At 72.2% G+C, this 56,805-nt stretch carries 49 protein-coding genes and 3 pseudogenes (1 of these 52 only partly in view); 16 read left to right on the forward strand and 36 right to left on the reverse strand.

Going from position 1 to position 56,805, the window contains the following annotated elements; translation table 11 throughout:
* Together JHN45_RS11535 and JHN45_RS52890 are read right to left on the reverse strand one after the other, a co-directional pair.
* Nucleotides 1-336, reverse strand: a pseudogene (locus tag JHN45_RS11535) (deoxycytidine triphosphate deaminase); the annotation flags it as partial.
* A pseudogene (locus JHN45_RS52890) lies at nt 333-692 on the reverse strand (dCTP deaminase); the annotation flags it as partial. The pseudogenes JHN45_RS11535 and JHN45_RS52890, both read right to left, overlap by 4 nt.
* Nucleotides 693-698: 6 nt before the next feature.
* Here JHN45_RS52890 and JHN45_RS52895 point away from each other — a divergent pair.
* A complete protein-coding gene (locus JHN45_RS52895) occupies nt 699-875 on the forward strand; it encodes an RICIN domain-containing protein (protein ID WP_307783084.1) in 177 nt (58 codons plus the stop codon).
* A 103-nt stretch (nt 876-978) separates the two neighbouring features.
* Here the strand turns inward: JHN45_RS52895 and JHN45_RS11545 are convergent, their stop codons facing one another.
* On the reverse strand, nt 979-1,770 hold the full coding sequence (locus JHN45_RS11545) for an AraC family transcriptional regulator (RefSeq protein ID WP_201048952.1): 792 nt from the start codon (nt 1,768-1,770) through the stop codon (nt 979-981).
* Between the two features lie 70 nt (nt 1,771-1,840).
* Between JHN45_RS11545 and JHN45_RS11550 the strand changes: the two genes are divergently transcribed.
* Both JHN45_RS11550 and JHN45_RS11555 read left to right on the forward strand, forming a co-directional pair.
* Nucleotides 1,841-2,659, forward strand: a complete 819-nt coding sequence (locus tag JHN45_RS11550) for a phytanoyl-CoA dioxygenase family protein (RefSeq protein ID WP_201048953.1) — start codon at nt 1,841-1,843, stop codon at nt 2,657-2,659.
* Entirely contained in the window at nt 2,656-2,940 is a 285-nt protein-coding gene (locus tag JHN45_RS11555) for a hypothetical protein (protein WP_201048954.1), read from the forward strand. The genes JHN45_RS11550 and JHN45_RS11555 overlap by 4 nt, the downstream gene beginning before the upstream one ends.
* Nucleotides 2,941-3,210: 270 nt before the next feature.
* Here the strand turns inward: JHN45_RS11555 and JHN45_RS11560 are convergent, their stop codons facing one another.
* Nucleotides 3,211-3,462, reverse strand: coding sequence for a hypothetical protein (locus JHN45_RS11560; RefSeq protein WP_201048955.1), 252 nt, complete (start codon nt 3,460-3,462; stop codon nt 3,211-3,213).
* A gap of 569 nt (nt 3,463-4,031) precedes the next feature.
* On the opposite strand from JHN45_RS11560, the gene JHN45_RS11565 reads away from it, so the two are divergent.
* Nucleotides 4,032-6,755, forward strand: coding sequence for a LuxR family transcriptional regulator (locus JHN45_RS11565; protein ID WP_201048956.1), 2,724 nt, complete (start codon nt 4,032-4,034; stop codon nt 6,753-6,755).
* Between the two features lie 12 nt (nt 6,756-6,767).
* Here the strand turns inward: JHN45_RS11565 and lanKC (JHN45_RS11570) are convergent, their stop codons facing one another.
* From lanKC (JHN45_RS11570) to JHN45_RS11610, 9 genes are all read right to left on the reverse strand, one after another.
* Nucleotides 6,768-9,335, reverse strand: coding sequence for a class III lanthionine synthetase LanKC (gene lanKC, locus JHN45_RS11570; RefSeq protein ID WP_307783081.1), 2,568 nt, complete (start codon nt 9,333-9,335; stop codon nt 6,768-6,770).
* A gap of 64 nt (nt 9,336-9,399) precedes the next feature.
* Nucleotides 9,400-9,555 carry a hypothetical protein gene (locus JHN45_RS11575; RefSeq protein WP_201048957.1) on the reverse strand — a complete coding sequence of 52 codons (156 nt, stop codon included), beginning with the start codon at nt 9,553-9,555 and terminating at the stop codon, nt 9,400-9,402.
* A 114-nt stretch (nt 9,556-9,669) separates the two neighbouring features.
* On the reverse strand, nt 9,670-12,603 hold the full coding sequence (locus tag JHN45_RS11580) for an AAA family ATPase (RefSeq protein WP_201048958.1): 2,934 nt from the start codon (nt 12,601-12,603) through the stop codon (nt 9,670-9,672).
* A 166-nt stretch (nt 12,604-12,769) separates the two neighbouring features.
* Entirely contained in the window at nt 12,770-13,345 is a 576-nt protein-coding gene (locus tag JHN45_RS11585) for a GAF domain-containing protein (RefSeq protein WP_307783082.1), read from the reverse strand.
* A 65-nt stretch (nt 13,346-13,410) separates the two neighbouring features.
* A complete protein-coding gene (locus JHN45_RS11590; RefSeq protein WP_201048959.1) occupies nt 13,411-14,253 on the reverse strand; it encodes a S8 family serine peptidase in 843 nt (280 codons plus the stop codon).
* Entirely contained in the window at nt 14,250-17,288 is a 3,039-nt protein-coding gene (locus tag JHN45_RS11595; RefSeq protein ID WP_201048960.1) for an adenylate/guanylate cyclase domain-containing protein, read from the reverse strand. Before JHN45_RS11595 ends, JHN45_RS11590 begins: the two co-directional genes overlap by 4 nt.
* 28 nt (nt 17,289-17,316) lie before the next feature.
* Nucleotides 17,317-17,514 (reverse strand): aroma-sacti cluster domain-containing protein, encoded by a 198-nt coding sequence (locus tag JHN45_RS11600; RefSeq protein WP_201048961.1) that lies wholly within the window; start codon nt 17,512-17,514, stop codon nt 17,317-17,319.
* On the reverse strand, nt 17,511-18,209 hold the full coding sequence (locus JHN45_RS11605; RefSeq protein WP_236583592.1) for an iron-containing redox enzyme family protein: 699 nt from the start codon (nt 18,207-18,209) through the stop codon (nt 17,511-17,513). The genes JHN45_RS11600 and JHN45_RS11605 overlap by 4 nt, the downstream gene beginning before the upstream one ends.
* Nucleotides 18,206-19,285, reverse strand: a complete 1,080-nt coding sequence (locus tag JHN45_RS11610) for a radical SAM protein (protein WP_201048962.1) — start codon at nt 19,283-19,285, stop codon at nt 18,206-18,208. Before JHN45_RS11610 ends, JHN45_RS11605 begins: the two co-directional genes overlap by 4 nt.
* Nucleotides 19,286-19,579: 294 nt before the next feature.
* Between JHN45_RS11610 and JHN45_RS11615 the strand changes: the two genes are divergently transcribed.
* The 4 genes from JHN45_RS11615 (at nt 19,580) to lanKC (JHN45_RS11625) (ending at nt 24,133) form a co-directional block, all read left to right on the forward strand.
* The gene (locus JHN45_RS11615) at nt 19,580-19,744 is read left to right on the forward strand and encodes a hypothetical protein (RefSeq protein ID WP_201048963.1); all 165 of its coding nucleotides are present in this window, start codon (nt 19,580-19,582) and stop codon (nt 19,742-19,744) included.
* Between the two features lie 35 nt (nt 19,745-19,779).
* Complete coding sequence (locus tag JHN45_RS53980; protein WP_268982241.1) at nt 19,780-19,911, forward strand: hypothetical protein; 132 nt, start codon at nt 19,780-19,782, stop codon at nt 19,909-19,911.
* A 261-nt stretch (nt 19,912-20,172) separates the two neighbouring features.
* Complete coding sequence (locus tag JHN45_RS11620; protein ID WP_236583593.1) at nt 20,173-21,453, forward strand: MFS transporter; 1,281 nt, start codon at nt 20,173-20,175, stop codon at nt 21,451-21,453.
* Between the two features lie 136 nt (nt 21,454-21,589).
* On the forward strand, nt 21,590-24,133 hold the full coding sequence (gene lanKC / locus JHN45_RS11625; protein ID WP_201048964.1) for a class III lanthionine synthetase LanKC: 2,544 nt from the start codon (nt 21,590-21,592) through the stop codon (nt 24,131-24,133).
* A 28-nt stretch (nt 24,134-24,161) separates the two neighbouring features.
* On the opposite strand, the gene JHN45_RS11630 is transcribed toward lanKC (JHN45_RS11625), so the two are convergent.
* From JHN45_RS11630 to JHN45_RS53985, 4 genes are all read right to left on the reverse strand, one after another.
* Nucleotides 24,162-25,970, reverse strand: coding sequence for an AfsR/SARP family transcriptional regulator (locus JHN45_RS11630; RefSeq protein ID WP_201048965.1), 1,809 nt, complete (start codon nt 25,968-25,970; stop codon nt 24,162-24,164).
* Nucleotides 25,971-26,148: 178 nt separating this feature from the next.
* Nucleotides 26,149-26,256 carry a class III lanthipeptide gene (locus JHN45_RS11635; RefSeq protein ID WP_201048966.1) on the reverse strand — a complete coding sequence of 36 codons (108 nt, stop codon included), beginning with the start codon at nt 26,254-26,256 and terminating at the stop codon, nt 26,149-26,151.
* 59 nt (nt 26,257-26,315) lie between these two features.
* Nucleotides 26,316-28,931: a class III lanthionine synthetase LanKC gene (gene lanKC, locus JHN45_RS11640; RefSeq protein WP_201048967.1), complete on the reverse strand. Its 2,616-nt coding sequence runs from the start codon at nt 28,929-28,931 to the stop codon at nt 26,316-26,318.
* Between the two features lie 37 nt (nt 28,932-28,968).
* Nucleotides 28,969-29,100, reverse strand: coding sequence for a hypothetical protein (locus JHN45_RS53985; RefSeq protein ID WP_268982242.1), 132 nt, complete (start codon nt 29,098-29,100; stop codon nt 28,969-28,971).
* A gap of 327 nt (nt 29,101-29,427) precedes the next feature.
* Between JHN45_RS53985 and JHN45_RS11645 the strand changes: the two are divergent.
* A pseudogene (locus tag JHN45_RS11645) lies at nt 29,428-29,910 on the forward strand (transposase).
* A gap of 284 nt (nt 29,911-30,194) precedes the next feature.
* Here JHN45_RS11645 and JHN45_RS11650 read toward each other — a convergent pair.
* The 6 genes from JHN45_RS11650 to JHN45_RS11675 all read right to left on the reverse strand — a co-directional run bounded on the left by JHN45_RS11650 (nt 30,195) and on the right by JHN45_RS11675 (nt 37,714).
* Nucleotides 30,195-30,911 (reverse strand): alpha/beta fold hydrolase, encoded by a 717-nt coding sequence (locus JHN45_RS11650; RefSeq protein WP_201048968.1) that lies wholly within the window; start codon nt 30,909-30,911, stop codon nt 30,195-30,197.
* 22 nt (nt 30,912-30,933) lie between these two features.
* Nucleotides 30,934-31,905 (reverse strand): alpha/beta hydrolase, encoded by a 972-nt coding sequence (locus JHN45_RS11655; protein ID WP_201048969.1) that lies wholly within the window; start codon nt 31,903-31,905, stop codon nt 30,934-30,936.
* Between the two features lie 219 nt (nt 31,906-32,124).
* Nucleotides 32,125-33,069 (reverse strand): helix-turn-helix domain-containing protein, encoded by a 945-nt coding sequence (locus JHN45_RS11660; protein ID WP_201048970.1) that lies wholly within the window; start codon nt 33,067-33,069, stop codon nt 32,125-32,127.
* The gene (locus tag JHN45_RS11665; RefSeq protein WP_201048971.1) at nt 33,054-34,079 is read right to left on the reverse strand and encodes a helix-turn-helix domain-containing protein; all 1,026 of its coding nucleotides are present in this window, start codon (nt 34,077-34,079) and stop codon (nt 33,054-33,056) included. The genes JHN45_RS11660 and JHN45_RS11665 overlap by 16 nt, the downstream gene beginning before the upstream one ends.
* Nucleotides 34,080-34,114: 35 nt before the next feature.
* On the reverse strand, nt 34,115-35,104 hold the full coding sequence (locus JHN45_RS11670) for an alpha/beta hydrolase (RefSeq protein WP_201048972.1): 990 nt from the start codon (nt 35,102-35,104) through the stop codon (nt 34,115-34,117).
* A 21-nt stretch (nt 35,105-35,125) separates the two neighbouring features.
* Nucleotides 35,126-37,714 (reverse strand): LuxR family transcriptional regulator, encoded by a 2,589-nt coding sequence (locus JHN45_RS11675; protein WP_201048973.1) that lies wholly within the window; start codon nt 37,712-37,714, stop codon nt 35,126-35,128.
* Between the two features lie 141 nt (nt 37,715-37,855).
* Here JHN45_RS11675 and JHN45_RS11680 point away from each other — a divergent pair, with 141 nt between their 5' ends.
* Nucleotides 37,856-40,630 (forward strand): LuxR family transcriptional regulator, encoded by a 2,775-nt coding sequence (locus JHN45_RS11680; RefSeq protein ID WP_268982243.1) that lies wholly within the window; start codon nt 37,856-37,858, stop codon nt 40,628-40,630.
* Between the two features lie 262 nt (nt 40,631-40,892).
* Here JHN45_RS11680 and JHN45_RS54680 read toward each other — a convergent pair whose 3' ends face one another.
* The 3 genes from JHN45_RS54680 to JHN45_RS11695 form a co-directional block, all read right to left on the reverse strand.
* The gene (locus tag JHN45_RS54680; RefSeq protein ID WP_201048974.1) at nt 40,893-41,030 is read right to left on the reverse strand and encodes a hypothetical protein; all 138 of its coding nucleotides are present in this window, start codon (nt 41,028-41,030) and stop codon (nt 40,893-40,895) included.
* A gap of 291 nt (nt 41,031-41,321) precedes the next feature.
* Nucleotides 41,322-42,929, reverse strand: a complete 1,608-nt coding sequence (locus JHN45_RS11690) for an SDR family oxidoreductase (protein ID WP_201048975.1) — start codon at nt 42,927-42,929, stop codon at nt 41,322-41,324.
* Between the two features lie 262 nt (nt 42,930-43,191).
* Nucleotides 43,192-43,833 (reverse strand): hypothetical protein, encoded by a 642-nt coding sequence (locus JHN45_RS11695; protein WP_201048976.1) that lies wholly within the window; start codon nt 43,831-43,833, stop codon nt 43,192-43,194.
* Between the two features lie 148 nt (nt 43,834-43,981).
* On the opposite strand from JHN45_RS11695, the gene JHN45_RS54685 reads away from it, so the two are divergent.
* Nucleotides 43,982-44,635: a homocysteine S-methyltransferase family protein gene (locus JHN45_RS54685; RefSeq protein ID WP_374195607.1), complete on the forward strand. Its 654-nt coding sequence runs from the start codon at nt 43,982-43,984 to the stop codon at nt 44,633-44,635.
* Nucleotides 44,636-44,904: 269 nt separating this feature from the next.
* Here JHN45_RS54685 and JHN45_RS11705 read toward each other — a convergent pair whose 3' ends face one another.
* The 5 genes from JHN45_RS11705 to JHN45_RS11725 form a co-directional block, all read right to left on the reverse strand.
* Nucleotides 44,905-45,918: an isopenicillin N synthase family oxygenase gene (locus tag JHN45_RS11705; protein WP_201048977.1), complete on the reverse strand. Its 1,014-nt coding sequence runs from the start codon at nt 45,916-45,918 to the stop codon at nt 44,905-44,907.
* Nucleotides 45,919-46,011: 93 nt separating this feature from the next.
* Nucleotides 46,012-46,902 carry a homocysteine S-methyltransferase gene (gene mmuM / locus JHN45_RS11710; protein WP_201048978.1) on the reverse strand — a complete coding sequence of 297 codons (891 nt, stop codon included), beginning with the start codon at nt 46,900-46,902 and terminating at the stop codon, nt 46,012-46,014.
* Entirely contained in the window at nt 46,899-47,648 is a 750-nt protein-coding gene (locus tag JHN45_RS11715) for an amino acid ABC transporter ATP-binding protein (RefSeq protein ID WP_201049005.1), read from the reverse strand. Before JHN45_RS11715 ends, mmuM begins: the two co-directional genes overlap by 4 nt.
* Complete coding sequence (locus JHN45_RS11720) at nt 47,648-48,475, reverse strand: amino acid ABC transporter permease (RefSeq protein WP_201049006.1); 828 nt, start codon at nt 48,473-48,475, stop codon at nt 47,648-47,650. The genes JHN45_RS11715 and JHN45_RS11720 overlap by 1 nt, the downstream gene beginning before the upstream one ends.
* A complete protein-coding gene (locus JHN45_RS11725; RefSeq protein ID WP_201048979.1) occupies nt 48,475-49,383 on the reverse strand; it encodes an ABC transporter substrate-binding protein in 909 nt (302 codons plus the stop codon). The genes JHN45_RS11720 and JHN45_RS11725 overlap by 1 nt, the downstream gene beginning before the upstream one ends.
* 172 nt (nt 49,384-49,555) lie before the next feature.
* On the opposite strand from JHN45_RS11725, the gene JHN45_RS11730 reads away from it, so the two are divergent.
* A complete protein-coding gene (locus JHN45_RS11730; RefSeq protein WP_236583595.1) occupies nt 49,556-50,326 on the forward strand; it encodes an IclR family transcriptional regulator in 771 nt (256 codons plus the stop codon).
* Between the two features lie 4 nt (nt 50,327-50,330).
* On the opposite strand, the gene JHN45_RS11735 is transcribed toward JHN45_RS11730, so the two are convergent.
* Nucleotides 50,331-51,080 (reverse strand): IclR family transcriptional regulator, encoded by a 750-nt coding sequence (locus JHN45_RS11735; RefSeq protein WP_201048980.1) that lies wholly within the window; start codon nt 51,078-51,080, stop codon nt 50,331-50,333.
* A 237-nt stretch (nt 51,081-51,317) separates the two neighbouring features.
* Entirely contained in the window at nt 51,318-52,106 is a 789-nt protein-coding gene (locus JHN45_RS11740; RefSeq protein WP_201048981.1) for an SDR family NAD(P)-dependent oxidoreductase, read from the reverse strand.
* Nucleotides 52,107-52,462: 356 nt separating this feature from the next.
* On the opposite strand from JHN45_RS11740, the gene JHN45_RS11745 reads away from it, so the two are divergent.
* Both JHN45_RS11745 and JHN45_RS11750 read left to right on the forward strand, forming a co-directional pair.
* Nucleotides 52,463-53,395 (forward strand): aminoglycoside phosphotransferase family protein, encoded by a 933-nt coding sequence (locus JHN45_RS11745; protein ID WP_201048982.1) that lies wholly within the window; start codon nt 52,463-52,465, stop codon nt 53,393-53,395.
* A gap of 47 nt (nt 53,396-53,442) precedes the next feature.
* Nucleotides 53,443-53,928, forward strand: a complete 486-nt coding sequence (locus JHN45_RS11750; protein ID WP_374195608.1) for a transposase — start codon at nt 53,443-53,445, stop codon at nt 53,926-53,928.
* On the opposite strand, the gene JHN45_RS11755 is transcribed toward JHN45_RS11750, so the two are convergent.
* The 3 genes from JHN45_RS11755 to JHN45_RS52910 are packed head-to-tail and all read right to left on the reverse strand — an operon-like array spanning nt 53,850 to nt 55,852.
* Nucleotides 53,850-54,158: an immunity 53 family protein gene (locus JHN45_RS11755; protein ID WP_201048983.1), complete on the reverse strand. Its 309-nt coding sequence runs from the start codon at nt 54,156-54,158 to the stop codon at nt 53,850-53,852. The genes JHN45_RS11750 and JHN45_RS11755 overlap by 79 nt on opposite strands.
* Before the next feature lie 15 nt (nt 54,159-54,173).
* Nucleotides 54,174-54,830: a response regulator transcription factor gene (locus JHN45_RS11760; protein ID WP_201048984.1), complete on the reverse strand. Its 657-nt coding sequence runs from the start codon at nt 54,828-54,830 to the stop codon at nt 54,174-54,176.
* Entirely contained in the window at nt 54,827-55,852 is a 1,026-nt protein-coding gene (locus JHN45_RS52910) for a sensor histidine kinase (protein ID WP_201048985.1), read from the reverse strand. Before JHN45_RS52910 ends, JHN45_RS11760 begins: the two co-directional genes overlap by 4 nt.
* 132 nt (nt 55,853-55,984) lie before the next feature.
* On the opposite strand from JHN45_RS52910, the gene JHN45_RS11770 reads away from it, so the two are divergent.
* Together JHN45_RS11770 and JHN45_RS11775 are read left to right on the forward strand one after the other, a co-directional pair.
* Complete coding sequence (locus tag JHN45_RS11770; RefSeq protein WP_307783083.1) at nt 55,985-56,713, forward strand: ATP-binding cassette domain-containing protein; 729 nt, start codon at nt 55,985-55,987, stop codon at nt 56,711-56,713.
* Nucleotides 56,713-56,805: the start of a hypothetical protein gene (locus tag JHN45_RS11775; RefSeq protein WP_201048987.1), read on the forward strand. It continues 696 nt past the right edge of the window; 93 of the gene's 789 nt are visible here — the first part of the coding sequence; it begins with the start codon at nt 56,713-56,715; its stop codon lies beyond the right edge, outside the window. Before JHN45_RS11770 ends, JHN45_RS11775 begins: the two co-directional genes overlap by 1 nt.

Consider the following 56,805-nt stretch of genomic DNA (forward strand, 5'->3'; position numbering starts at 1 on the left):
CGCGGAAAACATAACGGGGGAGACATGGACCCAGATGCCGAGCGCGCCGACGGTGCGGTCGCCGTTGAGGAATTGGGCGTACGTCTCTGATCCGGTTCGTTCGTGGGTGACGCCGAGGTAGAGCACCCCGGGGTGAAGGACCAGCCCGGACGCGGGGATGGTGGTCTCGGAGTACGGGGTGGGGGTCGAAGCGCCCAGGTCGGTGTCGCCGATGCGCAGGGTGTCGCCGAGTCGCCAGTCGTAGGCGTTGGGGGAGAGGCGGGCCGGTTCGTACGGCTCGATGGTGATCTCACCTGCGGCTCGGGCGGCGGCGATGCCGGGTCCGGTGAGGATCACGAGGCCACCGCCCGAAGTTTTGTCACGTCCCGCCGGTAGCCGGAGGGCTGCGGACCGCCTGCCGCCCGGTACTTGCCGCGGTACAGGGCGATCGGTCCGACGGAGGCGAAGAACATGATCTGTCCGATCCTCATGCCCGCGTGGACGCGCAGGGGGCGGATCGGTGTGAGCATCAGGGCCCACTGGCCGTGGAAGCCGATGTCTCCGATGGGGGCGGTGATCTCGACGAACAGGCCGAGTCGTCCGACCGAGGAACGGCCGAACAGCAGCGGGACGAGAGTGTCGGAGCCGACCTCTTCGAGGGTGTGACCCAGGTACAACTCGCCGGGCTGGAGGACGTATCCGTCCGGGCCGACGACAGCGTGCCCCAGCAGAACTGGGCCGTCACCCCCACCGGCGACGGCTACTACTACCTCACCAACCGCCTCAGCGGCCTGGTCCTCAACGTCGACGGCGGTTCCACCGCCGACGGCGCCAACATCAGCCAGTGGACGAACAACCGTGCCACGCAGGAGCAGTGGCAGATCATCCCCGTCTGAGACGACGGGGCGAACCGGCCCGGACGATCTCGTTCCCGCGTGGAATCACCCCTGGCGCTCGGCATGAGGGACTGTGTGTCCACCGAGGAGCCCGTCGTGGCTCTCATCGGTTCCCTGCCCCTGAGTGCCTGACGGCTCGTGGTGAGGCGCCCAGTTCCCGGCGGCAGGTCTTGTTGAACGCCTGGAGGTCGGGGATGCCGACGGTCGCTGCGATCGCCGGGATGGCGAGGGTCGAGGCGAGCAGCAAGTGCCGGGCGCGTTCTATACGGCGGCGCCGGATGTAGGCGATGACCGTGAGACCGGTGTCCTCGCGGAACAGCCGGGTCAGGTGGGTGTGCGAGACGCCGGCGACGCGGGCGATCTCGGGGACGCCGAGCGGGCCGGCGAGGTGTTCCTCGACGTGGGCCATGGCCGTCCGCAGGGCAGGGTGCCGGACTCCCGCGAAGTGCTCGGCGGTCTCGGCGAGGCCGACCGTGCGCCACAGCGCGGTCCACAGTTCCGAGGCGGCCCGAGCCGGGGACTGGGCGCCCGAGGCGACCGTCTGGCGCAGCAGTTCGCCGAGTCCGGCTGCCCGCGCCCCGGCGTCCTGCATCACCGGCACGGAGCGCTGTTCGCCCTGGCCGGGCAGCCGGAAGTGGGCGTACAGGTGCTCGCAGCGCGGCGCGTCGTAGTGGAAGTGTGCTTCTGTGCCGGGCGGCACGAGGCTCACGTGGCCGGGGCGGATCGGATGCCGGAAACCGTCGAACGCGAGGGTGCCGGAATAGCTGTAAAGATGAAGCTGCCACAACTGCGGAAGCCGGAACACGTCGTGAGGGCCGGCGTATCCGTGGACGCCCACGCCCGCGCTCGCCACCTGCGGGGGCAGGTCGAGGGCAAGTTGCACCGAGTGGGCCATGATGGAAATTTACCAGCACCTGCTGATTGCATCCCACGACTTCACGGTCACGAGTATCTACGGTTGACGTATGTCAACCACACCGCAACTGCTGAACTCCGCCCAGGTGGCGCGGTTCGTGGCCCACGGTTTCCTGCGCCTGGACGGCGTAGTGCCCGCAGCGATGAACGAGGAGGCACTCGGTGTCTTCGCCGCCGGATTGCCGTCGGTGCCGTACGGCACGGCCGTCCCGGAGGCATTCCCCGAAGGATCCTTCGCGCGGCGGCTCGTGGAACACCCCACCGTCGCCGGCGCGTTGCAGAGCCTGGTGGGCCCGGATCCGACGGTCGACCACCACTACGTCCACACCCGCGAACCCCACGAGGGCAGCGCGCAGCCACTGCACGCCGATGCTCTCATCGACCTGCGGTCCGACGCCTTCGACGTGCAGCTCATGTACTACCCGCGAGAGGTCGGCGCGGACATGGGCGGCACCCTCGTCGTTCCGGGCAGCCACCTGCGCCGCACCAACGAGTCCGACACCGGCCGCTACCAGAATCTGCGCGGCCAGATCCGGCTGACCTGCCCGGCCGGCACGGTCATCCTGCTCCATCACGGCATCTGGCACGGCGGGCGGCGCAACGACAGCGACACCGTCCGCCACATGTACAAGATCCGTTTCAACCCGACCGTGCCGCAGGTGCGGCTGTGGGACACGACGGACCTGCACGAACCGGTGGTACGGGAGGAGTTGGGGCGCACGTTTCCCTGGTACGAACCGGCCACCGGCCGTCTGGAGACCCACAACCGGATCAGGCTCTGGCGCCTCCTGACCGCCGACCCCGACTTCGACATCGATTACTGGGCCACCCGAATCTCCAACCGACCGGCACTGAGGAGCATCGCATGATCACCTCGAACACCGCGCGGCAGCAGGTCCTCGTCCTGTACCTGAGCACATCGGCCCTCGACTCCCCGGTCGTCGGATGGGCCCGCTACGACGGCACCGGCGCGACCAGCCCCACCACCGGGGACAGCGACGAGCCGCCGTACGAGACAGGCGTCGCCGCGCTTCGGGACGGCTGGCGACTCATCCAGGCCGCTCAGCTCATCCCGCCGTACCCGGGCGCGGAACACGAGACGTCGTTCCTCAAGCACGAGTTCTTCTACGAGCGGATCGTCACCGTGTGAATCGTGCGCAGGTGCCCCAGGGCATCGAACTGCGGACGGGCCACGAGTCGGTCCCGACGGCATGAGACCGTCTTCGCTCTCGATGCCCCCTCCGAGGTTTCGGTGCCGACGAAGCGGTGGCCTGTTCGGCACATCACAGGCCGAGGCACGGATGGGGTCCTCTCCTCCGCGACCACGCCGTCAGCGTGCGCTGCGTGGAGGGGACACAGAGCCGCGCGCCGCCCTGGGTGAAGGTCGCGAAGCGCATGGTGGCCTTCCGGAACGGCTGGATCAGTGACCGGCGAGGGCTTCGGCGGGTCTGTGCGCCGGGCGGCGGAAGCCGATGAACACGGCGCAGACGGCGGCGGCTGCCAGGCAGGCGATCGCGGTGCTTTGCTCGGCCGGGCTGAATCCGGCCCCGGCGAGCTGTGAGGCGATCCGATCCGCGGCCAGGCTCAGGGTGGCGGCTCCCACGACCAGGCCGAAGCCGAGACCGTTGAGGACGAGCGGGCTGAGCGGCGGCACCGGGCCGTGCTCGTCCACCGGTTGGGCCCGCAGTCACAGCTGGGCCGCCGCGAGTGCCGCGAAGCCTGTGACCAGCATCAGGCCGGGGCCGGTCCGATGCAGCAGCCGCGACTGGTGCTGGATGACGTCGAGCCGGATGCTCAGGTCGTAGGCGCCGACGAGGAATCCGAACAGGTCGGCGACAGACCTCTCCGCGCTCCGCCCATGAGAGAGGGCACCGTTCTCGCGTCCCGGACCCCAATGAGCAAGCGCGCGGTCATCCTCCCCAGAGAAGAACCTGCACCTGCCGTGACCGCGGTCAGGTGTGCCTGTCTGCCTCAACTCGCGCCGCGTGCGGGCGAGTTGTTCAAGTCCGGCGGGGAAAAGCTAAAAACTTGCTAATGAGCTACTGGTGGGACACGGTTCCCGATCGGTCGTCGTCGCGCGTGATTCTGGTGTGAACCGGGGCAAACCGGCCGTGTTGTTGGTCCAATTGTGTGGGTTCGTCATCGGTGCGGGACGGGATCGGCCTCATCGATTTGATGGGTATTGGTCACGTAGAGTCCTTCGTGAAGAGCGTGTCAGTCATGGTGGGAGCCGGGGGGCGGATGACGGTTCTGCCGGGCGAGGGAGTCGCCGGGTTTCGGCGGATCGTGGGGCGTGAGGCCGAAGTCGCCGCTCTGGCCGGGGCGTTGGACCAGCTGACGTCAGGGGTCGGGCGGGCGATCGCACTCGTCGGTGAGCCCGGGATCGGGAAGAGTGTCCTGCTGGGGGCGGCCGTCTCGCGGGCCCGTGCGGGCGGGGTCCGCGTGCTCGACGCGCGGGGGCCGGGCACGCTGCCGTCGGCCGGCGTACGGGAACGGCACGATGTGTGGGCGCACAGCGCACAGAGTCCGCCCCTGGTCGTCGCGGTCGATGACCTGCACCACCTCGATCCCGGCCGGATCCCGGACGTCGAGCGGTTGATCGACGCCGCCGCGGGTCCCGTGCTGTGTCTCCTGGCCTACCGGCAGCGCCAGTTGTCGCCCGCGCTGGCGGCGGTGCTCTCGCGCGCGGCAGCGGCCGACCTGCTGGAGGTCTGGCACGTCGGTCCGCTCTCCCCGGAGCAGGCGCGGGAGTTACTCGGGGAGCGGCCGAACGTCGAGGAGATCCAGCGGGAGGCCCTGGGCAACCCGCAGTACCTCAAAGTGCTCGCCGCATACGGGAAGGGCCGTGGATCCGAGGGCGGTGACGCGGTGGGGACGGACGCCGGGACGGCGATCCTCGGTGAGCTGGCCGGTCTCGACTCCACCTCGCTGGCCGTCGTCCAGGCTGCGGCCGTGCTCGGGGAGCCGTTCCACCCGGAACTGCTGGCAGAGGTGGCGGACCTCGAAGCGGTCCGTGCCATGCGGGCACTGGACACACTCACCCGGCTCGACCTGGTCCGGCCGGCCGGTTCTGCGGCTCAACTGGCCCTGCGCCACCGGGCGGTGGCGGAGATCGTCTACCGGCGGCTAGAACCGAGCCGCCGGGCCGCCCTGCACCTGAACATCGAGACCGCGTTGACCAAGCGGGCCGCCCCGATCGTGCGGCGTGCCCACCACGCGGCGCGGGCCGCCGATCCGGGCCGGCCCGAACACGCCACGACGTTGATCGCCGCCGCACGCGAGGCGCTGTACACCGACCCGGCCCTCGCGGCCGACCACCTTCGGGCCGCGCTGTTGCTGCTCCAGGACGGCGATCCGCTCCGGTACCAGGCCCAAGTCCTGCTGGCGCGAACGCAGTTGCTCAGCGGCGAGGCGACGGAGAGCCGCGCGCTGCTGGACGCCCTGCGGTCGGCCATACCCGGCCGTTCGGCCCCGGACCCCGGCACGCTCGCCGACGCGAGCCGGATCGAACGACGGCTGGGCCGGGTCACGGAGGCCGGCGCGATCGCCCGCTCCGCACTCGCCACCCTGAGCGACACCGCTACCGCCGCCGCCCTGCACACCGAACTCGCCGACCACGCCTACGACATGCAGGACTACGACACCTCCCGGCAGCATGCCGAGACGGCCGCCGTGATCGCGCACAGGAACGGGGACGCCATAGGGGAGGCGAAGGCGCTGGCCCAGGCGGCGCTCGCGCAGCTGTACTCCGCGGACCAGGCCACTGCGCTGACCACGGCGGCGAGAGCGGCCGATCTCATCGACGCCGCCTCCGACGTGACCCTGCTGACGAACCTGGAGGCGGCCCACCAACTGGGCATGACCGAAGGGATACTGGGCCGCTTCGCCGACGCCGAGCGCCATCTCGCGCGTGGTGCGGATCTGTCGCGGCGCACCGGCCAGACGTACATGCAGCGGGACGTCCTGACGTCACTGGCCAACGCGCGACTGCGGTCGGGGCACCTGACCGGTGCGCTGAGCACCCTCGAGGAGACCGCCCGGCACATGGAGAGCCACGGTGGGCCGGCCACGCAGGGGGTCATCGGGATGCTCCGGGCCGAGATCCTGTATTGGCTCGGCCGCCCCGGCGACCTGGACGAGGCCGCCGCGTCCGCCGAGCGGGCCGTCGCGATCGCCGGCGGATCACCGTACGGCTGGGCGCTCACGGTGCGCTGCTATCACGCCGAGTTCGTACTGCTCAATGGTGAGGCGGCACGCGCCACTTGGCTCCTGCTGGACGCCACGGGCGGCCTCGAACTGCCGAAGCTCACGATCTGGCGCAAGCCCCGCTGCTGCGACACCCTGGCCCAGGCGGCGCTCACCACGGGCGATCGGGCCTCGGTCGAACACTGGGCCCGGCTCGCCGAGAGCTGTGTCGAACAGCTGCCCTCCAGTGGGCGGTTGGGCTTCGCCCTGCGCGCCCGGATGCGCGCCCACGCGGCGGTCGGCGACATCGAGCGGGCGGTGCGCAGCGCACGGGAGGCGTTCGCGGACTTCTCCACCGGCGGCGAGCGCATCGAGGCCGGCCGGACCCTGTTCCAGGCCGCGTCGCTCTGTCTGGACGCGGGATGGACCGAAGGCGTGGACGGGTGGCTGGAGCGGGCCGCCGGCCTCGCCCAGCAGTGCGGTTCGAGCCGAATGGCAGAGGAGGTGGCTCTTCAGTGGGCGCGGCTCGCCGCTCCGGGCGACGCGCCCGCGACCCTGTCCGTCCTCACCACGCGAGAACGCGAGATCGCCGACCTCGCCAGTACCGGGATCACCAGCGGCGAGATCGCCGAGGTGCTCTTCCTGAGCGTCCGGACCGTCGAGAGCCATCTGGGCCGGATCTACCGCAAGCTCGACGTGCCCAACCGCGCCAGTCTCACCCGCGCCGTGCTGAAGCACGGGTCGCCCGCGCCCGGAGCCCAACGCCCCGTCTCCGAGTAGGAGTTGGTGTCGCTAGCCGGTGAACGCGAGCAGCGAACCCAGTCGCCCCCGGCCCTCGAACGCGGTGTGGAGGGCGAGCAGTACGCCGGCCGAACCGGTGGCGAGATCCGTGGACAGGCGCAGCAGACCTCTGCCGGGGAAACGGAGCCTGCCTTCCGCGTGGATCGCGTGCCAGGAGAGTCTGCGGATCGAGGCGAGAGCCTCCGGCCCGGGCCGGGTGTCCTGGTGCGGCGGTTCGAGCAGGCTCAGCACCGCGATATGGCCGGCCCGCCCCCGGAACAGGCCCGGTTCGCGGACGAAGTCGGAGGCGCAGACCGGGCGGACGGCCGCCGTGAACGCGGCCAGGCCGGGATCGTCGGCGCGGGCCAGGTACTCCCGTGCGACCAGGGCCATCCCGCCGCTGCCCGCTTCCAGATAGGCCAGGTGACGGTGGCCGTACCGGGCCTGGACCGTCCCGTCCGGCATCGTGACGCAGTGCCTCAGGTCGAGTTCGAGGGCGGCTCTGGCCGCGGCCAGATACCGCCGGTCCCCGGTGATGGAGTGCAGCCGGAGCTGGAGGAGGGCGGAGCCGCTGAAGCCGTCCAGCACTCCGCCCGTGGAGGGGAAGAGCAGACCGTCCGCCGCTCCGTCCCGCCGTAGCGTGTCGAGCCGTCGCGCGATCCGGACGGCCTCGTCCAACAGCGTGCTGTCACCGGTGAGTTCGGCGAAGTGGCAGAGTGCGAGCCCCACCCCTGCCTGTCCGCCGTACAACCCGCACCGCGCCGGGAGGCCGGCGGTCCGGGCGGCGGCCAGGATCTCCGACGCCGCTTCCCCGCGACCGAGTTCGGCCAGTGTGGCGGCGGCGCCGTAGGGTCCGTCGTACAGGCCGTGGCCCGTTCCGGGACCGGCGAGGCGCGCTGAGCGTACGAGCCAGTCGGTGTACGGCGTGGGGACGGCGGCGCCCACTCGGTGCAGGGCGAGCAGCACTCCGGCCGCGCCGTGGGCGAGGGTGTGGCCGCCGCCGTCGAAGACGGACCAGTGGGCCGGGAACAGCCGGTCGGCGCGGTCGGGGGTCGCGTCCGCGAGGATTCCGGCGACCAGCGCGTCGCGTACGGCGGGCCAGTCGAACGGCTCGCGGTCGAAGAGGTCGTCGGCCTCGGGGGCCGGGGGAGGGACCGCGCGCGGTGCGCTCTGCCGGCCGATCTCCGGCCGACGGGGGCCGTCGGTGGGCGACAGCCCGAAGCGGTCGCGTGCGACCGCCTCCAGTTGAGCGGCCTTCCCGGGATCGAGATCGGTCAGTTCCGGCATCGCCATCAGCGTGAACAGCCAGGTCGCCCACAAGCCGTACCGATCCGCCTCGGCGCCCGTCGAGCCGGCCGGAGCGGCGAAACCGGCGGCACCGACCCGGGGCAGGTTCCGCTCGTCGAGACCGGTCGCGTACTCGAAGTCGACCAGGACCACGGAGTCGTCGGGGCGCACGACGATGTTGCGGGGCTGTACGTCCCGGAGGCAGACACCCCGTTCGTGCAGGGCGTCGAGGGCCGAGGACAGAGCGCCGATCACGGTCGACGCCCACTGCGCGTACGCGCGGAAGGCGGCCTCGGACGTGTCCCGGCCCGGGAGCGGATACCGGCCGATCACCGCCTCCAGGAGAGTCGGCCCCGCTATGTACTCCTCGACGAGGAAGTGGTGCTCCCACCCGGTGCGCAGCCCGTGCAGGCGGGGAACGCAGTCCAGTCCCTGGAGTTCCGCCAGGACGCGGTACTCGCGGTGCAGCCGCTCCACCGCGTCACTGCCCGCACCGTCCAGGGCGCTGAACGGCCGCGCCTCCCGCAGTACCACCTGACGGCCGGTGTCACGCTGCTCGGCGAGATAGACGCCTCCCGCGTTGGAGAAGTGCAGGGCCCTGCGGACCACGTACGGGAAGGTGTCGTCGCGCGCGGTCCGCCGGGCGGCCAGGTGCGGCTCCAGGACCGGCGGCGGTGTCACCCACCCCGGCACATGGAAGGCAGGGCTGCGGACCTCGGGCACGCGAGTGCCGGACGGGTCGACCAGGGCCGGGACCGGTCTGCCGTCCTCGCCCGGACAGCGCTGCCCGCCGGACGAACCGTAGCGGACATGGAGCGGGCCCCGGCCGATCCGCAGGTCGCCCAGGAGGTACGGGCCCGGGAGCCCGTCCAGGGCGTCGAGCAGTTCGCCGAGGATCTCCGCCAGGTGCAGATCGTCGCGCGGGTGGACGGTGATGAACCGTCCGCTGTCGACGCGGGGCGCGTTGCGCCCCGACATCGTGGTCAACGCCCTTGCGCTGCGCAGGAATGCGAACGGCACACCACCGGCCAGGCAGAGCGCGGCCGTGCGATCCAGCGCCGTCGGCGCCGTACGCGGCGTCGCCGACACATGGATCGCCCAGCCCTGCCCGACCGGTGGCGCGTCCTGCGGCGCCAGTACGACCCACAGGCCGGACAAGGAGCGCCGCCACCCCGGCGGAACCGCCTCGTCGGCCTGCGGATACCGCGAGGCGTGGTCGTCCAGGCGGCTCGGCGTCTCGTAGTGGAGGGGGTCGGCGACGCCGTAGATCAGTGCCTCGCGGGCGTCCGCCACGATGCTGCCTCCACTGGGAGTGTCAACCTGCTTCCGGCCGGACCGGGCGCACGGCGCCCGGGGATCACTCCTCGTTCGCGGAACTGATGTTGCTCAGGCAGGTCCAGAACCCGGACTGCTCCTGGGACCTGCCGAGGCCCTGGAGGTCCAGGATCGAGTGCGCCTCGACCTCCGGGGACTCCTCGAAGGACTGCTCCAGCGGCTCGGTGCTCTGCGTCATGGCGATCTCCCTTGTGTCGATCGGTGGTTGGATCCCTGCCTCGCCGACGCTAGGCGGCACCGGCCTGCCATCGGTTGGCCGCCGGTATGGAAACGGCATGCGGTCGGGCCGACTTCACCCGGCCATCCGCTGATCGGCGGGCCGCTCCGCGAGAGCGCTGATCAGCGCCGAGCGCGAACTCACGTCCAGCTTGCGGAAGATACGGGTCAGATGTGCCTCGACGGTCTTCGCCGACAGGAAGAGCATCGAGGCGATGTCCCGGTTGGACAGTCCCCGGGACACCAACTGCGAGATACGGAGCTCCTGTTCGGACAGGACGTCATGAGCGTGGCCCGCCAGGCGCGGGCGGCGGGCGCCGATCTGACGCTGGGCGTTGACGGCGAGCGTGCTCAGCCGACCCGCCCCGTGCGCGTCGGCGATCTGTTTGGCCCGGCCGACCGCCGCCACGGCCTCCTCCAGCCGTCCGGCGGCGACCAGCGCCCGGCCGTGCAGGAGCCGCGCCCGGCCCTCGGCGAGAACCAGACCACCGGTGGCGAAGAACTCGGCGGCGTCGGCGCACAGTTCGGCCGCCGCGCCCGCGTCGTCGCCACGGACGCAGGCCATGGCCAGGGCCGCGTAACCGGACTGCCCCGGAAGGGCGACGGCCGCCGCCGCCTCGGCTGCCTGCCGCGCCCGGACCGTCGCAGCCTCGGTGTCGCCGCGCGCCATCTCGGCCTGCGCCGCCGTACAGAACCACATGGCCCGCAGGGTGTGGGTGGTCTCGGAGCGGTCGATTCCCGTGATGGTCCGGATCAGTTCGACACAGTCGCCGGGCCGCCCCTGGTCGAGCCGGACCGAGGCCAGTACGGCCGCCGACAGCTCCCACAGCCGACCGTGGTGCTTGGCGGCACGCAGGGCGCGTTCGGCCGCGTCGGCCGCCGCCGCGGGACCGTCGCGCAGCGCGGAGGCCGCGGCGCGCAGGGTCAGGGCGTAGCCGATCAGGTCCGGCCGGTCGATCAGATGGGCCGTCTCCTCGGCGTCCGCCGCCGAGGCGATCGCGCCCGCGAGGTCGCCGGTGCCCTGCTGGGCGTAGGACTGGCAGAGCAGCAGATACGGCATCATGTAGCTCTGCCCGGTGCGCCGGGCGACGTGGACGGCGCGGGTCATGTGCCGGACCGCGTCGGCGTGGCGCTCGGCGAGGACCTCGGCCCAGCCCAGTTGGCCCACCTCGTCGAGGGAGGTGGCCAGTTCCTCGTCATCCATGACGTCGATCGCCGAAGCAGCCTCGGACACATAAGCCGCCATCGGCCCCGTCCGTCCGCTGTACGCGGCGCCCAGGGCGCGGCAGGCCGCGACCGAGGTGAGGATCCCGCTGTCGACCGGCGGGGGAGTGAGGGCGAGGACGGTGTCGAGATGCCCGGCCGCCTCCTCGAAGTTCCCCTGCGCCATGCCCACGGTGGCGAGTTGGAGGCGCAGCGGATTGACCTTGGCCTCGGTCTTCGGCCAGCGGGCCAGTTCGTCCTTGAGCGCCCGCTTGGCAGCCTTGGGGCTGCCGAGGATCCGCTCGATCACCGACCGCAGCGCCACGACGGGGATGCGCTGATCGAGACGGTCCGCCGGGACGAGGTCCAGGGCCTGGGACAGGGCGTCCCGGCAGGAGGCGAGGTCGCCGGTCGTACCGCAGGTGCGGGCCAGGCCGAGGAGCATCTCCAGCCGCTGCCGGGCCGCCTCGCCCGAGGGGTTCTGGGGGGAGAGCCGCAGTGCCGCGCGCAGCCAGGCGGCGGCGGTGGCGGGTGCGGAGCGGGTGGTGAGGGCGGCGGCCTCGGTGAGAACGCGCACGGCTTCGTGGTCGCCCGGCTGCGCCGAGCGGGCGACGAAGGGCGCGCGCTCCACGGCGCTCGCCCCGCTCCCGCGCAGCGCCTCGTCGGCCCGCGCGTTGGCGCCGAGGAACCAGCCCGGTGGTGTCTCGCGGGAGACGATCTCCCGGAGCAACGGGTGCCTGAACTGGAGCAGTTGGCGTATTTCGTGGCGCGGGCCGCCGGGTCCGCAGGAGCGGACCAGGTCCATTCCCGCGAGGACGTCGAGGGCCTCCAGCGCGGGTCCGTGGCCGAGTCCCGCGACCTGGCCCAGCAGCATCGGGTCGAACGGGTCGCCCAGGACGGCCGCGGCGCGCAGCGTGGAGAGCTCGTTCCCGGTCAGCGACGCGATCTCGCGGGCCAGCGCCGCCCGTAAGGTGTCCGGCAGATCGGTCTGGCCGTCCGCCGCGCCGTCGCCGTCCGGAGTGAGTTCGGTGAGGACTTCGAGATAGAGCGGGTTGCCGCCGCTCACCTTGCAGAGCCGGTCGCGACGGGCCGGCGGGTAGGTGGTGCCGAGCAGACTGCGGCACGCCTGCCGGTCCAGCACCGACAGCGGCAGCCGCTCGACGCGGTAGTCCGCGACGGCGTACCGGAAGGACGCCCGCAGTCGTGCCGCCGCCTGCCGGGGTCTGAGTCCGCAGGCCAGGAGCAGTGGGGTGCCGGGCGGCTGCCGGAGCAGGTAGTGGAGCAGTTCCAGCGAGCCCTCGTCGGCCCAGTGCAGATCGTCGAGGCAGAGGAGGATCCCGCGGTCCTGGCCGACCGCGGCCAGCAGCCGGCCCAGCGCGTGGTGCAGCCGGGAGCGGTCCACCTGGGCGAACCCGTGGCGTCCGGGTCCGGAGCCGCGCGGCTGCACCAGCTCCAGCAGCGCCGCCGTCTCCTCGTCGAGCGGACCGTGCCGGGATTCCGTGAGGCGGCCGAAGCAGCTCCGGACGGGCCCGGCGAACACCCCGAAGGAGCGCTGCTGTTCGAACTCCGAGGCGCGGCCCGACAGGACCGTCAGCCCCTCCGTCTCCGCCAGATCGCCCAGTTCGGACAGCAGTCTGGTCTTGCCGAGTCCTGGATCGCCGGTGATCTCCACGACGGTGGAGCGACCGTCCGCGCAGGCCCTGACGGCGGACCGTAGTACGGCCATCTCGCCCTCGCGGCCCACCAGTGGCCCCGAGCGGGCCCGGTGGGCCGTCGCGTGTGCCTGGTGCGCGCTCTGCTCGCTCATGGGCCTCCTCGGTTCTGGCTGCCGGGCACCGGACCGTCGGGTGAACCCGGTCTCCCTCCGGCCAGAACCGATCCTTGTGCGGAACGTGACCCACGGCGTCCGCAAAACTACGCAAGCCCGTACCGAACCTCGTTACGCAAGCCATTCCGGAACCCCGTCGCGCGGGCTAACCGAGCAGGCTCCCCAACTCGCTCAGCAGCCGTGTCGCCTCCGCGCGACGACGCGACGGCAATCCCAAGTCGTCCTCCTCCATGACGAGTTGCTGCCGTACGGCGAAGCGCAGGGCGGTGGCGGCCTGCCGGGCGAACAGGGACAGCAGATCGAGTTCGGGCAGGCTGGAGCGGGCCTGCTCGGCGGGGTCGAGCACCTCCAGTACGCCCAGGACCCGGCCGTCGTGGATCAGCGGGGCCGCCATGAGCGCGTCGGGCACGTACTCGGTGGACTCCGCCAGGCTGCGGTCGAAGGAGGAGTGGGCGGTGAGATCGTCGACCACCATCGGTTCCCCGGAGACAGCCACCCAGCCGGCGATGCCCCGGCCGGCCGGGAAGCGGCGGCCGATCAGGAAGTCCTGGCCCCGGCCGGACACGGCCTGGAAGACCAGTTCCCCGGCCTCCTCCTCCAACAGGAAGACCGAGCTTGCCTGGGCACCGAAGATCGCCCGGGCGACGTCGACGACGGACTGGAGCAGTTCGGACGCCAGCGGGTCGTGGGACGCGGCGGCGGGTTGCAGGTCGAGGGACACGGCGACACCTTCGCTAGAGATACGGACAGGAGATACGAGGGGCAGTACGGCAAGCAGCCGGTGGCTCAGGGCAGTTCGCCCTCGGCGGTGGGCGTGCGGCGGTCACGGACGTTGGCGGCGGAGGCGTAGAGCGCGCTCTTGAGCTGGAAGGGCGTCATCCGGGGGCTCGCCGACAGGAGCCGGGCGCACAGGCCGGTGATGTAGGGCGTGGCGAAGCTGTTGCCGGTGGTGCGGATGGTGCTGCCGCCGAGCCAGCCGACCTCGACGTTCTGGCCGGGTGCGAAGAACTCCACCGGGGGGCGCGGGTTGTACAGATGCAGACCGCTGTCGTCCTCGCCGTGGCTGCCCACCGAGATCACCGAGGCGAACCGCCAAGGGAAGCTCTCCACCGGTGAGTTGTGCGCGGCGGCGACGATGACCGACCCGTTGAAGTACGCCTCGTCGGTCAGCGCGTGCAGATCCTCGGCGAAGCGCGCTCTGGTCGTCGACAGGCTCATGTTGATCAGGTCGAAGCCCTGGCGCACGGCCCAGCGCAGCCCTTCGAGGAGGATGTCCCCGGTGCCGGAGAACCGTTCGCCCAGCACCCGCACACTGTGCAGTTCGCAGTCCGGCGCGACCTTGCGCACGATGCTCGCGCACGCCGTGCCGTGGCCGCACGGGTCGTCGGGCTCGGTCTGTTCGACGCGGAGCCCGTCCGCGTCCTTGACCACCACCCACGAACTGTCCACCGGACCGATGCGGGGATGGCCGCCCTCGATGCCGGAGTCCACCACGCACACCCGTACGCCGTGACCGGTGGCCCCCGCCAGGGCGGCGGGCGGCGGGGTCTCGCCGGCCGCGACCGGGATGTCGTCGGGGCGTCTGCCCAGGAGACCCCAGGTCAGGCCCTGGGGCGGTGCTGTCGTCATCGTCGCTCTTTTCCGTTCTCGGGTAGGAGTGCCTCGGCCCATCGCACACCGGGCAGATGACCCTTGGCGGCGAAGACCGCCCGAGCCTGCGCGGCGGCCCGTCCGGCCCGCTCGGGGCGGCCGAGCAGGGCGAGTGCGTGCGCCCGGTCGAGCAGGGCGCCCCCGCGTACGACGGGCGAGTCGGTCTGTGCGGCGGCGCGGACCGCGCGGGCGGTCAGCCGCAGGGACTCCTCGTGCCGTCCCTCAGCAGCCGCGACCCGGCCCAACAGGCCGTTGAGCTCGACCGCCTCGGCGTGCGGACACGCCTCCTCACCCTCCATCCGGGCGAGGACACCGGCCGCCGCCGCCACCTCCCCGCACTCCAGGTGCAGCCGGGCCGACTCCAGTGCCACGCTGTCGCGCAGCGCGGTGACGCCCAGGTCCGCCGCCGCGTCGGCCGCCGTGTCCAACAGGGCGCGGGCCCGGGTGAGTTGCCCCGCGAGCAGCTCCACCGTCGCACCGAACAGCGGGAGGACGACCCGTGTCTCGGCGTACCCCAGTTCGGCGGCCGGCCGTGCCGCTTCGGCCAGGCACGCGCGGGCGTCGGTCCACCGGTCCTGGAGCGCCGACAGCACGGCCAGCGGGCAGTTGAGGGTGATCCGCACGGCCCGCCGTCCGCCGCCGTGCTCGTCGAGGAGTGTGCGGCAGCGCGCCTCGGCCGTCGGTACGGGCACCGGGCCGCGCCACAGCGAGATGCCGGTCGCGCCCAGGGCGGCGGCCCGCTCCGGCTCGCCGTCGGCGCGGACCGCGTGCGCCAGCCCCCTGGTGAGCCATGCGTCGGCGGCACCGTGCCGGCCCTGGGACTGGTGGCGCTGGGCGAGCCGCAGACACGCGCGGGCCTGGCCCAACTCGTCCCCGGCTCGCTCGAACACCGCCAGCACGGCCGCCGCGGCCTCGGCGGGAGTCTCCTCCCGCGGGGCCACGGAAGCCAGCGCGAGCCGGGCGTGCGCGGCCTCCAACGGGTCGGCGGGGGAAGCCAGTACGTCCTTCAGCAGCGCGTGTCCCTCCGCGGTCCGGCCGAGAGCGGCCCGCACCTCACCGAGCCGGCGGACCGCCGCCGCCCCTCCGGGTTCCCCGGGCCGGTGCAGGGCCGCCGACCGGGTCAGCAGGTCGTCGGCCCAGGGCAGGTCGGACCGGGCCAGCGCCAGCGCCCCGGCCCGCCCGAGGGCTTCGGCGGCCCCCGCGCGCAGCGACTCCGCACCGGCGTCGAGCCCGCCCAGCTCGCCCCGGTAGCCGTAGGCCCGCTCCAGATGGCCACCGACGGCCGCCGGCCCGGCGGACCGCACCGACGGCAGTACGGCGGCCCTCTCGTGCCCCTCGGCGCGGGCGCGCTTGGACATGGAGGCGTACGTCACCTCCTGCACCAGCCCGCTGCTGAACCGGAACGAGGCCCGCGGCCCCGGCTCCACCAGCCGTCGCCCGCTCAGCCGCAGCAGCGCCGACCGGACCTCCTCACCTGTGCCGCGGGGCCCGGTCAGCTCGTCCGCGGTGAACTCCCGGCCGATCACCGACGCCTGGTCCAGCACCCCGCGCTCACGCGGCTCCAGCGCGTCGATCCGGGCGCCGAGCAACGCCTGTACGGTCGGCGGGAGTTCGTCCTCGGAGCCGGTGTCCAGGGCGGCGGCCAGCAGCTGTTCGAGGTGCAGCGGATTGCCGTCGGCCCGCTCCAGCAGCCGGCTCGGTGCCACGTCCCGGTGGGCGCTCACCTCGGTCAGCCCCGCGGCCAGCAGCGCGGACTCGTCGTACGACAGACCCGCCAGCGCCAGCACCGAGGACGCGGCCAAGTCACCTCTCGCGTCCAGGAGTTCGGGTCGGGCCAGCAGGACCACCAGGACCGCGTCCCGGTCCAGTTCGCGGACGAGCCGGTCCACCACGTCCAGCAGCAGCGGGCCGGCCCAGTGGCAGTCGTCGATCGCCAGTACCACCGGGCCCCGCGTGGACAGCGCGCCCAGGACGCCGACCAGGGCCGCGCAGGTCTCCGCCACGGTCGGGTTCGGTGTCCCGTCGAGGAGCAGACCGGCGGAGAGCACCGCCAGGGCCTCGGCGACGCCGTGCGGCGCGGGCGCGGTCGCCAGGACCGACGTCACCGCGTCGGCCAGCGGGCCCAGGCTGCCCCGGTCGCCGTAGGGGCGGCACCGTCCGGCGCCGCTGAGCGGTGCGCGGGAGTGCAGCCACTCGCGCAGCAGGCGGGTCTTGCCGAGGCCGGCCTCGCCGTGGACCAGGACGCGGCGGGCGCCCCGGCCGTCCGTGACCGCCGCCAACGAGGCGTCCAGCGCGGCCAGTTCGGGACCCCGGCCGACGAAGCGCACGTCGAAGCGGCGCGTCAGCTCCGGGTCGTCCTCGCCGAGCCCCAACAGCCGGTACGCGGCGACGGGTTCGGCCTTGCCCTTGAGGGAGAGCGGCCCGACGGGTTCCGCGCGCACCGCGGCGCCGGCCGAACGAAGGGTGTCGGGGCCGATGAGGATCCGGCCCGGTCCCGCGTTCTGCTCCAGCCGCGCCGCCACGTTGACGGTCTCGCCCGAGACCAGCGCGTGGCGCGCCGAGGAGTCCGAACCCGACACCACCTGACCGGTGTTGATGCCGATCCGCACCTCCAGGCGTACCCCGAGGGCGGTGTCGAGTTCGGTGTTGAGGCCGTCGAGCGCGGCCAGCATGCCCAGCGCGGCGGCGAGCGCGCGCCGGGCGTCGTCCTCGTGCACGACGGGAACGCCGAACACCGCCATCACCGCGTCCCCGATGAACTTCTCCACCGTCCCGCCGTGGAACTCGATCTGGCGTCTCATCAGGTCGAAGTAGCGCAGGGTCACCGAGCGCAGCGTCTCCGGGTCGAGGCCGCCGGACAGCGCGGTGGAGCCCACCAGATCGCAGAAGAGCACGGTGACGACCTTGCGCGACTCGGTCGCCTCGGCGGTTGGCGCGTCCGTGCACGGCGCTCCGCACGAGGGACAGAAGCGCGCCCTGGACGGCAGAGCGCGACCGCAGGGTGAACAGTTCATGGTCCAGCTCCCTTCGCGGGCCCCGTTCTCAGAACAGGGCCCCGCCCGCGAACTCGCTGTGTGCCCGCACCTCGGGCTCCGCCTCGTCCAGCCGTCCCTTGATGTCCTCCAGCACGTCCAGCTCGTGCGGCGACAGCGTGCTGAGCACCTCCAACTGCTCCTGGGTGAGCGAGTCGACGGTGAATCCCGCCGCGCGCAGCCGGTCGAGTGCGTGGTCGTCGGTCACAGGGGGCCTCCCGGGGCGGTGGCGAGATACGAGAACAGACGGGTGATCCCGTCCGCCGTACGAAGGGCGCTGACCGCCAGCGCGGTCCGGTGCGCGGGGGTCAGGGGCAGCGAGTCGAGGAGGGCGTCCAGGTCGGCCAGATGCCCGCCGTCCAGCTCCGCGTGGGCGCGGACGGTACGGAACGCGGCGGCCGGCAGGCCCGTGCGCGCGGCCAGCCGGTCCGCCAGCCAGGGCATGGGGGCGTTGCCCTCCAGCACCCGGATGTAGCCGAGCAGCGCGACGGGGTGATGGTGCTCGATCCAGTAGTACTGCGCGCCCGCCAGTTCCGCGACGACGGGGGAGGGCAGCCGGCCGGCCGCGTGCGCCGGGTCGCCGCCGGCCACGGCGAGGTCTTCGAGCAGCCACGCGTCATGGCCGCGTTCCTCCTCGATGTGCCGCTCCAGATACGACCCGAGCGGTCCCGCCACCGGATCGCCGGGCGCCGTCCGCGCGCACCGGAGTGCCGCCCGTTCCATCAACGGAACCGAGGCCCGTATCAGCGCGTGCATCTCGTGGAGGTACGCGAGGTAACGGGTGCGCGGGAAGGCCGCCCCGGGACGCCAGAGTGCGGCGAAGGCTGCCCCCAACGCCGGTGCGGCGAGGGCGAGTTTGATGTCCAGGGCGGCGGAGGGAGTCGTCGTGCGGGCAGAGGTCATCGCGTGCTCCCCGTCCGGGCGGGCAGCGCCACCAGGTCCGCGTAGCGCGGGCAGCCGTAGCGCCGGAGCAGTGCCACCGGCCCCGCGTCGGCCTGCATGCGGGCGGCCTCGCGGTCCAGCAGTTCGCCGGCCGGTCCCGCGGCGTCCCGCAGCGCGCCCTCGGTCACGGCGGGGTGCGCGGACAGCTCCCAGCATCCGGCGCAGTAGCCGGCGCAGTCCGCCGAGGGGGCGTACCGGGCGCGCAGATGGGCCGGGCCGACGGCACGCACCATGCGCAGCAGCGGCGAGGTGAGCGAACGGCGGTGCACGGTCGGCCAGTCGTCGTCGGCGATGTGCCCCAGCCGCAGATGCGGCGGGACGGGCCTGAGGTCCACCACACGCTGGTTGCAGCAGGCCAGCACCGTGCCGTCGAAGGCCACCACCGGCCAGGCGGCCATCGCGCACGGTGACACCCGCCCGGGGTCCGGACGGTGGGCGGTCGCGGTGGCCCAGGAGGCCGCGCGTCCCACCGCGCGCACCTCGTTGACCAGCATGGGCACCCGGTCCGCGAACTCCCTGCGGATGTGCGCGGTCACGTCCGCCAGATACGGGTCGTCCGGACCGCTGCCGGTGAGATGGAAGCTGACGGGCGTGCCCGCGTCCAGTACCTGGTGCAGCGCGCGGAAGACGCTTCGGCGCGGCACCTCCCGCTCGTGGTGGGCGTCCAGACTCGCCGAGAAGTGGTCGACCGCGCCGATGGCCCGCAGCACGGGCCCGGGTATCCGGTCGGTGCGGGCGAAGAACATCCCGCTCAGCAGCACGCTCCGGGTGCCGGCCGTCCCGGCCCGGACCGCCAGTTCACTCACCAGCGCGGGCCGCAGGAGGGGTTCACCGCCGGTCAGCAGCATCACGTCGGGCCGGTCGTCGGAGGTGAACGACCCGACGAAGTCCAGCAGTCGCCCCGCGCCGGGCTCCTCACCCGCCGACGTGGACGAGGTCGAGCAGTGCGCGCAGCTCAGCGGACACCGCCGGGTGAGCGTGACCAGCAGGCCCGCACAGGGCACGGGCCGCAGCCCGATGAACTCGGCCAGTTCCACGAAGCCCTCCCGCTCGCCCGGCGCACCGCCCGTGTGCGGTCGCCCAGGAGCATGCTGTCCGGGCCCGTGCGGGGAACGGCACACGGACGGACCAGGACCGGTATATCCGCTGGCAGCCGCAATCCCGCGACGCCCAAAGGCCCGGCGCGCGGCTGGGAAACCGCCGATGACCTGGCCGCATACCGCTCCCATGGCGCTCGTCGGCCGGTGCTGGACCCCGCCCGCCTAGCTTTCGTGGCGTCGGGCCGGAAGCCTCCGCCCGCATCCCGTTACCGGACTCCTTGGGAGAACACCATGGCTGAGAACATCGACCCCACCACCGACGAGACCGAGATCACCGAGACCGAGGCCGCCGAGGTCGAGGCGCACGGCGTCCCGGGCCTCCAGGGTCTCGGCAAGGACATGGACAAGTCCGAGAGCGCCTGCATCAGCACGGTCAGCTCCATCGAAGAGCGCTGACCGACTCCCGTCACCAATCCTTCTGGGAGGACACCATGACCAAGGACATCGAGCCCGTCGAGGTCGAGGTACTGAGCGTGCTGGACCTCCAGACGCTCGGCAAGGGTGTCTCGGCGCCCGAGGGAAGCTGCGTCAGTCTGGCGAGCACGGTCGTCGAAGAACGCTGAGCGAGGGCGCGGTCCGGGGTGGTGGCGCCGGTTCGACCGGCGTGACCACCCCGGCCGGTCCGTCAGCGCCGACCGGCCCCCGGGGCCAGGGCGCGAAGCCCTGCCCCCGTCATGGAAACCAGCACCTGCGCCGGCATGGCCGGCCTCAGCGACCCCCGCCGACCGAGGCCCGACCCCGGGGCGGCCGCGCCGATCCGCTCGGCGCGACCACCCCGGTCCGTCCCGTCCCACACCCGGTGGACCACAACCTGGAAGGGCCTCATGAACGGCTCGCAACCCGGCGCCGCCGCCGGCGGTGGCACGGTCAAGCTCAGCGGAATCAGGGACTTCCGGTTCCTGTGGATCAGCGGCCTGCTGGCCGGCCTGGGCTCGCAGATGTCGGCGATCGCGCTGCCCCTGCTGGTGCTGCGCCAGACCGGCTCGCCCGTGCAGGCCGGGGCGGTGGGCACGGTCTCGGTCGGTGCCCTGCTCGTCACCATGCTGCCCGGGGGCGCCCTGGCCGACACGGTCGAGCGGCGCCGGCTGATGCGCCTGTGCGACATCGGCAGCACCCTCGTGGTCGGCGGCCTGGCGCTGGCCGTCCTGCTCGGCCGCACCCCCTTCGTCCTCGTCCTGCTGGTGGCAGCGGTCGGCGCGGTCATCAACAGCTTCTACGGACCTGCCGCGTTGGGCCTGCTGCGCGCGGTGGTCTCCCGTGAGCAACTCGGCGTCGCCTCGTCCCGGATGCAGGCCAGAGCCGCCGCCGCGCGTCTGGTCGGCCCGATGGCGGGCGGTGCGCTGTACGCGGTGCATCCCGCGCTTCCGTTCGCCGGCGAGGCCGTCTTCCTGCTGCTGTCCACCACCTGTCTCGCCTTCGTCCGTACCCGGTCGGCCCCCGACCCCGCGGCCCGATCCGCCTTCTCCAGAACGGAGTTCGCGGCCGGCGTCTCCTTCCTGTGGCGGCGTCCCTATCTGCGGACGGTGCTGCTGGTCTTCGGTCTGGGCGTGAACGGTGCGTTCGGCGCGATGATGTTCGTCGCGCTGGCGGTCACCTCGCACAGCGGCAGCTCCGGCCTGGGCAGCGGCACCGTCGTCTCGCTGACCGCCGTCGGCTCGCTCCTGGGCGCGCTGCTCGCCCCGCGTGTCCCCTCGCGGTGGCGCTCCGCGACACTGATCGCCCTGACCTGCTGGGTGTGCGGCATCGATGCCCTATTGCTGACAGTCAGTCAGAATCCTTTGTACGTAGGCGCGTTGTGTGCCGCCTGTGTCGCGATGGCCGCCGTCGCCGGCATCGGCTTCCTGACCTCCCTGCTGGAGTCGGCCCCGCAGCACATGGTCGGCCGGGTGCAGAGCGCCGCCGGATTCATCTCCTCGCTCGTCCAGCCGCTCGGCCCGCTCGCCGGAGGCACCCTGCTCGCCGCCCACGGTGCGCGAACGGCCTATACCGCGCTGGGAGCGGTGTTCCTGGTCTGCGCGCTCGTCCTGACCTGTGCGCCGTCGGTCCGCCGGACCGACGCCGTACCGGTCGCCGCCGCCCCGACCGAGGCGCTGAGCGCCGAGTAGACGCTCCGCCGAAAGGGCCGGGACACCCCGCCTGCCGGCCGAGGCACCGGCCCGGCCGGTCGCGCAGTTCCCCGCGCCCCCTTCGGGGCGCTTCACCTCGCCCCCTTCGACGACTGACCCGCCGGGAGAACTCACCATGGCCGAAGCACGCCAGTCCCTGACCTACTGCGCCGCCGACCGCGACTTCTTCGAGACGCCCGCCCGGCTCCCGGACGACGGCACCCGCTACCCGCTCGCGTGCGGCGAGGCGCCCGAGGGCTGGAGCCGTGCCACGCGGGGGCTGTGGAGCGTACTGACCCCGGGCGGCGTCCGGTTGCCCGAGCAGGGCTGGAAGATCCATCTGTCGGCGACCCCGCGCGTGGCGGAGTTGACGCTGGACCGGGCCGCCGCCGTGCTGCTGCGCCGCCGCGTCCCCTTCAAGTTCCTGCGCAGCCGCGAGGCACTGATGCTGATGGTCGACAAGAACATGGCACGCGGCAGCAGCGGCAAGTTCATCACCGTGTACCCCGCCGACGAGACCGAGTTGGCAGCGGTCCTGGCCGAACTCCAATCCGCCGTGGACGGGTTGCCGGGCCCGCACATCCTCAGCGACCTGCGGATCGGCCGGGGCCCGGTGCACGTCCGCTACGGGGCGTTCGTGGAACGCTGGTGCGCCGACGAGGACGGGCGGCAGGTCCCCGCGCTGCGCGACCCCTCCGGCACCCTCGTGCCGGACGTACGCTCGCCGGTCTTCACCCTGCCCGACTGGGTGACCCCGCCGCCGTTCCTCGACGAGCCGCTCGCGGCCCTGCGCGCGGCGGGCTTCGGCGACTTCCCCTACCGGGTCGTCAAAGCGGTGCACTTCACCAACGCCGGTGGCATCTACCTCGCCCGCCACCGGGTCGGCGGGCAGACCGTGGTGCTGCGCGAGGCCCGGCCCTTCGCCGGACTCGACGGCGCCGCCGCCGACGGTGTCGAGCGGCTGCACCGCGAGTACCGCGCGCTGACGGCCCTGAGCGGACTGGACTGCGTCCCCGAGGTGTACGGCCTGCACACCGCGTGGGAACACCACTTCCTCGCCGAGGAGTACATCGAGGGCCAGACCCTGCTGGACGCGGTGCTGAACCGCTATCCCGCCGTCGGCCGCGACACCGGCGAGGAGGCGACGCGCGCCTACGCCCGCTGGGCCGGCACCGTCATCGACAACCTCGGCAGGGCGCTGGACGCCGTCCACGAACGCGGGCTGCGCTTCCGCGACGTGCACCCCCTCAACGTCATCGTGCGGCCCGACGACTCCGTGGCCCTCGTGGACTTCGAGTACGCCGCGGACCTCGACGCGTCGGACGGACTGCGCGTCGGAGCCCGCGGCTTCGCGGCCCCGGCCGGTACGGCACCCCGTGACGTGGACGCCTACGGTCTCTGGGCCACCTGGCTGTTCACGCTGTTGCCCATGATGGAGATGGCGGACTTCGCCCCGGACAAGGCGCCCCTGCTCGAAGCGGTGGCCAGGGAACGCTTCGGCCTGTCACCCACCGAGGGCCCGCGCCGCCCCGACACGGCGCAAGCGCGGCCGGCCGCCCTCGCGGCGACCGCCGCGCACGCCGACGACGTGTTCGCTCCCGCCGAGTGGCCCGCGCTGCGCGACCGGCTCGCCGAGGGCATCCACGCCTGTGCCACCCCCGACCGGGAGGACCGTCTGTTCCCCGCCGACTGGGAGGTCTTCCACACCGGCGGCCACACCCTCGCCCACGGCGCCGCCGGTGTGCTCCTGGCCCTGCACCGGGCGGGCGCCGCCGTGCCCGACACCTATGTCGACTGGCTGATCGCGGCGGCCCGGCGGGCCCGCCCCGAAGCGGGCGGCGGACTGTACGACGGGCTGTACGGCGTGGCCGTCGTGCTCGACGAACTCGGCCGCCGCGAGGCGGCGTCGGAGGTCCTCGCGCGGGCGCGGGCAGCCGGCGACCCGCCCCGGGCCGGCCTCTTCGGCGGCCTGGCCGGAATCGCCCTCACGCTGTGCCACTTCGCCGTACGCACCGGGGACACGGCCCTGCTCGACGAGGCCGCGCACATCGCGGACCGGCTGGAGTCGCTACGGCGCGAAAGCTCGGCCCCCGGGCTCCGCCTGCCGGACCACGCGGGCCTCATGCACGGCCTCGGCGGCCCGGCGCTGCTCCAGCTCCGTCTTCATCACGTGACCGGCGAGGAGCGCTATCTGGACGCGGCACGGGCCGCTCTGGACTGGGACATCCGCCGGTGCGTCACGATGGCCGACGGGACCGTGCAGGCCAAGCAGGGCCACCGGCATCTGCCCTACCTGGACGAAGGCAGCACCGGAATCGCCCTCGTGGCACGCGAGTACCTCACCCGCGCCGACGATCCCGCGCTCGCGGCCTTCGTCTCCGCCGCGACACCGTGCGGCGCGGCCCCCTTCGTGCGCGAGCCGGGCCTGTTCCACGGCCGGGCGGGCCTGGTCGCCGCGTTCGCCCTGCTCGCCCCGGCGGAGAAGGAGGAGCAACTGCTCGCCGCGGTACGGAACTTCTCCTGGCACGCGCTGCGCAAGGGCGACGGCATGTACGTACCCGGCGCCGGTCTGCTGCGGCTGTCCGCCGACCTCGCGACCGGCTCGGCGGGCGTACTCCTCGCCCTGCACACGGTGTTCGAGGGCAAGGGCGACCTGGGCACGCTGCTGCCGGTGACCTGACGGGTCCGCGCCCGGGAGGCCCGCGGCCTCAGACACCGGCCGCCTCCCGGGCGTAGAGATGCGTCAGATACGGCAGCGAGTACGCGGCGGTGTGCGCGGTGACCTCGCTGTCGGGCAGGACCACCACCCCCGCCTCGATCATCAACTCCAACTCCCGCTGCGCGCCCCGCCGGTCGCCGCCCAGCGCCGTGGCGGCCTCCGCCGCGGTGAACCAGCCGGACAGCGGCAGTCGCGCGAGGCGGCGCAGCGCGCCCTGGTGCCGGTCGGCCAACTGCGCCCATTCGTCGGCCACATGGGAGCGCACCTGTAGATCGCCGACGGCCAGTTCGTCCAGGAGCGCCTCGGGATCGGCGAGGCGCTGCGCGTACTCGGCGAGCGGCAGATGCTGGAGCACGGCCAGTTTGAGGCCCGCCGCCCGTACCGTCAGCGGCAGCGCGCCGCACGCGGCCACCACGCGCGTGGCCGCCGCCCGGTCGCACAGCATGCGGCCGGTGCCGATCAGCCTGCCCAGCAGCTCCAGGGCTTCGGCCGTCGACAGCGGCGGGACCCGCACCCGGTGGGCCGGGGCCAGCCCCGCCAGTTGGGTACGGGCCGTGACGAGGACCGTGCTCCGGCCGGGGCCGGGCAGCAGCGGCCTGACCGCGGCCTCGTGGGGCGCGTCGTCCAGCACCACGAGCACCTTGCGGTCGGCCAGCCAGTCCCGCCACCGCGCGGCGGCCACATCCGGGTCGGTGGGCGGGGCCGCACGGAGACCGGTGTACGCCAGCAGTTCCGTGGTCACCGAACCCAACGACCGGGCCCTGCCGTCCTGTTGCCTCAGTCCTACGAAGATCCGGCCGCCCGGGAACTCGCCCTCCAGCCGGTGCGCGGCACGCACGGCGAGCGTGGTCTTGCCCACGCCGGCCGGGCCGACCAGGACGTGGGCGGCGCCCCTGACCCCGGTGGCGGTCTCCAGCAACTGGGCCAGAGTGTCCCCGCGACCGGTGAAATCCGGTATGTCGGCGGGCAGTCCGACGGGTACGGCAGGGCGGGCTGCCGGGGTGGGAGCGGCTCCCTCGTCGGCGAGGACCGTGTGGTAGAGCGACTCCAGGGCCGGGCTCGGGGACAGCCCCAGCTCCCGTGACAGATGCTGCCGCAGCTCGTCGTAGGCGGCCATCGCCTCCCCCCGGCGGCCCGATCGGTGCAGGGCCGTCATCTGGGCTGCGCGCAGCCGCTCCCGCAGCGGATGCTCGTCCACCAGCTCACCGACCGCGTCCGCGACCTCACCGGGACGGCCCGCCGCCAGCGAGGCCTCGGCCCAGTCCTCGCAGACACCCAGGTGCCGGAGGGTCAGCCGGTCGGCCTCCGCCTCCAGGACCTCGGAGCAGCCGAGGCCGGGCAGCGGCGGCCCGTTCCACAGTGTCCGGGCCTCGTGCAGCAGCCGTGCCGCGCGTTCCGCGTCGCCGTCGGCGAGGGCCTCTCGCCCGGCCCGGGCCAGCGCGAGAAAGTCGAGGGAGTCCAGCTCGGGGGCGTCCACCCGGAGCACGTAGCCGCCGCAGCGCAGGGAGATCCGGTCGCCCATGCCCGCCCGGGCCAGCGTCTTGCGGAGCGCCGAGACATACAGCTGGAGGTTCTTGCGTGCCGTGCGCGGCGGATCGTCGTCCCACACCGCCTTGGTCAACAACGCGACCGAGACAGGGGAGTTGGCGTGGCACAGCAGCGCTGCCAGGACGACGCGCTGCTTGAGCGGGCCGAGCGGGAGGGCGTGCCCGTCCGCCTCGGCGGAGAGCGGCCCGAGGACGGAGAACCGCAGCGGGGAGGTCACGGTGGTCGGGTTCGGGGGGGTGGTGTACACCATGCGTTCCTGTCTCACGGGACGTGGGACCGGCTCCGGGCCGCGCAGGAGCTGCGCGGCCCGGAGCCGGTTCGGGGCCGTGGACGACTGTGCCGCGATCCACGGTCCCCAGCATCGGGGAAAACCCGACACCCCACTGGGGAGACCCCAGGGCCCGACGCCCTGGGGTCCCCCGCCGTCGTCACGCCGTGTGGATGCTCCAGTCGCTCCAACTGGCGCTGATGCAGAAGGCGGCGGTCTCGGTCTCCGTGTCGGTGTCCAGGGTCTGCAAGGCGAGGATCTGGGTCATCAGGGGTCTCCTGTCCGATGGGTTCGATGGGTTCGATGGTGAAGAGAGGGTCGTACGGACTACCCACCCGGCGGACGACACCTGGTCGGTCCGGCGGGCGCTGTGGATCCGGCGGCGGGGCCCAGGGTGAACACCTCGTCACCCGGGCCGCGCAGGACCCGGCGGAGTGCCAGCAGCACCCCGGCCGCGCCGCTCGACAGATCGGCACTGAACCGCTGTGCCCCCGACCCGAGGAAGCGGACCCCCCGGGTGTACGGCACGGCGTACTTGAGCAGACCGGTGGCGGCCCGCATCGCGGCCCCGCGAGCGTCGGCACCGCCGTCGGTGTCGGCCCGGTCGGCGAGGAACCAGGCCAGACCGGCGAGCCCCTGATACAGCCCGGCCTCGTTCGTCCAGCACGACACGGATGTCCCCGCCGCCACCAACGGAAGGGCCGCCGCGAGGCGTTCGTCGGCGCAGGAGGCCGCGTACCGGGTGAGAACCGTACCCACGCCGGCCGCTCCGACGGCGAGATAGGGCATGGCTCGTTTCAGGACCGCGTTGTCGGCGAAGGACAGGGTGCCGTCGTCCATGGGGATCGCACGGTCCAACTCCTCGTGCAGGAGCCGCAGTCCGGCCGCACGGTAGCGGTCCTCGCCGGTCTCGCCGGCCAAGTGGTGCAGGAAGAGGGCCAGTCCGGAGCGGCCGTGGAACAGTCCGCGGGCATCGTCGCCGCCGAGCGCGGGCACGAGGTCCGAGATGGCGAGGAGGGCGTCCCCTGCGGCGGCGGCCCGCTCCAGATGCCGCTCGTCGGCGGTTCGCCGGTGCAGGGCGAGCCAGGTCAGGCCGACGCCGGCCCGGCCGCCCGCCAGGGTGGCGCAGGACGCGGTGAGAGGGTGGCCGTCGGCGTGCCGGGCGAGGTCGACCGCTTCGTCCAACCGGCCGAGCGAGGCCAGGACGCGGGCGATCCCCGCGGTGCCCGCGTCGAGTCCCGGGGGCAGTTCGTCACGACGGGTCAGTGCGTCGTGACGCAGCCGCTTCTCGACCGCCTCCGGGACGGGCGCTTCGGCCTGGTGCAGGGCGTGCACCACGCCCGCGGTGCCGTACGCCACGCACACGGTGTTGGCGCGGAACGCCTGCGGTGAGGGCGGGAAGACCCAGTCCGGCCGGCCGGGGTCGGCACTCTCCAGCAGCCCCGCCACCACGTCGTCGGCGAGCCGGGCGAGACAGCCCTGCGGATCCGCCGCCACCTCGGCCGGAGAGAACGGTGCCGGGCACGTCGCGCTGTCTGTGGGGTAGTTGGATACGGCCCGCGCCCACAGGTCGGCCGGGGGCGCGGCATCCGCCAGATCGTGCCGGAGCAACGTGAGCCCGGCGGGGGCCAGTTCGGCCGTCTCGTGGAAGGGCGCGAGAAAGGCGAGGGCGAGCGCGGCCGTGCCGTACCGGTCCGTCAGCAGCGGGTCGTCACTCGCTTCCCGCAGCGTGGCGGGTGGCGTGAAGCCCTTGGTGCCCATGGGTGCCGGAGGCCCGTCCAGCGCCGAGACCGCCTCGAAGTCGACGAGCCGGGCCGTGCCCGATGGCGTGACGACGACATTGCCGAGACTGACGTCCCCGAACCGGTGCCCCAGGGCGTGCAGTTGGTCCAGGGCCGCGTCCACGTCCCCCAGGAGTCCGCGGCACACCGCGAAGAAATCCGCGCAGCCGGCCGCCGTACGGCCGTGCCGCATGAGCGGGGACGTACGGCTCAGCCAGGTGCGCAGGGAATCCCCCTCGACGTACTCGGTGACGAGGAAGTCGTGCTCCCACTCGGTGAAGTGCTCCAGCGGCTGCGGGCAGACGCCGGGAGCCGCCGCGTGCACGGCGGTCAGGACCTCGTACTCGTGCCGCAGCCGTTCCTGCGCGCTGGTGCCGTCCCAGATGAGGCCGTTGTGGGCACGCGCCTCCTTGATGAACACACGGCGGCCGGTGCGGGTGTCCCGCCCCTGGTACGTCCCTCCGGCGTTGCTCGGCTGCAACGCGGCGAGGATCTCGTAGTCCCGGATGAGGATCGCTCCCGCGTGCGGCACGGGCTCCTCCGCGACGAAAGGGTCGGTGATCCCGGTGGGCAGCACGAAGAACGGCCGCCGCTCGTCCGGCACATCACGCCCCGAGGCGTCCCGGACCAGCCCCTGCCGGGTGCCGTCCGGCAGCAGCTCGCTCCGGGTGCCGAACGCCCCGTAGCGGTAGTGGACGGTCTTCGAGTCGCCGAAGCGGCGGTCCGAGAGGATGTAGGGTCCGTCCTCGTCGCGCAGCGCGTCGGAGAGCAGACCGAGCAGCCGTCGCGCGGTGTCGGTGTCGGGCGGGTAGATCGCGCAGAACTTGCCCGCCTGGGCGCGGTGGGCGTGCTTGTGGTGCACGACGAGGAAGAAGGTCCGGGCGGACAGGTGCTTGAACGGCACGCCTTCCGCGAAGCAGACCCGCGCCACCCGGTCGAGGACCTGCTGGGCCCGGTCGAGGCGCGCCGACACATGGATCTTCCAGCCCTGTTCGGGACGGCGGGCGTCCGGCCGGCTCCACACCGTCCAGACGTCCTGCCGTACATGCCGCCAGCCGGGGGCCGGACGGCTCGGGGTGAAGCGCGGGCCGGTGTCGGCCGTCGTCGCGAGCGGAGCGTAGTACTCCGCGTCCGCGAAGGTCTCCGTGAAGGCGTCGAGCACGGGATCTCTCCTCAGGGCCTGTGGCGGGAGCCGAGGGTCACAGGGTGCGGACGGTGATCGTGCTCCCGGAGACGCTGAAGCAGGGGAACGCGCCGGCCTCCTGCTCCGTGTCCAGTTCCTGAAGGGCGAGAATCCGGGCCATCTCGGCCGGCTGGTGTGCCTCGGTCATCTGAATCACCTGTGCCTTCCCTGGTGTTGTCGCGTGACGGGTCGGCAGGGCGGGCGGCGCCGGATCCTGTCGGCCGGGGTCGACGGTAGGAAATCCCGGTTCAGAGTTCTGCTGCGACCGGTATGCGACGGGTACTTCCGCCGGTCGGGAAGCGCGCCCGGGGCCCGAGCGCCCGCGTCCATGGAGATGGTGTACGGGTTCGACCTGATCCGGGGTCCGGGGGTTTGCTCCGGCGTCGGGATGGTGCCCGCATAGACGAACGGCCACCGGCTGATCTTCGAAGTGCCGAAGCCTCGAAGGAGATCAGCACGATGACCGCACCTGACAGTGTGCCCCTGCACGTCCTCGCGGAAGGTCAGCGCAGAACACGTCAACTACCGCAACGGCTGTCGCCCGCGCGAGTGGGACAGCAGGGCCGGGACCGTCGAACCGGCCGTCCCCGAGCTCAGGTCCGGCAGTTATTTCCCTAACTGGCTGCCGGAGCGACGCCGACGGGCCGAGCAGGCTCTGATTTCGGTGGTCGTCACCGCATACCTGCTGGGCGTGAGCACCCGCAGGGTCGAGAAGCCCGCCGAGTCCTCGGGATGACCCAGCTGTCGAAGTCCCAGGTGAGCGCGATGGCCAAGCACCTGGACGAACCTGACGCAGAGGGTCGGCGAGGGCGGCCGCATCATCAACGTCCACGCGCTGATCACAGTCGGCGTCAATGCCGACGGGCACCGGGAGACCCTTGACCTGGACGTCGCCCCCGCCGAAGACGAAGCCGGCCCCGAGCCCGCCATCACCGCCTCCGCGGACGAGCACGTGTGACGGTGTGTGGCCACGCCCATCGATATCAGCACCCCGCGGCCTCTCCTCAAGATCATTCACGATAGAGCGGCAAGAGCCCTGAACGTCCTCATGGCCGTCACTCAAGACGGCACGCTCGCCGGTTCCCGTTGTCGCGGCCGGCAAGCCGCGCGGCCACTTGGTGCTCGGAGCGCGCGCTCGTCGCCGGAGTGCTGCTCGTCGCGTAGCCCCGCTGTGCACCCGGGAATGAGAAACGGCGTGGCCGGACACCGTACGGATGTCCGGCCACGCCGTCCCGCGCCGGGTCAGCTCGTCGCGCGCACCGCGTCACGGATCAGGTCGGCGACCTCCTTGGGCCGGGAGACCGCCACGGCGTGCGAGGCGCCTTCGAGTTCGACGACGGTGGCCCCGGCCCGCTTCGCTCCGAAGCGTTCGACCTCGGGGTTGATCGCCTCGTCCGCTCCGGCGACGAGCGCCCAGGCCGGCTTCGTCCTCCACGCGGCTGCGGCGGCGGTCTCCTCGAACGCCGCGGCGGCCAGGGGGCGTTGGGCCGCCGCGAGGACCTTGGTGACGTCCTCGGGCACGTCGGCGGCGAACACCGACGGGAAGGCGTCCTCGGCGATGGTGACCTCGACGCCCGGGTCGCCGCCGGGGAGCGGATATGTCCACTGCTTGAGGTTGCTGACGAGCGGCGAGAGCGGGAAGCGCCCCTGCAACTCGCCGAGGCTCTCGCCCTCTTCGAGGACGTAGGCCGCCACGTAGACCAGACCGACCACGTTGTCCGTGGTGCCGGCCACGGTGATCAGCGCACCGCCGTAGGAGTGGCCGACGAGGACGACCGGCCCGTCGATCTGGGACGCCACGGACGCGATGTACGCGGCGTCCGACGCCAGGCCGCGCAAAGGGTTCGACGGCGCGAGCACGGGGATGCCGTGGCTCTGCAGCTCCGCGATGACACCGGACCAGCTGCCGGCGTCCGCGAAGGCACCGTGCACGAGGAGGACGGTGGGAGTGGTGGACATGGGGGGCTCTCTTTCCGGTGTCTCAGTGGCCATGAAGGGCGGTGCGCAGTGTGTCGACGGCCAGCTTGATCGCGGCTTCGGCGGCGTGGGTCTCGCGCAGGGCGTTGAGCATCACGAAGTCGTGGATGATGCCCTGGAAGCGGACCGCGGTGACGGGCACGCCGGCTTGGCGGAGCTTGTTGGCGTAGGCCTCGCCCTCGTCGCGCAGGACGTCGGCCTCGCCGGTGATGACCAACGCCGGAGGCAGGCCGGTGAGTTGCTCGGTCGTGGCGCGCAGCGGGGACGCGGTGATCCGGGCGCGCTCGGTCTCGTCGGTCGTGTACTGGTCCCAGAACCACTGCATGCCGTCACGGCGCAGGAAGTAGCCTTCCGCGAACTGGTGGTAGGAGGCGGTGTCGAAGCTCGCGTCGGTCACCGGGTAGAACAACACCTGCTGGACCAGGGGGACATCGCCGCGTTCCTTGGCCATCAGGGTGAGCGCGGCGGTCATGTTGCCGCCCACGGAGTCGCCGACCACGGCGATGCGGGTCGGGTCGAGGTCCTTGGCGGCGCCCTGCTGGACGACCCACTGGGCGACGGTGTAGTTCTGCTCGACGGCGACCGGGTAGCGGGCCTCGGGGGAGAGGTCGTACTCCGGGAAGACCACCGCGGCGTTCGCGCCCACGGCGAGTTCGCGCACCAGCCGGTCGTGGGTGTGGGCGTTGCCGAAGACCCAGCCCGCACCGTGGATGTAGACGATCACCGGCAGGGGCCCGGAGGCACCCTCGGGCTTCACGATCCGGGCCCGGACGCTGCCCGTCGGGCCGCCGGAGACGGTGATCCACTCTTCGTCGACGGCGGGCTTCGCGATTTCGCCGGACTGGACCTCGTCGACGGCCTTGCGGCCCTCGGCGGGCGTCAGGTCGAAGAGGTAGGGCGGGTTGGCGGTGGCCTCCGCGAAGGCGGCTGCCGCCGGCTCCAGCACCGGCTGGACCGGTTCGACGGCGTCGGACATGTGCTTCTCCTCGGTTTCGGATGAGATCTGTGGCGACCTCGGTCAGGACGTTAGAACGGTTGGATCGGCGGACCTTGCGCGTCAGCGCACCGGTGCCGGTCAGGAAGTGCACAGGAACTGACCTGGCAGCGCATCTGAGGGGGAGGTGGCGCGCTGTCGGACGCGAACTGCCGCGGAATTCACGGCGGTTCGCGTCCGCGGGACGCCGTCGAAACCCCGTCAGTCGTCCGGCCGCTGTGCGCGGTACTGCGCCGGGGGCATGCCGTACGCCTTGCGGAAGGCGTGGCTGAAGTGGGTGGGGCTGACGAACCCCCACCGGGCGGCCACGGCGGCGATGGTCCGGTCGGCCGCGGTGGGACGGGCGAGTTCGGCTCTGCACGACTCGAGCCGGCGCCGGCGTATCCAGCCGCCGACCGTGGTGTCGTGCTCGTGGAAGAGCTTGTGCAGATAGCGCAGGGAGACACCATGTGCGTCGGCGAGGGCCTGGGGGGAGAGCTCGGGCTCACTGAGGCGGGTCTCGATGGTGGCCTTGACCCGGTCGAACAGCGTGGCCTCCTGTGCACCGGGCGGTTCCGTGGGGGCCAGCCGGTCCGCGGCCAAGGTGGCGAGGAGGTCGGCGACGGCGCGGGCGAGCTCCTCGCGGGCGGCCGGTGCGACCGTGCCGATCTCCTGAGCCAGGCCGGACAGGAGCGGGAGCAGGAACGCGGCCGGCCCCTCGGGCGCGTTGCCGATGACCTTCGCCGTGACCCGGCGTATCTCCGCCTCGCCCAGCCTCAGCGACGGGCGCGGAACCATCAGGACCCGCGCTCGCTGACGCTCCGGCAGGACGAGAGTGAACGGTCGGCTCGCGTCGTAGAAGGCCAGGACTCCGGGGTACAGGTCTGCCGAGCGGCCGTCCTGTGACAGCCGGGCCCGGCCGTCGAGTTGCAGACGGGCGAACATGTGGTCGCGGCCGTCGGTCGCCGCTGCCCGTGGGGTCCGGACCACCCGCACGGGGTCGGACTCCTCGGTCGCGACCTGGAGCGTGCCCAGTCGCAGCACCTGGAGGGAGCCCCGCCAGGACTCCGGGTCCGAAGGAGCGACCAGGTCGAGATCGCCGTAGGCCGCCGACAGAGCCCGCTTGCACGACCACAGCCCGTCCACGGTGGTCAAGCGGCCCGGCACCGGTCCTCCTCCACGAAGCGCCGGGCCCGCTCGTCCCGCAGCCAGTCGGTGGGGGAGACGCCGTACTCGCGGCGGAAAGCCCGCGCGAAGTGAGCGGTGCCGCTGAACCCCCAGCGCCGGGCGACGCTGCCCATGCTCGCGGCGCCGGTCAGTTCCCTGCGGCACTCCTGGAGCCGGAGCCGACGAATCCAGCGGCCGACGGTCGTGCCCTCCTGCTCGAACAGCCGGTGCAGATACCGCGCCGAGATGCCGTGGGCCCGGGCGATGACCGCGGGGGTGAGGCCGGGCTCCGCCAGGTGCCAGCGGATGAACCTCTGGACGCGCAGCAGGAGCACCCGGTCGGCGCCGGGCAGTTCGGCCGGTTCCTCGCCCAGTCGCTGCGCCGCGGTCGCGGCCAGCAGGCTCACGGCACTCTCGGCCAGCCGCTCGGCGACCGGCCCGGAGTAGGACTCGGACGTGTCCGCGAGACGCGACATGAACGGTGAGAGCAGGGCGGCGAGCCCGCCCACCGGACGCAGGGACCGCGCCGTGATCCGTCCCAGGGCCGCCTCCGACTGGCCGAGGAGACACCGCGGCACGGCGAAGATCTTCAGCTGGAACCGCTGCGGAAACCGCGTGCGGAATGGACGGACGGTCTCGAAGAACGCGAGGTCACCGGGACGGAGTTCCGTGTGACGGCCGTCCTGTTCGACCTGGGCGGTGCCGCTGCTCTGTACGGCGACGAGTACCTGACCGCCGTCGCCGCGGGCGACGAAGTGCGGGGCCCGGTGGACCTCTCCCGGATCGCAGTCGACCGTGGTGATCCGGAGTTCGCCCAGTCGGTCCGTACGCATCGTGGCGTCGTACGTCCCGCTCTCCGTGGCGATGTCCATCCCCACCAGCGTGGCGAGCACGGCGTCGTGCCAGAACTCCAGACTTTCGCCGGCCGGTACGGAACTCGTGGAGAGCACCTGGCCGCGTCGCCTCGTCGTGGGGTCGTTCCCTGTGAAGGAATCGTAGAAGGCTGACATACCCGTCAGCCTGCCTTCGGCCGGGGGCGGACGCATCAGTCGGTCGACTGGTCCTCGCCGCGCAGCAGTTCGCGCAGAAAGGCGACGCCCTGCCGCACGGCCGCGCGCGTAGGCGGACTGTCACGCAGTGCGGCCAGCGAGACGAAGTCGTGGACCGTGCCCAGGAACCGGGTCGAGGTCACCTCGACCCCGGCCAGGCGCAGCCGGTCCGCGTACTGCTCACCCTCGTCCCGCGTCACATCGGCCTCCGCCGTGATCAGCAGGGCCGGCGGCAACCCCGCCAGCTCGGCCGGGCCGGCGCGCGACGGGGAGGCGGTCGGCCGGGCCAGGTCCCGGGGATCGTCGCTGTACTGGCGCCAGTACCCGCGCAGGGCCTCCCGGGTGAGCAGATAACCCTCGGCGAACTGCCGTTGGGAGGCGCTGGCACAGTGTGCGTCGGTGATCGGGTAGTACAGCAGCTGGGCGCTGATCCGCGGGCCGCCGCGCGACTTCACCAGCATGGTGAGCGCGATGGCCAGGGTGGCGCCCGCGCAGTCCCCGGCCACCGCCAGCCGGCCGGCGTCCAGCCCCAGTTCGGCCGCGTGGCGGACGGCCCAGACCATGAGGGCGTAGCACTCCTCGACGGCCACGGGGTAGCGGGCCTCGGGGGTGCGGCTGTACTCCGGTACCACGGCGGCCACTCCCGCGCCGAGTACGAACTCGCTGATGAGCCGGGCGTGGGTCTGCGCGTCTCCGAGCATCCACCGGCCGCCGTGGACGTAGAAGAGGACGGGAAGCGGCCCCCGTACTCCGCGCGGCCGGAAGATCCAGAAGCCCACCAGCCCGGAAGGCCCCACGGGTGACACCTGGAAGGACGCGTCCACCGCGAAGTCCTCCACCCGGTGGACCTGGGACTCCGTCAGGGCCTGCCGGCCGGCGGCCGGCGACAGCTCGTGCAGAAAGGGCGGCGCCGAGGACGCCTCGACCAGGCGCTGCACCAGCGGATCGAGCGTCAGGAAGGAGGGGTGCCGTCCGTCCGGTTCCATGCGATGGCCGCCTCTCGCCCGTCACTTCTCGCACACGAGGAGATCGCGCAGTTGGTGGCGGCTGCTGATGCCGAGTTTGGGATAGACGTTGTAGAGGTGCGAGCCCACGGTACGCGGCGACAGGAAGAGCTGTTCTCCGATCTCGCGGTTGGACAGGCCGTCCGCGGCCAGCCGTACGATCTGCCGTTGCTGGGCGGTCAGTTCACCCAGCGGATCCGTCGATGCGGGAGCCTCGGCCACCCCGCTCGCGCGCAGCTCACCGCGCGCCGACTCGGCGAGGTGCCGGGCGCCGAGCCGGGTGGCCGCTTCCAGTACGACGGTCAGCTGGGCGCGGGCTTCCAGCGGCCTCCTGCGTCGGCGCAGCCAGATCGCGTAGTCCAGGCGGGCCCGGGCCCGTTCCAGGGGCCAGCGGGCCGCCTCCGGATTGACCACGGCCAGCTGGAAGTGGTGCTCGGGGTCCGCGTCCTCGTCGACCAGTGCCGCCGCGTGGTGCATGAGCAGCGTCATCCGGCTCGTCGCCCGGGCACCCTGGCTGCGCCGGACCCGCGCCAGGACGTGCGCCCCTTCCCGTCGCCGGTCCGTGCGATGGGCGGCGGCGGCCAGTTCGGCGATGCAGCGCGGCGAGAGGAAGGGGTCGAGCGGATCGCCGGCGTCGGTGAACAGCGTCCGCAGGTGCCGGAAGGAGCCGTCCCCGTCCCCGAGGACCATGGCCGTCAGACCGCAGGCCCGCAGCATCCGGGCATGCGTGGCGCGGTTCTCGTGGAGGCTGACGGAGCGCCAGTTGGGGCTGGTGAACCGGGTGCCCGGCACACTCTCGCCGCGCAGCGCGCGCAGGGTCGTACCCAGGGCCTCGAGGTCCATCTCGACGCGGGTCCACCGGTGGACGGCTGCGTACGAGAGCCCTTCCTCGATCAGGGACTCGGCCTCGGCCCAGCGTCCGAGACCGAGGAGTGTCTCCACCTCGGCCGCGAGGGTCCAGGCGAGCGGGCCCAGCGCACCTCGCGCGCGCAGGTGCTCGCCCGCCTGCCGGAACTGCTCCGCGCACAGGTCCGACTCGTCGGTGTGGCGGGCGAGCGAGGCGGCCGTGAGCAATCTGGCCGGCCGGCCCGGACCGGGTGTGGCCGAGGCGAGCGCCGTCAGAGCGGCGAGGACGTCGGTGTGCTGCCCGTCGTCCTCGGGCCCCCGGCCGAGGAAGGATCCCAACAGGGCCCAGTGTTCCGGGAGTCCGGACTGGCGGGCGATGCCCGTCGCCACGGCCGCCAGGGCGAAGGCCGTCGTGCCGTCGCTGTCCGGCGTCTGCCGCGCCACCTCCAGCAGGAGGTCGAACGCCTCTCGCTGAAACGTCAGCAAAGACAGTGCCTCACTCATGGCGCAGGCCGCGACCCTCGCCGGCTCCGGGTCCCGGCTCGCCTGGCACAGTGCCGTGTACAGCTCGCGCACCCATGCCGGGTCTCCGACGTCGCTCGCGGCGGTGAGCGCCGCGGTGAGACGGCGGGCCCGGTCGTGGTCGAGGGGGCTGAGGAGCGCGGCCTGCTCCAGTGCGCGGGCCGCGGTGAAGCGGTCACCCTGGTCGGAAGCGGCTTCCAGGGCCGCGGCGACGGACTCGTCCGGACCGACGGTGGCCGCGGCCAGGTGCGATGGACCGTGGGCGGACACGGCGGCCAGATCCCTGTGGGCCTGTCGGCGCAGTTGCGCGGGCTGCCGGTGGTAGGTCCCCGTACGCGTCAGCGGGTTGCAGAAGGCCAGTCTTCCCTCGGCGATGGTGATCAGCCCCGCCGCCTCCGCGGGAGCCCACACCTTCAGGTCGTCGCAGCCCAACGCGGCCATGACGGTGCCGAGTTGATCCTGCGGCAGGGCGGCCGCCGCGTACAGCAGGGCGCGCCGCGTTTCCTCCGGCAGCGCGTCCAGCCGCGCCGCGAACATCTGCTGGATGCCCCGGGTCCGCTCCCCGGCACCGCTGAGCTCGATGATCGCCAGCGGATTGCCCTCCGCCTGCCGGAGCAGCTCCAGCCTGGCCCGTCCGGTGGGCGCACCGGGCTGTGCGTCCAGCAGCCGGGCCGCCGCCCGCGGGGACAGGGGACCGAGGGACAGTACGGCGAGGTCCGAGGGGAGGTCTGGAGGGGGAGCCTGGCCGTGCGCCGAGAACAGCACGGTGACGGACGTGCCGGTGAGTCGTCGTGTCACGAAGGACAGCACGGCCAGGGAGGCGCGGTCGCAGTCCTGAAGGTCGTCGACGGTCAGCAGGAGGGGACCGGTCCGCGCGAGACGGGTCAGCAGGGTCAGGACCGCGGTGGGCAGGACCATCCCGTCCGGCGGCACGTCGTCCGGCGTCGGTGCGAACAGGGCGCGCAGCACACGCTGTTGGGAGGCCGGCAGGACGTCGAGCTCGTCCCGCACGGGCAGGAGAAGCTGGTGCAGACAGGCGTACGGGTGGCGCGTCTCCGAGGCGCAGGCACGCGCCGACAGGACACGGGTCCCGCGCTCCTGGGCCTGCTCGCCGGCGATTCGGAGCAGCCGGGTCTTGCCGGTGCCGGTGTCACCCAGCACCAGCAGGGACCGCGGCCCGTCCACGTCCCGCAGGATTTGGCCGACGTCCGCTTCCCCACCCACCGCTGTACTCCCGATCACTGCGCTCCGCCCGGAGACCGGATCCTGTCAGGGGTGCGACGACCAGCGCTTCTGTCATGTGACCAGTCATGCACGGGGGGCCTGGCAGGATGGGTCGTGAGCGGTGGGGAGATACGGAACTTGATGGACGTCGGTGACTTCGGTGCCGGGCAGGAACACGGGCCGGCGATCCTCGGCAGGGATCGCGAGATGTCACGGATCACGCGGCTGGTCGACGCGGTGGACGGCGACGGCCCCAAGGTGCTGGTGCTGACCGGTGAGCCGGGGGCGGGGAAGAGCACCCTGGTCGACCGGGCCGCCAGGCAGGCCGCCGACCGAGGCCGGCGCGTGCTGCGGGTGCGGGGCTGCGAAGGGGAGCAGGACCTCGGCTTCGCCGGGGTGCATCAGCTGCTGCGTCCCGTGATCGGCGGCGTCGACCGGCTTCCCGCGCGGCAGCGCGACGCCCTGCGCCACGCGTTCGGCATGGATCAGGCCGACGGATCACCGTCCCCCGAACCGCTGTTGATCAGAACCGCCGTGCTGACGCTGGTCTCGGACACGGCGGCCGAGCGTCCGCTGCTGATCGTCGTCGACGACGCCCAGTGGCTGGACGTCGGCTCGCTGGACGTGCTCGCCTTCGTCGCGCGACGGCTCGACGAGGAACCCGCCGCCCTGCTGCTCGCGGCCCGCGACGAAGCGGTGCCGGTGCGCTTCGACCGCGACTTCCCGCATCTGACCGCCGGTCCGCTGGACCGGGCGGCGGCCGGGCTCCTGCTGGACCGGCAGCCGCAGCCGCCGCGGGGCCGGGTCCGGGCAGAGATCCTCGACCAGGCGGCCGGGAACCCGCTCGCCCTCATCGAACTCGCGCGGGCCTTCGCCAGGGACCCGCACGGCAGTGACCTCGGCCCGTTCGGTTCGCTGCCGCTCACCGCCCGCCTTGAACGCCTGTTCGCCGCCGACCTGCCCACACTGCCGCCCGCGACCCGACGAGCCCTGCTCCTGTTGGCGGCCGCGGGCACCGAACAGCTGTCGGACGTACCGGACGCGGGCGGACCCGAAGTCTGGGAACCCGCCGAGCAGGCGGGGCTGGTGCGCGTCGACGGCAGCCGGGCAAGGTTCCGCCACCCCTTGGTCCGCTCCGCCGTGCACCAGGCCGCCTCCTTCGCCGAACGCCGCGAGGCCCACCTCACCCTCGCCGCCGCCCTCGCGCACGAACCCGACCGCCGTGCCTGGCACCTCGCCGGCGCCGCGCTCGGCCCGGAGGAAGACGTCGCCCGTGCCCTGGCCGACAGCGCGGAACGCCTCCAGCACCGAGGCGGCCACGCGGCAGCGGCGACCGCCCTCGAACGCGCGGCCGAACTCACCCCCGATCCGCAGGAACGCGCCCGCCGCCTGCTCGCCGCGGCCACCTCCGCCATGTACGCGGGGCACCCGCAGTGGGTGGGGGAGATCGCGGGCCGCGTCGACGGCCTCACGGACGACCCCCAGCTCCTCGCCGAGGCCTCTTTGCGGGCAGGCTGGTCCCTGGCCGTCACCCTGCGGCACGACGACTCGCTGGCCTTCCTGCTCCCCGTCGCCGAATCCATGGCCGCCCCCGCACCGGCCCTGGCCCTGAGCGCCCTGGGCACCGCGGCGACCCCGGCGTACAACTCGGGTGACCCCCGCTACCGGCACGACATCCAGCGGATCGACGGCCTCATCGCCCGGCAGTCGGACGAGTCGGACCGCGTCTGGCCGCGGGCGGCCGGCCGGCCGTTCACGGACCGGCAGCAGACCCTGAAGGTCCTGCACCACGCCGTGGACACCCTGCCGGACGGCTCCCTGACCGGCCTCGTCTCACTCGGCGGCGCGGCCTGGATCCTGGACGAGACCGACGAGGCCGTACGCCTGCTCGACCAGGCCATGGACCAACTGCGCCGGACCGCCACGGCCGGCGCCAACTGCACCGTCGCCCAGGCCCTGGCCCTGGCACACTTCGAGAGCGGAGCCTGGAGCACCGCGCAGGCCGCCGCCGAGGAAGCCCTCTGGATGGCGACGGAGGCCGGCGCGGACAACGTCATGGTGGGATCGCCGCTCCTCCAGGCCACCCTGCGCGCCTGTCGCGGGGACCACGCGGGCGCGCGGGCGCAGGTGGACGACGCGGTCCGCGGCCGGGACCTGCGCAAGTCCCGCAGCCTGTACGTGCGTCACCGTCACGCGCTCGCCCTGGCGGCCCAGGCGGAGGGCGACCACGAGACGGCGTACGGCCAACTCCGCCGCGCCTTCACCCAGGAGGCCCGCCCGGCACCGGTCCACTACCACGCGTCCCTCTACTGTCTCGCCGATCTCTCGGCTGCGGCCGTCCGCGCCGGACAGACGGACGACGCCCGCGCCGTGCTCCACGCCACCGAGAGGAGCCTGGAACGCCATCGCTCCGTCCGTCTGGCCGCGATCGTGCACCGCGCCTCGGCGCTGCTGAGCGATTCCGACGACGCGGAGTCCCGTTTCCGTGCGGCGATCGGCGACCAGGCCGGCGCCCGCTGGCCCTTCGAACACGCCCTCGCTCACCTCGACTTCGCCGAGTGGCTGCGGCGCCGCCGACGCGCCGCCGAAGCACGCCCTCTCCTCGGTACGGCCCTCGACATCTTCGAACGACTGGACGCACGCCCCTGGGCCGAGCGCACCGCCGCGGAACTCCGCGCGGCGGGCGTCGCCGTGGCACCTGCAGCCCTTCACGACGTCCTGGCCGACCTGACGCCGCAGGAGTTGCAGATCGCCGAACTGGCAGCGGAAGGCCTGACGAACCGCGACATCGGCACGCGGCTCTACCTCTCCCACCGCACCATCGGCTTCCACCTGCACAAGATCTTCCCCAAGCTCGGCATCACCGGCCGCGCCCAACTGCGCGACGTCCTCGACCGCGTCCGGCGGCCGGAGTGACGTCGGGCGCCGGACCCCTGAGGCCGGGAGCACCCGCGAGCGACGGCTGATCGCGTTCGGCCGCGCTCGGTGCGGCACGGCCCAGTCGGACCCGGGTGCCGCGCCGGCCTGCGAAGGGCGAAGGACGAAGGGCGAAAGGCCACAAGGTCTCCACGCACTACGGCGCGGCCCGCAGGACGCCGCTGGCGGAACCGACGCCGGTGGTCGACGGTGCGGGGGGTCGTGCTGAACACCTGTGTGCTCAACGAGGTCGCGCCCCCGCCTACCCGCCACGGGCACCGTGCTGGTCTCCAGCCGCGTACGCGGCGTGGACGTGCCGGGTGCCGGTGATGCCGTGCTTCGGCGCCCGGCCGAGCTGTACGGCACCGATACGGCCACCTGTCAGCAGGTTGGTCTCCACACGGTGGAGGGGGCGTTGCCCGCGAAGCTGTCGCCATGGCCGCTCAGCCGCACGACTCGTTCCGGACCGGGCGGTTACGTGTGCGGGGCCCGCCGGACGGCCGGTTCGGTGCAGGGCGCACTGGCGTGGGGAGCGCGGGCGCCCGGGAAGTGCTGAACGATCCGGCGGGTGGCTCCAGGTCGGCAGACGGTCGGCGGAAGGGGCGGGGAGTGTGAGGGGCGCATTCGAAGCGGACAGCACGGACGCGCTGGTGAGGGTGTCGCTCCTGCCGGTGCGACGGGGACGCGTGCGCTAGCGGTGGGATCTTGGTCGGCTGCGGTGGCCTCGGAGCCGGACACGGCGACGGGCACGCCTGGGCCCGTCGGTGTTCTCGGTGGCGGCTCGGGTGATGTTGCGGGCCATGCCACCGAAGACGACTGTGTGGAAGGGCGCGACGGACCACCAGTAGACGTGGCCGAGCAGACCGCGGGGGTGGAACAGGGCGCGCTGACGGTATCGGGTGCGGCCCTCGGTATCCGTCTCGGAGTACATCTCCAGCCAGGCCAGGCCCGGCAGCCGCATCTCCGCCCGCAGCCGCAGGAGCCGTCCGCGCTCGATCTCCTCGACCCGCCAGAAGTCCAGCGAGTCGCCGACCCGGAGGCGCTGGGCGTCACGTCGGCCGCGGCGCAGGCCGACCCCGCCGACGAACCGGTCCATCCAGCCCCGGATCGCCCAGGCCGGCGGGAAGGAGTACCAGCCGTTGTCGCCGCCGATGCCCTCGATCACTCTCCACAACGCCTGCTCCGACGCGTCGACCGACGCCTGCCGCTCGTCCTCGTAGAGGCTGCCGCCCGCCCAGTCCGGGTCCGTGGGCAGCGGGTCGCTGGGCGCGCCCGGCACGGACGCCGACGACCAGCGGGTGACCACCTGTGCCTCCCGTACGCGCTGGATCGCCAGGGCGAGCGCCTGGTCGAAGGGCAGTGGCCGGCCCGGCTGGTCGGGCAGGTATCGGGCGATGTCGTGCTCGTGGCAGACGACCTCGTGGCGCAGGGACTCGGTGAGGGGCCGGGCGATGGAGGCGGGCACGGGCGTGACGAGACCGACCCAGTGGCTGGACAGCCTGGGCGTCAGGACCGGAACGGGCACGATGAGCCGTGGGCGCAGTCCGGCGACCAGGGCGTAGCGCCGCATCATCTCGCGGTAGGTGAGGACGTCCGGCCCGCCGATGTCGAACGTCCGGTTGACGTCGTCCGGCATGGTCGCGGAGCCGACGAGGTAGCGCAGCACGTCGCGCACCGCGATGGGCTGGGTGCGGGTGTGCACCCAGCTCGGGGTGACCATCACCGGCAGTCGCTCGGTCAGGTAGCGCAGCATCTCGAAGGACGCCGATCCGGAGCCGATGACGACCGCTGCCCGCAGTACGGTGGCGGGCACCGGCGACTCCAGGAAGATCCGTCCCACCTCTGCCCGGGAACGCAGGTGGGGGGACAGGGAGCTCTCGGGCACGCCCTTCGGGGTGAGTCCGCCGAGATAGACGATCCGCCGTACACCGGCGGCCCGCGCCTGCTCGGCGAAGACCTGCGCGGCGCGGCGGTCGGTGTCCTCGAACCCGGCGCCGGATCCCAGGGCGTGCACCAGGTAGTAGGCGACGTCGATGCCGCGCATGGCTGCGGCGACCGACTCCGGGTCCGTGACGTCCCCGCGAACCGTCTCGGCGTCTCCGGTCCAGGGATGGTCACGGAGTCTGTCCGGTGAACGGGCCAGACACCGTACCCGGTGGCCGGCCTTCAGCAGCTCCGGTACCAGGCGTCCGCCGACGTAGCCGGAGGCTCCGGTGACCAGGCAGTGCAGCCGCTCGGGCCCGCGGCCGCCGTGTCCCTCGGCGGCGTCGGTCGCGTTCCGCTGTCCGTCCGCGCTCACTGTCCTGCCTCCACCCGCTCGCTCCGACGCTGTTGCCTCGTCGTCCGATCATCTCCGCAACGCGGTGACCATGCCCGTCGGGGCGCCGCGGCCCGACGGGCCGACGGGCCGACGAAGCCTGCGCCGTCCGGTTCCGCACGCGATACCCGCGGGCGCACGATGAGGTGCGTGGTGCTGATGAACCGTCCCGTCCGCAGGGTCCGCTCGGACGCCGCGTCGCGGCCCTGTTCGTACTCGACGGATGCCGGCTCGGTGTCGCGCGTCAGCGGTGGCCGACGTAGGCGACGAGTCCGCCGACGGTCAGGCCCAGCACGCAGCCGCGGCGGAAGGACTCGTAGCGCATGCGCGGGGTGTGCTGGGCGTCGGTCATCGCGTACGCCCCGCGGATCCCCAGTTCCACGCCGCACAGGCACACGACGTAGCCGTGACGCCGGGCGGCGGCTGTCCACTCGGGGTCGCGCGAGACCCAGGTCCGGGAGTAGATCTCGCCGTCGGGCGTCCGCAGTTCCAGCCGGGAGTAGGTGTCTCCGTAGCGCTGCGCCAGTTGTGGCTGTTCGTCGGATATCTCGTGCAGTTGCCATCCGGGGATCCGGGGCAGGTCGCAGTACACGTCGGGCGGTAGACGCCTCATGCCGAACAGGATGGCGCCTTCGAGCTGCGGTTCCTCGGGTATCTCGTCGAGCGGGGCTCCCTTCGGCACGACGTACCCGAAGTAGCCCACGCCCCGGGCATGCCTGAACTCGAAGAGGGCGGTGGGCATGCGCGGTGTCTGTGCGGGATCGAGGGTGACTGTGCCTTCCGCGGTCTCCAGGCCCCCCAGCACGCACTCGAGCTGCAGCGCGGGGTCGTCGCAGAAGAGGATCCGCCCGAGGTCGTCGACCTGTTCGAACTGATGCCGGCTCATCTCCTGCAGCCCTCCGGTTGGTTGCCGTTCCGCGTCCGCGAAGCAGACGGGTTGATGTTGAACCATCCTATTGAAGGATCGTTGAACAATCCACACATTGGGTGCGCGCACCACCAGGTCTGCGGTTTCGTCGAGAGCAGGGGTGAGGGTGAGCGCGGATGAAGCAGCCACAGGGCGGACAGGCGTGGGGCGGCGGATGCTGGTGGGCGCCGCAAGCTCCGGCGCAGCGGTGGTGCTGTGGGCGATCGTGCGTTTGATCGTGCGCACGGCCTTCGTCGCGCACGTCCAGTGGATCGACGCGTTGCGCGCGCCGGCGATCCTCCTCGCCTGCGTTTTCCTCAGCGCGTGCTGGTGCTTGGACATCAGGTGGCTGCTGTGTGCTGTGTGCCTCCTCGGGGCCGCCGTCACCGCGAGCTACCAGGCCGCGTACGAGGGCTTCGCCCGACTGGGCAGCTCCCGGGCCGAGACCACGACACTGCTACGACGCAGTGTGACCCTGGCCCGCGAGGCCGCCGCGGGGGAAGACTGGGGCGCGGCCTCGGTGGGACGCTACGGCGCGATGCCGGCCGACGGTTGCGAATACCGCGGCGACTACGGCACCTCCGGACACGCGAGCGACTTCGACAAGGCCGACAGCGTCGGCAAGAAGATCCCCTACCAGGTGAACATGTACGACCCGCTGTACTACCTGTCCGACTCCTACGCCGGTTACAAGAGCGCAAAGGTTGCCTGCCTGGCTCTGCTCGTGAGTCGGCATCGCGTCGGCCCTCCTCGTCGATCCGGAGATCCTCATCCTCGATGAACCGGTCAACGGTCTTGATCCCGACGGAGTCCGCTGGATCCGCTTCCTGCTGCGGGAACTTGCCGCCGAAGCACGGACGGTCTTGCCGTCGTCCCGTCTGATGAGCGAGATGGCTGTGACCGCCGACCATGTGATCGTGACGGGGCGCGGCCGAATACGGCGTGACCAGTCGATGGCCTCCTTCATCGCCGACTCGGGTGCCGAGCGGGTTCGGGTGGGATCGATTCGGCCCCGACAAGTTGTGTCCGGCGGCCATGTCGCCGGGAGCGTCATGAGTTCATGGCACTCCCGTGTCCGCCGATCGCCAGCTCGGGGTGGTGCTTCTTCACGACGTCGGGGTGGGCGCGGACCCAGCCCTTGAGTTCGTTCCAGCCGAACTCCGCGAACAGGGGGTTGCCCGGGTCCTCGGTGACACCCGTGGCATGGGACGCGCCGGGGAAGGGGAGAGGGGCGATGCGGGCGTCCAGGCGCGGGTTGTAGAAGAAGGGTGCGGAGTAGCGCTCGCGTGCTCCGGGCGGGGAGAGTACGCGGTGGTTGGTCGCCTTCAGGTAGCCGTTGGTCGCCACCTCCAGGAGTTCGCCCAGGTTCACCACGAACGCGCCCGGCAGATGCGGCACCTTGATGTAGCCGTCTGCCGCGGTTTCCGGGGCCTCCACCTCCAGGCCGGGTACCTCGTCCGTCAGCAGCAGGGTCAGGAAGCCGTAGTCCTTGTGTGCGCCCACGCCCTGGTCCTCGCCTTCCGGGGCCCGTCCCGGGTAGCGGATCAGCTTCAGGTGGTTGCGCGGGTTTCCGGAGAAGGCGTCGTCGTAGAAGTCCTCGGGGCCGCCGATGGACGCGAGCAGGGCGTGGAGCAGCCGGTGGGCGACCGCGCTGAGGCGGTCCATCCACTTCAGCGAGATGTGCCGCAGCTCGGGCAGGGCCGTGGGCCATTGGTTGGGGCCCTCCAGCCACCAGTAGGGAGGTTCGCCCGGGGCGGGTGCGTGAGGGGGAAGCTCGTTGCTGATGTCGAGCTGGTCGCGCCAGTCGCGGCGGCCCTGGGTCCGTTCGTTGCCGATTCGGGTGTAGCCGCGGAAGTGCGGGGAGTTGAGGTTGTCGATCGCGTGGCGATCGGTCTCGGGCAGGGCGAAGAAGGCGCGGGCGGCGCCGAGCAGCCGGGCCTGCTCGGCGGGGGTGATGCCGTGGCCGACCAGCTGGAAGAAGCCGACGTCACGGGCGGCCCGGTGGAGCGCGTCGGGGTCGAGGGCGGAGAGGTCGATCACCGGGAGTGAGGTGAGCTGATCCATGGGTGGCGTTTCCTGGGTGGAGTGTGCGGGAGGGGAGAGCGGGGCCGGCGGTCGGCCGTGGTGCGGTGCCTGGTGCGTGCGACGGGCGGGGGCTCAGCCTGCCGCTGAGGCGCTGAGGCGGGCGGTGAGTTCCCTGATCTCGGCGGGGCCGACCCGGCAGCAGCCGCCGATGAGGGCCGCGCCGGCGGCGAGCCAGGAGGGGGCCAGTTCCGCGATCTCGTCCTCGGCGCCCAGCCAGGCGCGCGTTTCGGGTTCCCAGACTCCGCCGCCGTTGGGATAGGCGACGCCTGGGAGACCGGTGACCAGGGCGAGGGCCGGAGCCGTGTCGGCGGCAGGCGCGCAGTTGACCCCCGTGGCGATGACGGAGTCGCTGCTGCGGGCCAGGGCGAAGGCCTCGGTCAGGGGCTGGCCCGCGCTGGTGGTCGTCCCGCGGATGCTGTACGAGAGCCAGGCCGGGATCCCCAGACCGTCCAGGGCGGTCAGTACGGCTTCGGCTTCCCGCAGGTCGGGGATGGTCTCGATGGCGAAGACGTCGGGGGCGGCCTCGGCCAGAGCTTCCAGCCGTGGGCGATGGAAACGGGTGAGTTCGGCCACGGTGAGTCCGTAATCGCCGCGGTATTCCGAGCCGTCGGCCAGCATGGCGCCGTAGGGGCCCACGGAGGCCGCGACCCAGCCTGTCCCGGCCGCGGCCTCGCGGGCCAGCCGGACGCTGCGGTGCAGGAGCTTCGTGGTCTCGGCGCGGGTGATGCCGATGCGGGCGAAGCCGTCGTAGGTGGCCTGGTAGCTGGCGGTGATGGCGACCTGCGCGCCGGCCGCGTAGTAGGCGCGGTGGACGGCCGTGATCGCGTCGGGGGCGTCTCGCAGGAGGCGGGCGGACCAGAGTGTGCCGCCGAGGTCGTGGCCCTGGGCTTCGAGTTCGTTGGACATGCCGCCGTCCAGGACGAGGGGCCCGGCGGTCAGGGCGTCGCGGAAGGTGGTCGTCACAGCACTCTCGTCACGAAGTCGCGGGTTCGGGGATGCTCGGGGGCGGTCAGGACGCGAGCGGGCGGCCCGGATTCCAGGATGCGGCCGTCGTCGAAGAAGACGATCTCGTCGGCGACCTCGCGGGCGAAGCCCAGTTCGTGGGTGACGACGAGCATGGTCATGCCGTCGGCGGCGAGGTCGCGCATGACGTCCAGGACCTCGCCGACGAGTTCCGGGTCGAGGGCCGAGGTGGGTTCGTCGAACAGCATGAGCTGCGGTCGCATCGCCAGGGCGCGGGCGATGGCGACGCGTTGCTGCTGGCCGCCGGAGAGCTGGGCGGGGTAGGCGTCGCGCTTGTCGGCCAGGCCGACCCGTTCCAGCAGGGCCATGGCCTCGTCGGTGGCCTCGGCGCGGGGACGGCCGGCGCCGACCGGTCCCTCGACGACGTTGGCGAGTGCCGTCAGGTGCGGGAAGAGGTGGAAGCGCTGGAAGACCATGCCGATCCGGCGGCGTTGCCGGGCCAGGTCGCGGGGGCGCACCTCGCGCAGCCCCTTGCTGTGCACCTCGTAGCCGATCGGTGAGCCGTCCACCAGGACCCGGCCGCCGTCGGGCCGCTCCAGATGGTTCACGCAGCGCAGGAAGGTCGACTTCCCCGACCCGGACGGGCCGATCACGCAGGTGACCGTCCCGCGTGGCACGGACAGGTCGACACCGCGCAGCACCTCCTGCCCGGCGAAGGACTTGCGGACCCCTATGGCCTGGACCATCATCGGCGGCTTCCCTTCGCGAAGTGGCGCTCCAAGTGGTGCTGGCCGATGTTGAGGAGGGTCGTGACGGCGAGGTACCAGATGCTGGCGACGATCAGCAGCGGGATCGTCTGGTAGGTGCGGGAGTACACGATCTGCACGGAGTACAGGAGTTCCGCGTAGGCCAGCACGCTCACCAGTGACGTCGTCTTGAGCATGGAGATGGTCTCGTTGCCGACGGGCGGGATGATCACGCGCATCGCCTGGGGCAGGACGATCCGGCGCAGTGTCCTGGCCCGGGACAGGCCCAGCGCCTCCGCGGCCTCGGTCTGCCCCTCGTCGACCGAGACGATCCCGGCCCGGATGATCTCGGCGAGGTAGGCGGCCTCGTTGAGGCCGAGGCCGAGCAGGGCTGCGGTGAAGGTCGTGACGACGGAGTTCGCGGGGACGTCGCCGATCGCCGGCAGGAAGGGCAGGTGCAGCGACAGGGTCGGGTACAGCGCGGAGATGAACCCCCAGAACAGCAGCTGGACCAGCAGCGGTGTCCCCCTGAAGAGGCAGATGTACGCCCAACTGACCGCCCGGGCAACGGTGTTGTCGGACAGGCGCATCAGCGCCAGCGCGATGCCCAGGGCGAGTCCGATCACCATGGCCGCGGCGGTGAGTTCCAGGGTGGCGAGCAGGCCGCTCAGCACGGTCCGGCTGAACAGCCACGCGCCGACCGTGTCCCAGCCGAAGCGCGGGTTGGTGATCAGCGACCGCACCAGGGCCGAGGCCAGCAGCAGGACCGCGAGGGTCAGGATCCACTGGCCGGGCCGGCGGCGGCGCAGTATCGGCAACTCCTCCATCACGAGGCCGCGTTGATCTCGAACGTGTCGAGAGCCCCGGACTCCAGACCCCACTTGGCGAGGATCTGCCGGTAGCCGCCGCTCGCCTTGAGGTCGGCCAGGGCCGACTTCAGCAGGCCGGTCAGTTCGCTGTTCTTCGGTACGGCGATGCCGAACGGCGCGTCGCCGTACGAGTCGCCGGCGACGTCGAGCTTGCCGCCGGACTGCTTGGCGGCGTAGGCGGCGACCGGGGAGTCGGCCAGGGCGGCGTCGGCACGGCCGCTGGTGACGGCGAGGTTCACGCCGGTGCCGTCCGGATAGGTGCTGAGCTTGATCGCGGTCTTGCAGGTCTTGGCGCGGGCCGGCAGGTCCACCAGCGCCTGGGTGGAACCCTTCGCCACGGCGACGGTCCGGCCGCACAGGGAGTCGCCCTCGGCCTTGAGCGCCTCGGGGTTGCCCGCCGGGACCAGCAGGGACGTGCCCGCGTTGAAGTAGGTGACGAAGTCGACGACCTTCTCCCGCTCGGCGGTGTCGGTGAACGAGGAGATGCCGAGCTGGTACTTGCCCGCCTGGAGCCCCGGGATGATCGAGTCGAAGGGCACGTTGGTGATGGTGATCTTGACTCCGAGGACCGTCCCGAGAGCTTTGTCGAGGTCGGCCTCGGCGCCGATGACCGTCTTGTTGTCGGTGGCGAAGAAGTCCATCGGGGGATAGCTGACGTCGCTGGCGACCGTGATCCCGCTCGCCTTCACCGCGGCCGGGACCTTGGCGGAGAGTGCGGTGTTCTCCGCGATCGAGGCGACGGAGGAGGCACCGGCCGACGCCGACGAGGTACCGGACGACGAACCGGTCGTGGTGGCGGGGTCGGCGCAGCCCGCCAGGAGCAGCGTCGCGGAGCCGAGGAGTACGAGCGGGCGCAGAGCGGACAAGGGGAACTCCTGAAGGACCTGATTTCCGAGGGGATGGGGTGGAGACTATCCAGTGGTGCGTAATAAACAAGTCGTGTTGTCCATGATGCACGGGTGCTGCCATGAACCTGCAATGTTCCCGCAATGAACGCGCACGGTGGCACCGGCGCCCGGCGCTATGCTCGGGCACGCGATGACCACCGACAGCAGCCTCAAACGCGGCCTGGCCGTGCTCAGCCTCTTCGCCCAGCACCCACCGCGGGATCCGCGCGGCCACACCGCGGCCGAGGTCGCCGTACTCCTGGGCCGGGAGCGCAGCCAGGTCTCCCGCATACTGCGGAGCCTGGAAGCCGCCCGGTTCCTGCGCCGTGACCGCGCGTCGCTGCGCTACTCCGTCGCCTGGGAGCAGTACGCGCGGGCCCAGCAGATCACCGAGGCGCGGCTGCGCAGCGACGGCCGGACCGCGCTGGAGGGCGTCGCCGCCGACACCGGGGAGTGCGCCTACCTGGGAGTCCTGCGAGGCGCCAGCTCCGTCACGGTCCTCGAATCGATGCCGCCGGCCCTGTCCTCGTTCGTGTCCTGGGTGGGCCGCGGTTATCCGGCGTACTGCAGCGACGCCGGACAGGCCCTGCTCTTCGACGCCGACGACACCGAGATCGCGGCCGTCTTCTCCCGCACGGACTTCGTCCGGCACGGCCCCAACACGCCCGCCGACCTCGGCGACTTCCTGACCCGGCTGGACGCGGCCCGCACGCGGGGCTACTCCATCGTCGACCAGGAGGCCGAGCCCGGCCTCTACTCGCTCGCCGCCCCGGTCAGGGACTTCCGCGGCGAGATCGTCGCCGCCGTCCAGGTCGTCGGCCCCCGCCACCGGCTGGAGCCCGCGACCGCGGTGTGTGCCGACTCGGTGGTGCGCTGGAGCACCTGGCTGACCGCCGTGCTGCGGTCGACACACCCGGACTGAAGGCTCAGCCGAGCAGGCGGGCCAGCCGCGCCGCCGCGTCACTGATCGCGGCGACGAGCTCCTCCCGGTCGTCCCGGGCCGCCGCGTGCGGAACGACCGCGCTGACCGCCGCGACGATGTCCCCGCGCGGATCCCGCACCGGCGCGGCGACCTCCAACACGTCCTCGTCGTACTCGCTCTCGCACACCGCGACCCCGCGCGCGGCGTCGGCGGTGACCCGCAGCAGCAGATCGTCCACCGTCCGCGGCGCGTAGGGGCCGCCCGCCCCGATGAAGTCCTCGCCACCGAGGAGCTCGGTGATCCCCTCACGCGACTGACCGAACAGCAGCGCCCGTCCCGCTCCGGTGCACCAGACCGGCGTCAGCCGCCCCGCCCGCGCCCAGGAGAACTCGGCCCAGGCCGCCAGTTCGGCCCGCACCGAGAGCACCATCGCTCCGCACAGCACGTCCACGTAGGCGCACGCTCCGAACCGGATCACCAGCCCCCGCAGCAGCGCCCGGCTCTCCACCCCCCACAAACCGGCCTCGGCCGCGACGGCCAGCAGATCAGCCCCGGCGCGGAACTCGTGCCCCTCCCTGACCAGCACCCCGGAATTGACCAGATCACGCAGCAGCCGAGACGCCTGCCCCTTGTCCAGCCCGCTCTCCTCCGCCAGCCGGACCACACCGGGTCCTCCGCGGGGATCCAACTCCCCGCGGACAACCCGCTCCACCAGCCCGAGCCCCCGGGGCAGCGCCCCCATCACCACGTCCATCCGGCGGATGTTACAGATTCCGTGGGCGAACGCCGGTACGGCCCCTGAACCAGGCGGCTGCCGAACCCGGCATCCTGTCGGGGGCGAATCCTGGCATCCGCACGCTCTCCTCCGGAAACGTTCGCGACCACCGATAGAACCCAAGCCGATTCCAGCGGCCGGTTCTGTCACTCCGACATCCCGTCCATGGCTTTGTCGGTGATGGCCGAGAGGTGATCGGCTCGGATGCTGCTGACGTCAGCTCCCGTGCTGCTCCGCCTCCGGCCTCATCGCGTCCGAGACGGACTTGACCCCGCCGTGGGCACTGAGCCCTCCGTCCACGGGGATCTCCGCTCCGGTGATGAAGGAGGACGTGTCGGAAAGGAGGAAGACGACGAGGGGCGCGATGTCGTCGACGGTGCCGCTGCGCCCGAGCGGCGTTTCCCGGAACATCGCCTCCCGGAATGCCGGGGTGGCGGCTGCGGTCATCTCGGTCTCGATGTATCCCGGGTGCACCGTGTTGACACGAATACCTCGCGGTCCCAACTCGGTCGCCGCGATCTTCGACACCCCGCGCAGGGCCCACTTGCTGGCGGTGTAGGCCACGGGATAGTAGGCGGTGAGCGCGGCGGACGAACCTACGTTCACGATGGACGAGCCCGGCGGCATGAGGGGCGCGAGGTGCTGGATGCCGAGGAGCGGCCCGGTGGTGTTCACCGAGTGAACATAGGCGAAGTCGTCCGGGCGTACGTTGCCGAGGCGATCCCGCTGAATTACGCCGGCGTTGTTGACGAGACCGTGGATGTGGCCGTACGTGTCGCGAAGCTCGGCGGCGAGGGCGGCCCAGTCGGCCTCGTTGGAGACGTCCAGCTTTCGGCAGTCCGGGTGTCCGTCGGGGTGTATGTCGGTCGCGATGACCGTGGCTCCGGCCTGGGCGAGGGCTTCCGCTTCGGCGGCGCCCTGGCCTCGGCCGGCGCCGGTAATCACCACCACCTTGCCAGTGAGGGAGTGGGGGGACTCGTCATCGCTTTGAGTGGTACGCGTCATAATGGACAACGTAGCGGCCGGCGGTAAAGAGAGGCCTGGTCATCGGCGTCGCCGTCGGGATCATGAGCGCGCCCGAGACCTCTGAGTGGTGGGGAATGGCTTCTGAGCCATGCTCAACCTGCGAAGCGAGGGTGACCGCGCCACCCTGGAGAACCACGTGAACTGGCCGGACCTGAGGTGACCTCCCAGCCCGAGAAGCCCGCTGCAGGGCTGGCCCGTACGCTCTGGCCGACGGCCCCGCCAGCAAGATCGCTACTCCAGCTGTAGAACGCGATCTCCATAGTGCGCGGTGTACACGGCGGCAGTAGCCGGCTTGGGCTTGGGGGCCGCGGCGGGCTGGCGCGTAGGGTGCCGGGATGATCGCGATGCCGGAGGAGTTCGCACAGAGCACCGTCGACCGTGAGGGGGAGGCCGGGGCGGCATGGCTTGCCGAGCTGCCCGGGATCGTGGAGGAGTTGCTGGGGCGCTGGGGGTGTATGCCGGATGGCGAGGTCATGCACGGAGGCGTTGGCGTCATCGTTCCGGTACGGCGGCGAGTTGAGGGGAGCTCCGTGCTGAAGGTGTCGTTTCCGCATCCCGGCAACCTCCATGAGCCGGACGCGTTCGTTGCCTGGGGCGGGTGCGGCGCCGTCCTGCTGCATGAGCGCGACGACGACCGGTTCGCGATGCTGCTGGAGCGGGTTCAGCCGTCGACCCTGGCGGAGGTCGAGGACCATGACCAGGTGGTGGCCGTCGCCGGGCGACTCAATCGCCGCCTGGCCATCCCTGCACCGCCCGGCCTGCCCCGGCTTCGTGAGCAGGCCGATGTCTGGGAGGAGCAGCTGCTCAAGGACGCTGAAGAGCTGCCGCATGCGCTGCCGCGTCAGGTGCTGGATGCCGCCGTGGGGACCGTTCGGGAGCTGGGCCGGGCACAGCCGGACACCCTCATCCATGGCGACCTGCACGCCCGGAACATCCTGCGTGGCGGCCGGGAGCCGTGGCTGGCTGTCGACCCCAAGGGGTACGTGGGCGATCCCGCCTACGACGGCGGCACACTGCTGAAGTCCCGCGCGCTGACGCTCCTGGAAGCGGATGACCTGCGCAAGGCTGTCCACCGCGTCTTGGACGTCTTCGCAGAGGCTGCCGAACTCGACCGTGAACGTGTCCAGCGGTGGGCCCAATTCCATGCCGTCCAGGCTGCGTTCTGGGGTCGACATCACGGTTTTCGTATCGCCCGCAGCGGACCACGGCTGGACTGGCTCACCGAGTTCGCCGACCGCCTGGCGGAGTTGCTCACCGAACCCTCGTAGGCCCGGTCCGGTGGGTGGAGGCGTGCGGCCACCGTTGAGCCGGGCGGCTGGTGCTGGGCCTGTTGTCGGGCCTGCCCCGCAAGAACTGCCGGACGATCGCGGAGTGGGCCGGGGAGGCCAGCCCTCACGGCACGCAGCATCTGTTGTGCCGGGCCGTCTGGGATGCCGGTGCCGTCCGCGACGACGTTCGCGAATACGTCGTCGAGCACCTCCATGACGAGGCCGCGGTGCTGTTCGTGGACGAGACCGGCGACGTGAAGAAGGGCATGCACACCGTCGGGGTCCGGCGCCAGTACACCGGCACAGCCGGACGGATCGAGAACTCCGCGGTCCACCTCGACTCTGCCGGCGCCCGGGGACACGCGGCGGTGGACCGGGAGCTGTATATCCCGCGTTCATGGTGCTCTGACCGCATAGGTTCACCGGGTTCTGTGGCCCGCTGCTGTGTGGTTGCTCAGGGAGTGTTCGCGGTCGCCCAGGAGCGGAACAAGGCGAGGGCTTCGCTGAGGTTGCCGGGGCCGCATCTGGTGTGAAAGGTCTTCTCGGAAGTCCACGCCCAGACCCAGTCGTGAGGGCTGCGGTTGACGTCCTGGCGGGGGTACTCATGGTGCTCCAGGTCCGTCTCCTCCAGGTCGATGGTGACGGTCCAGCCGGGGTTGTCGAGCGTAGCGATCTCCACGCCCCACTCGTGCTCCCAGTCCTCGTTGCACTGCGCGGCGTACCAGTTCTGCAGCCAGTCAAGAACGTTCTCCGAATTGCTCACGACAGAGGATGCTAGCTATCCGGTGAGGCCGCTGCGGTAGGCGTGGATGACGAGTTGGACGCGGTCGCGGGCATCGAGTTTGGTCAGCAGCCGGGCGACATGGGTCTTCACCGTGCCCGCGCCGATGTAGAGCCGTTCGGCGATCTCGGCGTTGGTGAGTCCTTCGGCGACGAGCAGGAGTACTTCGCGTTCACGGGCGGTGACGGCCTCGGGCAACCGCAGCGGTGTCTGACCGGGTGGTGGTTGTGCCGGCCTGTTGACGTACGCCGCGATGAGCCGTTTGGTGATGCGCGGCGCGAGCAGCGCCTCGCCCTGGGCGACGGTGCGGACGGCGGACAACAGGTCGAGGTGCGGAGCGTCCTTCAGGAGGAAGCCGCTGGCTCCCGCACGCAGTGCGCCGAAGACGTACTCGTCCAGGTCGAAGGTGGTGAGCATCAGGACACGAGCGTGGCCGGCGGCGGTGATACGGCGGGTGGCTTCGATGCCGTCCATCTCGGGCATCCGCACGTCCATCAGGACGACGTCGGGCCGGTGTTCGGCGGCGGCTGCGACGGCTTCCCGGCCCGTTGCGACGCTGCCGATCGACTTGAGGTCCGGGGCGGTGTCCACGATTCCGGCCAGGCCGATGCGGATCAGCTGCTGGTCGTCGGCGACCAGGACCCGGATGGTCAAGGCCGCTCCCGCGCCGCAGCACTGGGCTGCGGCCCCTCCACGGGGATGCCGGCCCGTACCCGGAACCCGCCGGTCGCGGCCGGCCCCGCCTGCAGGATGCCGCCGTAGAGGGCGAGGCGCTCACGCATCCCGGGCAGCCCGCGCCCGGTGCGGCCCGGGGCCGGCCGGATGCTGCCGTCGTCGGTCACCGTGAGGGTCAGCTCGCCGGGTCCGTAGGCGACGGTGACGTGCGCGTTGCTCGCGTCGGCGTGCTTGACCACGTTGGTCAGCGCTTCCTGGACGATCCGGTACGCGGCTGCCTCCAGCCCTGGGGGCAAGGGCCTGACGTGCCCCGTGACGGCGAGGTCGATCCGCAGGCCGGGGTGCCGGGTCCGTTCGGTGAGATGCTTCAGGTCCGCGAGTCGTGGGGCGGGGGCCAGGTCCGCGCCGTCCGGATCGTCGGCGTCGTCGTGCAGCACGCCGAGCATGCGGCGCAGCTCGACGAGGGTCTCCCGGCCGGTGGTCTCGATCGCCTCCAGCGCGCTGCGCGCGTCCTGGGGACGGTCGTCGAGCACCAGACGGCCGAAGCATGCCTGGACAGAGATCACGCTCATGGAGTGGGCGATGCCGTCGTGCAACTCGCGGGCGACCCGCAGCCGTTCCGCAGTCGCCTCCCGATCGGCGCGGTCGCGTTCCTGACGTACCAGCGTGTGCAGATACCGGCGCCGCTGGCCGACCGCGAAGCCCACCGCCCAGGCGACGGCGAAGAGCAGCGCGAAGGGCACCACGGCCCCGGCGTGTTCGAACCTGGGCAGGCCGGTGGACACCGCCATCGCCAGGGCTGCGGCCAGGGCGATTCCCGCGGTGCGGGCCGGGCGCAGGGACGTGACGCAGAAGAGCGCGAAGGCGAGCGGCAACCCGCCCCAGAAGATCGCCTGCGGATGCCACGGCGCCAGGCCGCACACCGCCGACGACAGGACAACAAGAGCCTCCGGCCAATAGAGCCGGAACGACTCCGGGGCCGCGTGTGTCTTCCGTTCCACGACCTGAGCCTATGCGGCTGCCGGTCATGCCCACATCGTCCGCGGGCCCTATGCCGTACGGCAGACCCGGGCCCGAAAAGACCTGCCCACGGGCAGACGAAGCGTCCTGCCCGTCCCGGCATCGTCATGGACGTGATTCGATGCGAACACCTCACCAAACGCTTCGGCCGCAAGGTCGCCGTCGACGACCTCACCTTCGAGGTCCAACCCGCCCGCGTGACCGGCTTCCTCGGCCCCAACGGCGCGGGCAAGTCGAGTACCATCCGCGCCGTCCTCGGCCTGGACACCCCGGACGCCGGCCACGCCCTGGTGGACGGCGTGCCCTACCGCCAGGCCGAACAGCCGCTGTGCCGCGTCGGCGCGCTCCTGGACGCCGGGGCCGTCCATCCGGGCCGGACGGCACAGGCACATCTCGCCGCACTCGCGGCCACCAACCACATCCGGCGCAGCCGAATCGAGGAGGTACTCGCCCTCACCGGCCTCGCCGACGTCGCCCAACGCAGGATCCGCACCTTCTCGCTCGGCATGAAGCAGCGCCTGGGCATCGCCGCCGCCCTGCTCGGCGACCCGCCCGTGCTCATCTTCGACGAACCCGCCAACGGCCTGGACCCGGAGGGCATCAGGTGGATCCGGAGCCTCATGCGGTCGCTGGCCGGCGAAGGACGCACCGTCCTGGTCTCCAGCCACCTGATGAGCGAGATGGCACTCACGGTCGACCACCTTCTCGTCATCGGACGAGGACGTCTGCTCGCCGATGTCCCGATCACCGACTTCATTCCCGCCGGAGCCTCGTTGGAAGACGCCTACCTCAACCTCACCGAATCCGCCGTGGAATACCGGACCGAAGGGACGGGCCACTGATGCCCACCGCACTGACAGGCGCCATGGCCGGCGAGGTCGTCAAACTGCGCTCCCTCCGCGCGACGTGGATCACCGCCCTCATCGCCGTGGCC

This window comes from Streptomyces sp. MBT53, assembly GCF_016654115.1.
In the GTDB taxonomy this organism is placed as follows: domain Bacteria; phylum Actinomycetota; class Actinomycetes; order Streptomycetales; family Streptomycetaceae; genus Streptomyces.

Coding starts and splice junctions, on each gene's coding strand:
- JHN45_RS11545 (WP_201048952.1), bottom strand. CDS start 1,770: ATGGCCCACTCGGTGCAACTTGCCCTCGACCTGCCCCCGCAGGTGGCG.
- JHN45_RS11550 (WP_201048953.1), top strand. CDS start 1,841: ATGTCAACCACACCGCAACTGCTGAACTCCGCCCAGGTGGCGCGGTTC.
- JHN45_RS11555 (WP_201048954.1), top strand. CDS start 2,656: ATGATCACCTCGAACACCGCGCGGCAGCAGGTCCTCGTCCTGTACCTG.
- JHN45_RS11565 (WP_201048956.1), top strand. CDS start 4,032: ATGACGGTTCTGCCGGGCGAGGGAGTCGCCGGGTTTCGGCGGATCGTG.
- JHN45_RS11575 (WP_201048957.1), bottom strand. CDS start 9,555: ATGACGCAGAGCACCGAGCCGCTGGAGCAGTCCTTCGAGGAGTCCCCG.
- JHN45_RS11580 (WP_201048958.1), bottom strand. CDS start 12,603: ATGAGCGAGCAGAGCGCGCACCAGGCACACGCGACGGCCCACCGGGCC.
- JHN45_RS11590 (WP_201048959.1), bottom strand. CDS start 14,253: ATGACGACAGCACCGCCCCAGGGCCTGACCTGGGGTCTCCTGGGCAGA.
- JHN45_RS11595 (WP_201048960.1), bottom strand. CDS start 17,288: ATGAACTGTTCACCCTGCGGTCGCGCTCTGCCGTCCAGGGCGCGCTTC.
- JHN45_RS11605 (WP_236583592.1), bottom strand. CDS start 18,209: ATGACCTCTGCCCGCACGACGACTCCCTCCGCCGCCCTGGACATCAAA.
- JHN45_RS11615 (WP_201048963.1), top strand. CDS start 19,580: ATGGCTGAGAACATCGACCCCACCACCGACGAGACCGAGATCACCGAG.
- JHN45_RS53980 (WP_268982241.1), top strand. CDS start 19,780: ATGACCAAGGACATCGAGCCCGTCGAGGTCGAGGTACTGAGCGTGCTG.
- JHN45_RS11620 (WP_236583593.1), top strand. CDS start 20,173: ATGAACGGCTCGCAACCCGGCGCCGCCGCCGGCGGTGGCACGGTCAAG.
- lanKC (WP_201048964.1), top strand. CDS start 21,590: ATGGCCGAAGCACGCCAGTCCCTGACCTACTGCGCCGCCGACCGCGAC.
- JHN45_RS11630 (WP_201048965.1), bottom strand. CDS start 25,970: ATGGTGTACACCACCCCCCCGAACCCGACCACCGTGACCTCCCCGCTG.
- JHN45_RS11635 (WP_201048966.1), bottom strand. CDS start 26,256: ATGACCCAGATCCTCGCCTTGCAGACCCTGGACACCGACACGGAGACC.
- JHN45_RS53985 (WP_268982242.1), bottom strand. CDS start 29,100: ATGACCGAGGCACACCAGCCGGCCGAGATGGCCCGGATTCTCGCCCTT.
- JHN45_RS11650 (WP_201048968.1), bottom strand. CDS start 30,911: ATGTCCACCACTCCCACCGTCCTCCTCGTGCACGGTGCCTTCGCGGAC.
- JHN45_RS11655 (WP_201048969.1), bottom strand. CDS start 31,905: ATGTCCGACGCCGTCGAACCGGTCCAGCCGGTGCTGGAGCCGGCGGCA.
- JHN45_RS11665 (WP_201048971.1), bottom strand. CDS start 34,079: ATGTCAGCCTTCTACGATTCCTTCACAGGGAACGACCCCACGACGAGG.
- JHN45_RS11670 (WP_201048972.1), bottom strand. CDS start 35,104: ATGGAACCGGACGGACGGCACCCCTCCTTCCTGACGCTCGATCCGCTG.
- JHN45_RS11680 (WP_268982243.1), top strand. CDS start 37,856: ATGGACGTCGGTGACTTCGGTGCCGGGCAGGAACACGGGCCGGCGATC.
- JHN45_RS11695 (WP_201048976.1), bottom strand. CDS start 43,833: ATGAGCCGGCATCAGTTCGAACAGGTCGACGACCTCGGGCGGATCCTC.
- JHN45_RS11705 (WP_201048977.1), bottom strand. CDS start 45,918: ATGGATCAGCTCACCTCACTCCCGGTGATCGACCTCTCCGCCCTCGAC.
- JHN45_RS11715 (WP_201049005.1), bottom strand. CDS start 47,648: ATGGTCCAGGCCATAGGGGTCCGCAAGTCCTTCGCCGGGCAGGAGGTG.
- JHN45_RS11720 (WP_201049006.1), bottom strand. CDS start 48,475: ATGGAGGAGTTGCCGATACTGCGCCGCCGCCGGCCCGGCCAGTGGATC.
- JHN45_RS11730 (WP_236583595.1), top strand. CDS start 49,556: ATGACCACCGACAGCAGCCTCAAACGCGGCCTGGCCGTGCTCAGCCTC.
- JHN45_RS11735 (WP_201048980.1), bottom strand. CDS start 51,080: ATGGACGTGGTGATGGGGGCGCTGCCCCGGGGGCTCGGGCTGGTGGAG.
- JHN45_RS11740 (WP_201048981.1), bottom strand. CDS start 52,106: ATGACGCGTACCACTCAAAGCGATGACGAGTCCCCCCACTCCCTCACT.
- JHN45_RS11745 (WP_201048982.1), top strand. CDS start 52,463: ATGATCGCGATGCCGGAGGAGTTCGCACAGAGCACCGTCGACCGTGAG.